Source organism: Streptomyces glaucus (assembly GCF_039533365.1).
Taxonomy (GTDB): domain Bacteria; phylum Actinomycetota; class Actinomycetes; order Streptomycetales; family Streptomycetaceae; genus Streptomyces; species Streptomyces glaucus.
In genome coordinates, this window is sequence record NZ_BAAATK010000004.1 from 113,172 (window position 1) to 170,842 (window position 57,671).

Genomic DNA, 57,671 nt, shown 5'->3' on the forward strand with positions numbered 1-57,671 from the left:
TTCCAGCAGTCGTGCCGCGCGGGTGGATTCATCGAGCATGGGTGTCCTCACAGGTGTCGGCTAGAACGACGGATCGGGGAACAGTACGCGTTCCAGGTCGGTGGCCGGCGGCCGGCCGACCCGGGCTGCGAGATCGGCCCGGGAGCCTGTCTCCCCTGCGAGGATTCCGCCGAGCAGGGCTCCCGTGTCCCGGCGCAGGAAGACTTTGGCGTAGCGGGAGACACCTTCCCGGAAGGTCATCTCAATGGCGCTTCCGTCCTCACCCGGGGTCCTCCCGAACGTCGCCACATGGACGCCGAGCAGTTTCAGCTCGGTGGAGGTGTCCATGGCGTCGAGCGGCTCGCTGGGACGGCCTGTCAGCTGGCGGGCGACGCTCTGCGCCATCCGGTATCCCGGCGCGACCAGGCCATGACAGCGTCCTAGCACGGCCGCGCACTCTCCGACCGCCCAGACGTGGGCGTCCGAGGTACGGCAGAGAACGTCCGTGAGGTACCCGCCACGGTCACCGAGCCGCAGAGCCGGAGCAACTGGAAGATCGTCCCGGGGGCGCACTCCGGCAGCGAAGACGACCAGGTCGGTGTCGAGCACGGTGCCGTCGCTGAGGGTGACGGACCGCGCCGCGCCGTGCGGCCCCGCGTGCACTGCCGTGACCGTGGTACCGCAGTGCAGGTGCAGGCCCAGGCGATCGGCCCCGTGCTGCAGGATGTGCGCGGCCTCCACGTCGAGCTGTGCCGGCATCAGATGGGGCGCGGCTTCCACGAGATGGGGTTGCATCCCCAGCAACTGTAGTCCCTGCGCCGCCTCCAGCCCCAGCAGGCCGCCGCCGACGACAACCGCGGGCCGTCCCGGCCGGACCGCGGCACGCAACGCGTCGGCGTCCTCCAGCGTCCGCTGGACGAAGCAGTTGCCGAGTTCCCGGCCGGGCACAGGCGGAACGAACGGACGTGAGCCGGTGGCCAGCACCAATGCGTCGTATCGGAGCACATCACCGTCGGCCGTCCGTACCGTGCGGGCCCGCCGGTCGACATGGACGGCCGGCGTTCCGGAGCGCACATCGATCCGTGGATCCGCCGCGAACTCAGGTGCGACGAGGCTGAGCTCTGCCCGGCTGCGGCCTCCAAGGTAGGCGGACAACCGCACACGGTCGTAGGCCGGCTCCCGTTCCTCGCCCAGCACGACCACGCGCCACCGGCGATCCCGGTCCAGCTCGCGGAGTGCGTCCACGAGCCGGTGACCGACCATCCCGTGCCCGATCACGATCAGAGTGGCTGTCATGGTGTCGGCTCCAGTTCCCGTCCGGAGGCATCCGCCCAGCCCGCGCAGAGCCTCTCCACCCGCTCGGTGCAGCTGCCGCAGCCCGTGGTGGCGCGGGTGGCCCGAATCAGAGCGGGAACGGTCCGGGCGCCGAGTTCCCAGGCGCCGGCAAGCTGTTGCCGGGAGACGTGGTTGCACAGGCACACCACGGAGTCCGTCCGATCGTCGTCCTCGGCCGGAGAGAGCTGTGACCGGATGCCGAGGAGGAGGTTCAGGCGGTCGGAGGGGACGGGCAGGCCGCGCCGGTACAGATGACTGACAGTGGCGATCGCCTCTGGCAGGCCGAGCAGCACGGCGGCGGCGATCCGGTCGCCGTCCAGCGCCAGCCGCGCGTAGCGCCGGCCCGCCGGGTCGAGCAGGCCGACGGTCCGGACGCCGCTCCGCCGGAAGGCGGCGAGTGGCCCGACACACGCCACGTCCACTGCATGAGTGCGCAGGCGCAGGACGGCGGGAGTGGGACGATGCGCCGCCTCGCGGCCCGTCAGCACCGCGGCCAGGGTGTCGGCCTGCGTGAGCGCGGACTCGTAGCCGGCCACGGTGCGTCCCGCATGCTCGGCACAGTCCCCGATGGCGTGGACGCGGCTGTCACTGGTGCGCAGCGCGTCGTCCACGACGATCCCGTGGTGCACCCTGATACCGGCCGCGCGGGCGAGCCGGACCTCGGGTTCCACGCCGGTGCACAGCACCAGGCTGTCGGCAGGCGCCTTGGTGCCGTCGTCGAGCAGCAGGTGACCCGGCTCGCGCGCTATGGCCCTGCGCCCGCCGAGGACCTCGACCCCGGCCTTTTGCAGTCGTGCGGTCAGCAGTGCCGCGCCGGTGCCGCCGAGCCGTTCGTGCAGCGGGTGGGGGCCGGAGCAGACCAGGGTGGTCGCGGTGCCCCGCAGGGCCAGTGCGCTCGCCGTCTCCACGCCGAGCGGTCCGCCTCCGAGTACCGTCACAGCTGCGCCCTGTATGCGGTCGCAGTCGGCGACCTCGCGCAGTGTGGTGACACCCGGCGCGAGTCGCCCGGTCCGGTCGTCCACCCCGGGGAGCGGGGGGATCGCCGGGCGGGCACCGCAGGCGAGTACGAGGACGTCGTAGGGATGCGCGGTGACGGTGTCCCCTTGCCGGGCGTGCACCACGCGGCGGGCGGTGTCGACGGCGGTCGCGACGGTTCCGGTCAGCACACGGGCGCCGGGCTCGGGTTCCGGGCGGAGCAGGGCGGCATCGAGCCGGCCCTGCAGGACGGTGGTCAGCAACGGACGGTGCTGGACGGGGTGGTGCTCCGCGGACAGCACGGTCACGGTTCCGTCGTGCCCGTGGCGCCGCAACCCGCGCAGCAGCCGGTGAGTGGCCGGACCATGGCCGATGACGAGGATGTGGCTCACGGCGTCACTCCGGGAGGGGGTCGAGCCGGACGGCGCTGGCCTTGAATTCGGGCATGCCGCTACGGGGGTCCAGAGCAGGGTTGGTGAAGAGGTTGGCTCGGCCGTCCCCGCCGAAGTGGAAGGGGACGAACACGGTGTCTGGTCGCAGCGTGGGATCGAGCCGGACGCGGGCGGTCATGCTGCCTCGGGCCGAGGTCACTCGTGCCAGGGTTCCGTCGGCCAGGCCGTGACGGGCCGCTGTGTCCGGGTGGACCTCCACGAACGCTTCGGGGGCGACCGCGGCGAGTTCGGTCACGCGGCGGGTCTGCGCACCTGACTGGTAGTGGGCGAGGATCCGGCCGGTGGTGGCGTGCACGGGGTAGTCCGCGTCGGTGCTCTCGGCGGGTCCGTCGTGCTCGACGTCGGCGAAACGCGCGCGTCCGTCGGGGTGGGCGAATCCGTCGAGGAACAGGCGGGGGGTGCCCGGGTGCGGGGTGCCGGTGTCCGGGCACGGCCAGTACAGGGCCTCGCCCGCATCCAGCCGGTCGTAGGTGATGCCTGAGTAGTCCGCACGTCCGCCTCTGGAAGCGGCGCGTAGTTCCTCGAAGACCTCGCGGGGCTCCGTCGGATAGCGTTCGGCCGGTTCGCCGAGCCGTACGGCGATGTCGTGCAGGATCTCCAGGTCGCTGCGGACCAGCGGCGGGGGGCTGAGCAGGGCACGCCGGCGCAGGACCCGGCCCTCCAGATTGGTCAGGGTGCCCTCCTCCTCCGCCCACTGGGTCACCGGCAGGACGACATCGGCTGCCCGCGCCGTCTCGGAGGGGACGAAGTCGGCCACGACCAGCAGGTCGAGCGAGGCGAGACGTGCCGCGATCCGTGCCGCGTGCGGGGCGGAGACCACCGGGTTGGAGCCCAGGACGAGCAGCGCGCGGGGCCCGTGCTCCTCACCGAGCGCGTCGAGCAGTTCGTACGCCCGCAGTCCGGGTTCGGGCAGCCGGTCAGGCGGCACCCCCCAGACACCGGCGACGTGGGCGCGGTCCGCGGGGTCGGTCAGCGAACGGTAGCCGGGCAGCTGGTCGGTCTTCTGTCCGTGCTCGCGTCCGCCCTGGCCGTTGCCCTGGCCGGTGAGACAGCCGTAGCCGCCGCCCGAAGTACCCGGCAGACCGAGGGCCAGTGCGAGGTTGATGAATGCCGCCGCTGTCGCCGTGCCTTGCCGGTGTTGCTCGACACCGCGGCCGGTCAGGATGTAGCTGTCGCGGCTTGCGGCGAGCAGCTGGACGGCCGTGCGCTGGGCGTGCGCGGAGACACCGGTGACGGCCTCGGTACGCTCGGGCCACCACGCGGCGGCGCGGGCCGCGATCGTCTCGAACCCGCGGGTGCGTCGGTCGACGTACGTCTTGTCGATCAGCCCGTCGGTGATGGCCAGGTGCAGCAGTCCCAGCGCGAGGGCCAGGTCGGTGCCGAGCGCGGGCTGCAGATGCAGTGCGGCACGGCGGGCGGTGGCACTGTGGCGCGGGTCCACGACGATCAGCCGGGCTTTGTCGAGATGTTGCATCAGGGGAGGCATGGTTTCGGCGACGTTGGCCCCGGCCAGCAGCACGGTCCGCGCCCGCGCGAGGTCGGTGACGGGGAAGGGCAGGCCCCGGTCCACGCCGAAGGCGTCGTTGCCGGCCGCAGCGGCGGAGGACATGCAGAAGCGGCCGTTGTAGTCGATGTTGCTCGTGCCCAGGGCCAGCCGGGCGAACTTGCCGAGCATGTAGGCCTTCTCGTTGGTCAGGCCGCCCCCGCCGAAGACGGCCAGCGCATCCGGGCCGTACCGGGTCCGGACGCGGTCCAGGCCGTCGGCGACGGTGTCCAGAGCGCTGTCCCACGAGGCGGTCAGGAGCCTGCCGTCACGGCCCCGCACGAGGGGAGTGGTCAGCCGGTCGGGCGCGGTGAGGACCTCCTGCGCGGTCCAGCCCTTCCGGCAGAGCCGGCCACGGTTGACCGGGAAGTCGGCGGGCTCGACGGTCACGGCCGCGGCACTACGGCCGGTGATCCGGGTGCCGCACTGCAGAGCACAGTACGGGCAGTGTGTCCGGACCGTGGCGAGGGCGTCAGACACGGCTGGCCTCCCGCGTCCCGTCCGGCGCGGTCGAGTCCTGGTTCGCCTCCCGGCGCAGGTAGACGGACCGGATGATCAGGACGCACACGCCGTAGTAGGCGAGGAAGGACAGGAAGGCTGGTGTTCCGGAGCCGGAACCGTCCGCGTAGGAGACCGTGAAGGCGACGTTGATGACCGCCCCGCCCAGCGCTCCCGCGGCGCCGGCGATGGCGATGGCCGCGCCGGACAGCCGGCGGGCCCGTGCGAAGGCCTGGGCGGCGTCGGCACCACCGGTCACCGCGACCTCCGCGCGCCGGGCGAAGACGCCGGGAATCATCTTGTAGGCGGACCCGTTGCCCAGGCCGCTGAGGACGAAGAGCGCGGTGAATCCGCCGACGAACAAGCCGAAGGAGCCGGTGAGGGAGGCGACGACGAGCAGTGTGGTTCCGGTGGCCATACCGAGGAAGTTCCACAGGGTCACGCGCGCCCCGCCCAGCCGGTCGGCCAACCGGCCGCCCAGCGGCCGGAAGAGGGAACCGAGGAGCGGGCCGAGGAAGGTGTACCCCATCGCCTGCACGGGTGAGGTGCCGAACTCGTACTGAAGCACCAGTCCGAAGGCGAAGCCGAACCCGATGAACGAACCGAACGTGCCGATGTAGAGCAGGCAGATCCACCAGGTGTCCGGGCACCGGGCGGCCTCGCGCTGAACCTCGGGGGCCGTGCGGACGGCGTCCACGTTGTCCATCAGCCGTGCTGCCAGGACCGCGACGACGATGATGAGCGGCAGGTAGACAGCCGCGACGTACTCCGGGTGGTCACGTCCGGTGGTGTGGATCACCGCGAGGCCGATCAGCTGGACCGTCGCGACCCCGAGGTTGCCGCCTCCGGCGTTGAGTCCCAAGGCCCAGCCCTGGTGCCGTTGCGGGAAGAAGGCGGTGATGTTCGTCATGGACGAGGCGAAAGTGCCGCCGCCCACTCCGCCGAGGGCGCCGACGAGCAGGAACACCCATAGCGGCGTGCCGGGCTGTCCCACGAAGTACAGGGCGAGTGCGGCGGGAACGAGCAGGATCAGTGTGGCGAACACGGTCCAATCGCGCCCGCCGAAACGGGTGACCGCGTAGCTGTAGGGCAGCCTCAGCAAGGCTCCGACGACCGTGGGGGTGGCGACCAGCAGGAACTTCTCGCCGGGCGTGAACGCCAGCCCGGTTTCGGGGGTCATGAAGAGCACAAGGACGGACCACAAGGTCCACACCGAGAAACCGATGTGCTCGCTGAGGACGGACAGGGCGAGATTGCGGTGGGCCACGCGACGACCGCCCTGGTGCCAGGCGTCCTCGTCCTCGGGGTCCCAGCCGGTGAGCCATCTGCGCTTCGAGTTCTTTTCAGCCATGGTGTGGGTACTCCGGGCCGCGCCTTCTGGTTCGGCGCGGACTTGGGGCTGCGGTGGGAGCGGGACGACGGTGTCCGAGCGCGGGCTACGGTGGTTCGGATGCCGCTGGGCGGTGCGGTCAGACGCGCGCGACCAGGGCCTTGCGGAACTGCTCGATGACGCCGTCCAGCAGGCCGGCGCTTTCGGGCCGGATGCTCAGGCCGCCGTCGAGCCGGGTCAGGTGCGTGTCGAGCAGAAAGAAGCTCTGTACGACGTGCCGGGCACCGAGCGAGTGCGCCACCGGGCGCAGTGCGTAGTCCAGTACCAGCACGTGTGCGGTGCTGCCGCCGGTGGCCAGTGGAAGGACGACTTTGTGGGTGAAGCCGTGCTGGGGCAGCAGATCGAGGAACATTTTCAGCAGTCCGGAGAAGCTCGCCTTGTAGGTCGGTGTGGCCAGGACGATGCCGTCGGCCAGGGCGACCTGCTTCAGGGCCTCGGCGATCCGCGGGTCCGTGATGTCTGCCCTGAGGAGTGGTTCCGCCGGGAGGTCGCGCACTTTCAGATGCCCGGCGTGCCATTCGTCCTCGGCCAGCCGCCGTGCTACGTAGTCACCGACGAGTTCGGTCCGGGAGGTCGGGGAGGGGCTCCCCGAGATCACCAGTACGTGGGACATGGTCACTCCCATGGAGGGGCGGGTTGACGTCGTCTGCGGTCCGGGAGGGGGCCCGGTGCGGGCCCCCTCCCGGCGTGGTTCAGGACGGCCAGCCGAAAGCGCTGACGGTGTCACGGGCGCGCTGCGGCTCGGGGTCGTTGAAGACGAAGCAGCGGGTGTTGGAGACGCTGCCGCCGGCCGCCTGCGCCGTGGAGAAGATCAGCACCGGCTTCGGGGCGCCGTCCCGGGTGACGAAGTTCGCCCGGAAGTTGATGATCGGCGAGTCCTCGTCCCAGCGGGAGAGGAAGTCGTCCAGCAGGCCCTGGTCTTCGTAGATCTTGCGGATGTGCTGGCCGACGTACTCCGTCGGCTGTCCGCTGTACTCGACCAAGGCGACGTCGGCCGGGTTGGCGTGCATGACCTGGCCGTTGACGCCGATCAGGTGGATGGCCACCGGCGCGACCTCGTAGAACTCGCGCAGCACCGACTCGTGTTCCTTGGTCGGGGCCAGGACCGGGTTGCTCCGTTCGTCGACCGCGCGGATCCAGGCGGCGGCGTCGGAGGTGGGGTCCACGTCGCTGGTGCTGGGGACCGGCAGCCGCTGGCCGAGTTCCGGCCGGCTGACCCAGTGGATCCTGGTGGTGTCACCGGCGCCGGCGACTACGGCGTTCACCGCGGCGGCGCGCTCCTGCGTGCCGTCGGCGCTGAGGTAGGTGACTCGGGCGTTCTCGATGCGGCCGTTCCTGTCCAGGTCCGCCAGCAGCTGCGGGAGCGCGTCGTTGCCCGCGGCCCGGATCCGGCCGCCGAGGTGGTCGGCCTCTCCGTGCATGAGGACGGACTGCGCCTTGTTGTGCAGCAGGACGGCACCGGATCGGTCGGTGATCGTGATGCCGACGGAGCTGTTGCCGACCACGTCGATCAGCTGCTCGATGGTGGGCGCGCTGGGGTGCTCGACTGTCATGTTCGACTCCTTCATGTGGGTGGTGAGGCGGGCAGGGGGCCGCGGCGGCCGTCCACCAGGCCGGTAAGGGCTCCGGCGACGGCAGCCGGGTCGGAGAGGTAGTAGTCGTGCCCGCCGGGAAAGGTGAACGTCCCGAGGAGCGGGCCGGTGGTGAAGGAGGCCCACGGGGCCATGTCGGCGGGCCGGGCGAAGGGATCGTCCGCGCCGCTGAACAGCGCGATCGGTGCGCGGACCGGCCGGTGAGTGACACGGTGTTCCCGGCGCATCCGCACGTCCCGTGCCAGCCAGGTGCCGCCTGGGTCGTCGTCCTGGCCGGTGGTGTGCCGCAGCGCCGCGAACGCTGCGGCCACGGCGGTGCGCGAGGTGTGGCCGGGCTCCCGGGCGCCGGAGACGGACAAGCTGCGAACGGCGTGCCGGGGGTGGGCCTCGAGCCGGATGACCAGTTCGTAGGCGGACAGCGCGCCGAGGCTGTGTCCGAAGAGGTGCAGTCGCCGTCCGTGCGGCAGCAGTGCGGTGATGTCGTCCAGCCAGCGATCGACGGCGGCCGTCACGGATCCGGGTTCCTCCTGGCCGGCCAGTCGGCCGCGCCCGGGCATTTCGCAGTGGAGGGCGGGCAAGGTTTCCGGCAGGTGCTCCCCGACGGAGAGGTAGGGCGACTCGACACTTCCGGCGGGCGGAAGAAAAAGCACGGCATCGGTCGTTTCTCGAAGGCTGCCTTGTATCACGACGGCCCGTTCCACTATGCCACCTCCTCGCGTCGCGGCATGACTGTTCTCACCTATACGGAGAGGAAGTTTTTTTCGATGTCCTTGAGGGTGCGGAAGGAGTCGAGGTCGACGGCTGTGAACTCCATCATTTCGCCGCGCAGCTCTTCGATGTGCAGGACAAGTTCCACGAACTGCAGTGAATCGATGATCCGTGACTCGATGATGTCGGTCTCCGGATTCACGTCGTCCTCGGTGAGTTCGGGGTTGCGGCGAAGGATCCAGGCGCGTACGTCCTGCCAGGTGGCCGCCATCACAGACTCTCCGAGCCGGCCAGTTGTGCGACGAAGGCGTTGAACGCCGCGACCCGGTCGGCGACCTCTGAGATGAGCGCCAGGTCGGAGGGACTGATCGGGCCACGCCGGTGCTCCTCGCCGCGCAGCGCGATCAGATGGCCCCCGTGCACCCCCCGGTAGGTCATGGGCAGGGCCACGGCCGACTCCGCCTGCCACTGGCGCAGCCGCGTCAGATGCCCCGGGTCGGTCTGCTTCACCAGGCCTTCGTGTGCGCTGATCACGATCTTCTCGGTGCCGTTCTCGGAGAGGAGGTTCCGCACCCCCTCCAGTGCCGTGGAGTAACCGGTCGGCGACTGGACGACGAGCTGGGAGTGGGTGGCCAGGGCCCCCAGGGAGACGGCGGAGGCGAAGAACGGGACGCAGGCCTTGGCGACCGCCGGCACGACCTCCTTGAGCTGAGGGGTCTGCTGCACGGTTGCACTGATGTGGGCGAGGAATCCGAGGGATTCCTCGGCGGCTTTGCGGCCCGCGATGTAGCGCAGTGCGGTGTTCCAGTTCTCGGTCGAGGTTTTCTGGTCGTTCTCAGGCATGGATGTCCCTCGGTGGCGAAGGTGCTGGGGAGGTCGCAGTGCGGGAATTCGGAGAATACATCCGCGCGGTCGCCGGGCGATGAGCAGCTCCGGTCGTGCTGGCTTTTCCGCGCTTCGACCCTAGCAGTGGCATTCGCGCGCCGCAATACCTTCCCCTTTTCCTGAATCATTACCGGGAACAGGGTCGACGAAGAAGCGCGCGTATATCCGTGAAATGGTCCGACTGTTATTCCGTGACGGAATCGCGTGAACCGTGGGGTGATGTGTGCGCCGTGGTGGGCCGGTGGCGGCCTGCCAAGGTCAGACGAAGCGGACGTCCGGGTCGAGCAGGCACAGCTGCCCGTCGGCGAGGTGCAGCCGGTCGTTGCTGTAGTTGAGCGCGGCCGACCGCAGGTCCCGCAGGCTCTTTTCCAGCAGTGTCGGCGAGTCCTGCAGATATCCGTGGCGCAGACCTACGGCGTCCACCAACTCGTCGACGGCCCGGTAGCACTCCTCGGAGGCGGTGATCTTCAGACTGTTCAGCAGGAGCTGACTGCTCGCGTCGGACAGGTCGACGTCGCTCGCCACCAATGCCTCGGTACGGCGGAGCAGGGCATGGACCGTGTCGAGGCGCTGCCTCACCCGGGAGAGCCGGGTCATCAGCAGTTGCGAGCTCAGGTCGAAGCGTTTGCGGCCGGCCGGGTCGCGTAGCAGGCGCACCACTCGGGACAGGGCCCCGGCCGCGGTGCCCAGCCATACCGCTGACCAGCCGATGTGGGCCAGCGGTCCGAACACGGACTGTGCGATCTGGTGGAAGGCGCCGTGCTGACCGATCACCTGGCGTGCGGGGACGGATCCAGTGAGCGTCAGGGGCAGGCTGTGGCTGGCGCGCATCCCCATCGGGCACCACTCGCCGGTGCCCTCGATCCGCAGCTGATGCCGGTGGGCGTAGACGAGGGAGACGTGGTGGTCGGCGGTCGCGTGCGGGCTGCGCATGGTGATGAGGAATCCATCCGCCGCGGTGCCGCCCGTCACGATCGGCGCGACCCGGTCGATCAACAGGGTGTCGTCGCTCTCCTGCAAGGGCGCGTACGAGCGGAACAGATGACCGCCCTTGCCCGGTTCGGTGGTCACCGAGGCCAGGTACAGGTCGCCGGCGGCGAGTTGGGCGAGCAGTTCTTCACGCAGGGGTGAGGCGGCGTACCGGACGATCGCCTCGGACTGCTGGCAATGCATCACGAAGATCATCCCGACGGACATGTCGACCCGGCCGAGAGCCATGCCGGCGTCCACCAGATCGGTGAGGGTGCCCGAACAGCCGCCGTGTTCGGCGGGTACGAGCAGCCCGAGCAGTCCGGTGCGGCGCATCTCCGCGAGAGCCTGCTCGGGGAAGACGGCGTCGCGATCGGTGGCCTCCAGGTGCTCCTCGGCCACCCGCGCGACGGAGGCGACACGCTCGGCGAGACTCGTCGCCGCCCCCTCCCGGGCCGGCGCGGACGTCTGCGGTGGTGTGAGCTTGGCCGAAGTGGTCGTCACGATGCCTCATTCCGGTGGACGGCGGACGTGTGCAGCGACCGGTGGTCGATCTTTCCGTTGTGGGTCAGGGGCAACGCGTCCCATTCCCGCCAGCGCCTGGGCACCATCGCGGCCGGCAGCTGCGCGCTCAGCGCCTCTTGCAGCACGGTCGCGGAAACCGGGGTGCGTACGCTGTAGTGGGCGACCAGTTCACCGTGCTCGCCCTCGCCGGAGACGACGACCGCGCACTGGTCCACGGCCGGATGCCGACTGAGTACCACCTCGATCTCACCCAGTTCCATCCGGACTCCGGACACCTTCACCTGGCGGTCACCGCGGCCGAGGTAATACACGACGCCGTTGTCGACGCGGGCCAGGTCGCCTGTCCGGTACAAGCGGCCGGTGGCGGAAGCGGAGTCGAAGGGGTCGTGGAAGAAGGCTCGATTCGTGGTGTCGGGGTCGTTGAGATAGCCCAGGCCCACACCCGTGCCGCCGACGAACAACTCACCGCTTTCGCCCGGTTCCGCCGCCCGCCACCGGCCGCTCTCGGTCTCCTCGACCAGTACGTACAGCGCGGTGTTGGCGACAGGGGTGCCGACGGGCAGCCGAGCACCGGTCAGGTCGGCGGCCGTCACGACATGGTGGGTCACGTCGTCCGAGCACTCCGTGGGACCGTATGCGTTGACTATGGACACGTGAGGCAGGACTCCCAGAGCGCGTTCGGCGACCGCCGGATACAGCTCCTCCCCGGTGGACAGCAGCCACCGCAGTGAGGGCAGTCCTCTCTCGCCGCCGACGCGACTCAGATGGTCCGCGAGCCAGCCGATGACGGTGGGGACGAGTTCCACGACGGTGACGGCCGCAGTATCGAGGGCGCCGATGAGCCAGCGGGGCAGACGCATGGCGTCGTCGCCCACCACTACCAGCCGTCCGCCGACCAGCAGCGGGCACAGCATCTGCCAGACGGAGATGTCGAAGACCAGCGGAGCGGTGAACGCGACCGCGTCGTCCGGGCCCAGGTCCAGGTCGGTCGCCTTGGCCCACAGATGGTTGAGCATGCCCTGGTGCTCGACCACGGCCCCCTTGGGCCGGCCGGTGGTGCCGGAGGTGAAGATCGTGTATCGGACTTCGTGGGAGCGGTCGCCACTGCGGCTCGGCAGCGTGGCGGCCCGGGCGTCTGACTCCGGCAGGAGCAGAATGTCGGTCTTCCTGGTCACGGCGGCCGCCCGCGCGGCGTGCGCGGTGCCGCCGCTGTAGTCCACCAGTAGCCTGGCCCGGCTGCGACCGAGTACGTCACGGACACGCACTTCGGGCCAGTTCTGGTCGAGCGGCAGATACGATGCGCCCAGGGCTTCCAGCGCGAGGAAGACGACCGGGGTGTGGACGCTGCGGCTTCCGACTGTGGCCACGACGTCGCCGGGGCGCACCCCTGCGGTGCTCAGTGCGTCCCGCGCCGCCGCGACGCGGCCCAGTAACTCCTGGTAGCTCACGGTCAGGTCGCCGTCGACAACGGCCGGACGGTCGGGGCCGCGTTCGGAGTGACCGATGACATGGTCCAGCAGGGCGGTCCCGGTGTCGAGCGCACGGGTATGGCGCAGGGCGAGCTTTCGCGCCCGGTCGACGCTGTCGGGCATCAGGGGAAGTCGTGCCCGCACCGGGGTCGAGGTCGTGTGCGTGGGGAGGGAAGTCATCGCCGGCCCCCTTCCGGACCTGGGGCGCTGTGCCGGTCGAGGTCGTGGAAGAACCCGTCGACCGGCTTCAATCGGCCGCCTTCCCGGGCGCGCGTGTGCACATGTCGCCCGACCGTCAGGTCCAGGACGCCGAGCCCGAACGGCGAGAACACCACCGTGCGGTCGGCCGGCGCCTTCAACGCCCCGGTGAGCACGTCGTACAGGGTGCCGTCCAGGAAATCCCGTCCTCCGGTGCGCTGTTCGGCGAGGTGGACCGACGTGTCCGCCTTGAGGACGTGCTCGATGTCATCCACCACGTTGAAGCTGTCCAGGATGACGTCCGTGCCCAGGTCGCGCAGCGACACATGCAGCACCAGTGGGTGGTGGGCGAACCAGGACGGATCGAGCAGGTGTGGTGTTGCCGCGGTGGTCGCGCAGACGATGACGTCGCTGGAGCGGACCAGTTCCTCCGCGGAGTCCAGTACATGGACCGGCGCGTCGTTCCTGGTGGTGCGCAGGTGGTCGGCGAATGCGTGCGCGTACTCGGTGGACAGGTCGTGGACGGCGTACTCGCGCGGGGTCCGGTCCAGTGCGGTCAGGTAGGAATGCACATGCCGCGCGATGAGTCCGGTTCCGAGGTAGCCGACGCGCCCGGGCGCGGGCCGGTTTTCACCGAGAGCACGGGCTGCCACGGCGGCGGAGGCGGCCGTCCGCACGGCACTGATGATCGAGCTCTCCAGACAGGCGTACGGGTAGCCGGTGGAGGGGTCGTTGAGGATCAGGACCGCGGATGCGCGAGGGATGCCGTAGTCGAGGTTGGAAGGAAAGCTGGAGATCCACTTGATGCCGTCGACCGGCCGGCCGCCACCCACCGACGCGGGCAAGGCGATGATGCGGGCTGTGGGCCGGTCGGGGAACCTGAGGAAGTACGACGGAGGGTTGACCGTGTGGCCCTCCCCGTGCAGGCGGTAGGCGGCCTCGACGAGGTCGATGATCTCCGTCTGCCGTCCGTCGAGCACCTCGTGCACGGTGCTTCCCGGAACCACGCAGAACTGAGGGGCTTTGGTCTGCTCGCTCACGATGTCTCCAGGATCTTGTCCAGGCCGTCCTGGCCGTAGTAACGGCCGACCCATGCGTCGTTGTAAATGGTGTTGATGTAGCGCTCTCCCAGGTCGGGCGCTATGGCCACAGCTGTGCGCGTGGCGCCCCCGTGGTGCGAGAGCCACTGCGCGGCGGCAGTGATCACCGTTCCGGAGGAACCCCCGAGGAGAAGTCCGCGGGCGGCGAGCCTGCGGCAGGTGTGGATGGTGTCCACCTCGTGGATGCGGATGACCTCATCCACGAGATCGGAGTCGATCAACGGCATGGGCGCACTGGCGCCGAGCCCCGGGATGTGCCGCGGCCCGGGGGCGCCGGCGAAGCTCACCGAGCCCACGCTGTCGACTGCGATGATGCGGATCTCCGGCCGGTGCTCACGGAAGTAGCGGGCGCAGCCCATCAGGGTTCCCCCGGTGCCTGTTCCGATGAAGAGGGTGTCGAGATCGGGGAAGTCCTTGGCGAGGAGGGTCGCGGTGTTCTCGTAGTGGGCTATCCAGTTGGCCGGGTTTTCGTACTGGTTGAGCCAGACATGATGCGGGTTGCGTGCGCAGTCGCTGCGGACGTACGCCTTGCGGGCGGCGAGGTAGCTACCGGAGGCATCGGGCTCGTCCACGACGACGACCTCGGCCCCGAGGGCTCGTATCAGCGCCATGGTGGCCGGGTTGCAGTTCGGGTCGGTGACGCAGATGAACTTCATCCCCTTGGAAGCCGCGATCACGGCGAGTGCCACGCCGAGATTCCCGGAGGAGGACTCGATGAGAACCGAGTCCGGCCCGATCAGCCCGTCGCGCTGGGCTGCCTCGACCATCCGGACGGCGGGCTGAATCTTGATGGAGCCTGCGAAGTTGAAACCCTCACACTTGAGATGCAGCGGAAGCCCCAGGCTGGCGCGCAGGTCGATGTACACATCGCCGTCGATGAGTTCGTGCGCTGCGGAGATGACGGTCATGAACAGTCTTCACTTCCGTTCATCGGCGCGGTCCGGTGGCGGGCCGCGCCGAGAGGGCGGGGAACCGAGAAGCGGATGGCGCAAGGTATCGGCATCGGCCCCTCGCGGACCGGCTCGGTGTCGTGAGCGCGAGGTCCGGGGCCACGGGTTTACAGGTGGGGGGAACCGTGGGTGCCGGCCGGGCCCGGGAGATCCGGCGTCGAGCCGGTGGGACGTGTCTTCCAGTCAGCCATGTGCATCCCGTCGAACAGGCAGGGCTCGGTCGGCAGAGACCGGGCACGTACGCGCCGCGGCCGCGAGGATGCGGGGCGGGTGGGCGCGGTGCCCTGTCTCTGACCTCACACTGACACCGGTGTGTCGAGAGTCATGACGAGAAACGCTCAAGAGCCAGGTGGCACTCGGTGCGAGGGTTGCCGGAATGCGAACACGGCCTCCGTCTGGTCCGGTGCTCCGATGGAGGGGAAGCGGTTGACCAGTACGAAGGCCGTGGGAGCGTGAGTTTGCCACGTCACGGTGTCCGGCTGCCGGCTCCAGCCCGTGCGCCGGCTGGCCCTGACCGGTTGCTCCGTCACGTCTGCGACCGTAGGGAACACCTGTCGGACCGGGGGTGCTTACACCTGCCCTGCCCGACTCGTACCCCGAGACACGACCGGCCCCGGCCTCGGCGGTCATCACAGGCGTGACCGCATCGGTGGCGGCTTCTGGAGGAGGCAGGCCTCACAGTTGACGAGGGCCTTTTATTTCGTCGGGCTTCCGGTCGTACTGAGCGCGAGATCCGTGTATGCGCTCTTGTGCGAATTCAGTATCGTGGTCTGCAGTTGCTGCAGCGGGTAACCCGGTTCGATTCCGATCTCGTCTATGAGCCGGGTACGCAGGCGGACGAACACCTCGAGGGCAGCAGCACGGCGCCCATTGAGGGCCAAAGCGCGCATGTACTGGGCATGCAGTCCCTCATGGTAGGGATGCTCACTCGTCAGTGAGGCGAGTTCGGCGATCACCTGCTGGTGCAGGCCGGCCTCGATGCGAGCGTCGATCAGTGCCTCGATCGTGTCCAGCCGGGACTCCTCCAGCATGAGCTTGCGCGCCTCCAGCACGGCTCCGGTGGGCACGTCCGTGAGGACGCCGCCGCGCCACATGCCCAGCGCCTGCTCGAGTTCCTGGATGCCGGTGTGACTGTCGCCGTCGGCGAGGGCCTGGCGCCCCTGGTCGGCCAGTTGCATGAAGTCCAGCCAGTCCAGGCGCAGGGCGGAGCTGTGCAGGCGGTAGCCGTTGTCCTGGGTGACCAGCAGTTGGTTCGCGACGTCTTCGGCCGTGAGTTCGGTGATGCCGGCGAGCGCCTTGCGGATGTTGAAGATGTACGTCTGCAGGGTCCGCAGGGCGGTGGCTGGTGGCTGCTCGGGCCACAGCTCGCGGGTCAACGTGGAAACGGGCATCACCTGATCCGGGTGCATGCCGAGCATGGCGAGGGCCGTCCGTATTTTGGGTGCCATGCTTACCGGTTTCTCGGCATCCTCGGCATGGAGGCGCATCGGACCCAGCAGTCCGATTCTCGCTCGGGCCTGCTTTCGGGTGTCCATGGGTCCGACTGCGGCACCGTACATCTGACCTGCCGCACACATGCTGACGCGCATACCGTCCCCTCCTCGTGGTCAAGCGTTCAGCAGTCATCGTGCATGTACCTGGGGACTGCTACGCCAACATACGTAGCGTAACTCCGTCGTAACCAGATGGAGATCTAGCCGCTTGGCTTTTTCCCGTCTGTTCCGAACTGGCCAGAAGAAGTGTGCGAGGCGCCGTCGTGACGGCATGCGAAAGCGAAGACTCCGTACCCGTCATGCGTTGCTCGTGGCCGTCTACGATTGTTTTTCGTCAGATCGCCGAAAGGTCAGCGTCCGCATCTGTCGCATATTGAGATGCCCGAGCGATGCCGTTTGCAATGTCTTTGCTCAAGTGGCCGGGCGGGCGGGCCGCCGTGACAGGTGATTCCCATGTCCTTCATGCCGCTCACTCGCTGCCGTCACGTGAGTCGGGCTCGGTATGCGGAAGGGCGGTGAGCGCGGCCACCTCGCCCTGGCACAGCATCACGATGGCGTTGCAGCTGCACTTGCAGTACTCGACCTCACCGTTCGACGTCGAGTGTGCGGACAGGAGGCGCCAGGTCGGCGTGCCGGTGGAGGACGTGCAGCCCCAGGTCCGTAGCGGACACCTCTCCGCGGCCGGCGGGGCCGCCGTATCACTGGTCCCCGCGCCCGACCGGAGCGGGGGACGCGATGTCTCAGCGGAGACCGGGCTGGACGGGAGAGTGTTCGGCATCGGCTTCTTCTCCCTTCGGTGTCGTGCTGTCGGAGGGCGGCACGACGGGTTCGGGCAGGGTGTGGAACAGGAGCCAGGCGAGGAAGGGCATCAAGACGAGTGGGGCCAAAGCGGTCTGCAGCGATGTCCGGTCAGCGAGGGTTCCGATGACCGGGCTGATCAGACCACCGATGCTCACGGTGAGACCGAGGGTGATACCACTGGCAGTGCCGACCCGGGAAGGCAGGTAGTCCTGACCGAGCGTGACCTGGAGCGAGAACGGGATGTACAGACCGGCGGAGGTCAGGATGACGAACAGGTAGAGAGCCGGGCCGGGGACGAAGACCAGGCCGGCGATGGACCCGGCCGTCAGCAGGTACGACCAGCGCGAGACCCGAACCCGGTCCCAGCGGTTCGCCAGCGCACCGCCCAACACGCTGCCCACCGCGCCGCCCAGGTATAGGAGGAACAGTGCGGCCGTGCCGGCGGCCTTGCTGCCGTCCATGCGCTCGGTGGCATACAGGGAGACGAAGGTGCTCAGGCCGATGAAGGCGATGGAGCGGCACACCACGGCGAGCGAGAGCCGTACGAAGGCCGCCTTGTCGTCCTTCGCCGTCACGGGCGACGCGGCCGCGCCGGACAGCCGGGTCTCCAGCACGCGCAGCACGGGAAGGCAGAGCGCGGCACCGACCACGGCCGGCAGCACGAGCAGCGGAGTGAGGCCCAGTCCCCCGACGGCTACCACGGCGGCGACCATGACCGGGGCCAGCGCGAAGCCGAGGTTGCCGCCCAGCGAGAACCAGCCCATCGCACTGTGGCTGCCGTCGCTGGCGACTCTGGCCACCCGCGCGGACTCCGGGTGGTAGGCGGCGACACCGACTCCGGAGACCGCGACGACCGCCAACGTCACTGCGTAGGAGTCGCTCACCCCGCTCAGCGCGATGCCCACCCCCGCGAGCAGGGTGCTGACCGGCAGCAGCCAGGGCATCGCCCGGCGGTCGGTCAGTACGCCGAAGACCGGTTGAGCCACCGATGACAGCAACGAGGCGGCGAGCACGATGCCTGAGACGGCGGCATAGCTGTAGGCGCGCTCGGCAACGAAGAACGGCACGAGAGAGGCGACAGCACCCTGGTAGACGTCGACGCAGCCGTGCCCGACGGACAAGAGCGTGATGGAGAGTTTTCTTCGCACCTCATCATCGTGAGCGCTGCCCGTCGTGTCGCGCTTCCGATAAGCTGCCAGACGATGACGAAAGTCCGCCACACGCCCGTAGCCCCTACCCGCACACAGCGACTGGCGTCCGGAGCGGAGATTGAAGCGCACCGGCACGACGACCACCAGATCGTCTATGCAGGCCGGGGCGTGCTGTCCGTGACCACGAGCGCCGGTTCCTGGGTCGCTCCGGCAACTCGCGCCATCTGGGTTCCCGCCGATACCGTCCATGCCCACCAGGCGCACGGCGACCTTGAGCTGCACCTCGTAGGGCTCCCCGCGCGGGAGAATCCGCTGCGTCTGGACGCGCCTACCGTACTCTCCGTAAGCCCTCTGCTACGGGAGTTGATCATCGCCTATACCCGCACGGAGGACGATGACAGCCCGGAGCGGATGCGGCTGCGTGCGGTGCTGCTCGACCAGTTGAGGATTTCGGTGCAGCAACCCATGCACCTGCCCACGCCGAGCAATGCCGTGCTGCGGAGGGTGTGCGACCTCCTGAGGGCCGACCCGTCGGACAGCCGCACACTCGCCGAGCTGGGGCGGGAGGTCGGAGCGAGCGATCGCACGCTCTCCCGGCTGTTCCACAAGGACCTCGGCATGACGTTCCCTCAGTGGCGCACCCAGCTGCGGCTCCACCACGCACTGGTTCTGCTGGCCGAGCAGACGCCGGTGACCAAGGTCGCGAACCAGTGCGGGTGGTCCTCCACCAGCGCCTTCATCGATGTGTTCCGCCGGGCGTTCGGTCATACGCCGGGGACGCACTCCCGATGACCGGGCCGGCTCGGGCCGGCAGTCCGCAGTGCTGCGGCGCGGGGCCGTGAACCGCTTGGTGGAGACGGCGTCGCTCAATGAGATCGTTTCATCTTGAACTCGCAGGTCGCGGTACTGGTGTGAGCCCGTGATGCGGTCCTCGTGCTGGCAGGCGGAGTGATCGTCGTCGGGTGATCGTCTGTCACTGCTGGACTTCGCGGTTCGCCAGAACGAGCAGGGCTCATAGCAGCGTGGTGGCGTAATGGGCGTTCATGCGGTTGCCGGCTGCGCATGTGTGTGACGTGCCCCGTCGGACAAGATGGCGCCCGCCCCCGAAGTCGTAGCGGGTCTTCCGCAGATCCCGATGTGCTCAAAACCCGGTGAACCAATTCACGACCGACTTCGTCTAGACGGTTGAGATTCGTAGACGCTGTTATCCGGGTGCGCTCTTACCGTCAAGCTGCAATCCTTCCATAGAGGTAGATATGCCCCTTTCCGTAATCCTGCTCTTCTTTGTCTCAGCCGTCACGCTTTCTGTATACAGGTTTGTGCGGCGCCGACTGACCACCGGCGCGGCGTTGGGAGTGGCGGTTGGCGCTCTGGGGCTCCAGCTCTTCGGTCTTTGGGTCATGGCCGAGCTCACATTCGCTAACATGGGCTGAGCTCGGCCCTGTCGGGGATCTTGAAGTTTTCCGGTGCGTCGCCGTGGCCGGTGGGCATGCTCGGGGTGTCCCTGGAGTCCGTGCAGTTGTCGAGATGTCCGTAGTCGCTCCGTCCTCGTTCCGGTGAGGAAGTTCCGCCTCTGACCGCGCAGATCGCGCGGGCGGGCAACCCGGGCGGCACGGCGGCGATGTGGGTGAGAGACCGTCTGAACGGGCTCTGGCGTGACGAGGACTTCGCGGACTGGTGTCCGCGGGATGGACGTCCGGGCCTCTCGCCCGCCCATCTGGCCACCGTGTACGTGCTGCAGTTCGTACTCGGCCTGTCGGACCGGCAAGCCGCTGAGGCGGTTCGCTGCCGCATCGACTTCAAGTACGCCACGGCCATGGAACTGGACGATCCCGGCTTCCACCACAGCGTGCTGGCCGACTTCCGTGACTGTCTCACCGAGGGCGACCGCGCCGACCGCCTTCTCGGCCTCGCCCTGGCCCGCCTCGAGGCGGCCGGTCTGGTGCGCGAGCGCACCAGACAGTGCACCGACTCCACCCACGTCCTGGCCGCTGTGCGTGACTTGGCCCGGCCGGAGATGGTCACCGAAGCCGTCCGCGCCGCGCTGGAGGAGGTCGCCGGCACCGTCCCGCACCTGCTGGATGAACTGGTCGACAAGGACCGGGGGCGCCGTTACGGCCGTCCGGTCCGCCTCGGGAAGAACCCAGCCAAGTCCAGGACCAGTGTCCTCACCACCGGCAACGACGCCCTCCGGCTTCCGAGCACCCTGCTCAAGGGCCGCATCCAGCGGCTGGTGTTCGTCACCCACCGCCGCCCCGGGCCGGGCAAGATCGTCAGCCCACGCGACGTGCGCCCGGACACTGGACTGGCCCGCCTCTCCTACGGCCAAGCCCGTGCTCTGCCGGATGAGCACACCGCCCTGCGCGGGTCCGGGACTGGCTGGGACCTGCATGAGTACCGCCATTCCGCCCTGACCCACCTCGGCGAGCAGGGCACCTCGCTGCTGATGCTCATGGCGAAGTCGGGCACAAGAAAGCCGGAGAACGTCCGCCGCTGCTTCAAGCCGTCTCCGGAGGCGATCGCTGAGCTCACCAGCCTGCTTGCTCCGGGCAACGGCAGACGCTGAAAAGGGGCCAGGGACTGGGATGACCTCTGTTGGTCAGGAGACCGAGGCGCCCTATTCGGAAGAGGCCATGGTCTGTTGCTTCGCGCCTGCGGACGGCGTGCCCTTGAGCAGGCCGACGCCAATGATCAGGGCGGTCAGCGTGAATCCGGCGGCGGCCAGGAAGGCCACGTGGTATCCGCCGACCAGCGATTTCGCCTCCGTCTTCCCCTCGGCGACGAGGCTGTTCGTGCGCGCGTTGACGAAGGCGCTCAGCACGGTCAGGCCGATTGAACCTGCAGGTTGCGGTATTGGTGTGAGTCCGTGATGTGGTCCTCGTGCTGGCAGGCGGAGTGATCGTCGTCGGGTGATCGTCTGTCACTGCTGGACTTCGCGGTTCGCCAGAACGAGCAGGGCTCGTAGCAGCGTGGTGGCGTAATGCGTGCTCATGCGAACTTTGGCCAGAATGCGCCAGGTCTTCAGGTTCGCGAAGCCGTGCTCGATGGCGGCGCGTTCGCGGCTGATCAGCCGGTTCGCCTCCTTCTCGGCGTCGGTGAGGCGGTGGGAGCGGGTCGCCTTGCGGCCGGTGATGATGACCGGAGCATCGTTGGGGTCGTCGTCGAGGCCGACGAAGCCGAGGTCGGCCAGGGCGCCGAGGCCGGCCTCGCGCAGATGCCTGGTGATGTGGTCGTGGCGAGTAGCGGTGATCTCGCTGGCCCGGCCGGGTCGGGCGGAGGAGATCAAGATCAGGTTGCCCTTCTCATCGGTCAGCGCGAGGAAGAGCAGGCCATGGGCCTTGTGTTTCCCGCTGTAGTTCCTGCGGTTGTCCGCCCCGGTGCGGCGGCGGGTGCGCACGAGGGTGCCGTCCAGCAGGACCACCACGCCGCCCCGCCGGGCGATCTTCTTCAGGGCGCGGTCCAGACGCGGGGCACGGGCAGCAAGCAGCCCGAGGACTTCCAGGATCCAGCGGCGCACGGTGGAGGCGGAGACGGCGTTGCCGCCGGCCATGTCGACAAGCCGCTGGTCGTGACGGAGCACGGCGAGCACGACGATCACCTGGGTCCCCGGGGTGACCTTGCGCCAGCGGGTGCCGAGCTGCTTGCGCCGCCCGCGTATCAGGCCGGCGACGAGTTCGATGGTCCGCTTCGACACGGGGAGCCGAACCTGGTAGACAGCATCGCGAGTGCCCTCGGCGGGGCGGTGAGTCTTCACACGCGAACCAACTCCCGCCGGGGGCCCTCACGTTACGGCGAGAACCGGCCGGTCAGCGCGGCAGATAGCGCCCTGATCCGGTCCGCTTCAGCCAGCCCCGGTCGGCGAGTTTGCGCAGCTGGCCGCGGACCGGCTCGACCTTGCCCGGTGTGAGTTCCCGGCCCAGTGCCATCGCGACGTCCTTGGCCATCACCGGACCGTCCGCCTCGGCCACGATCTCCATGATCCGCTGGTACTCCGAGGTCAGGGCCTCCAGCCCCATCCCCTCGACACGGTCCGGCACCAATCGCATCCCGCCCGCACCCGGACCAGCCGCGACGCGCTCCGGATCCACGATGCCCGACGGTCGCCGTCCCCCGTCGGTCGTCTCGGCCCACTGACCGAACACCACCTCGGCAGCCTCCAGCCGGCCCAGCTCGGCGTCAATCTCCGCCAGCTCTTTGCGCAGCAGCTCGGCACGCTCAGTCAGTCGCATCCGCTGCTCGATCGTCCACGTCAGCACGTCCACCATGCGCCTCCCTCCCACTGCGGAACCTACGAGACGCCTCCGGCGGACCACCCCAGAACCCGCGAACCGGCCCGTGGCAGACGATCACCTGCTAATGATCACGCCCGAGACCAGCACGAGCGCGTCAATCCCCACCCACACCAGCGGCCCGACCTGCGAGTTCAAGATGAAACGACCTCAATGAGGTGCTGTCTGGTCCGGCCGGTCGACGTCGGAGACGGGTGTGCCGCGCCGAGTGAGCCAGGTGATCGCCCACAGGGCCACGCCGATCAGCAGCAGGACCCCTGCGATGCGGTACTGGTCGGCGGGGCGTCCGGAGGACCAGGGCACGACCAGGTAGAGACAGGTGATCGTACCCACCACGGGCAGCACACGGCCTGCCCTGAAGTGCTGCCTGTCGACCCTGTCCCGGCGCAGCACGAGGACCGAAAGGTTGACGCCCGCGAACACCGTGAGCAGAAGCAGCGACGTCGTCCCGCCCAGCAAGGCCACGACCGGGCTGTCGGGTTTGAGCGAGACGAAGACGATGAGACCGAAGGCGATCGCCGTGGTGAACAGGATCGCCACATGCGGAGTGCGCCGCACAGCATGCACCTTGGACAGGGAAGGCGGCAGCACCCCCTGCTTGCTCATGCCGTACAGCAGGCGGCTGGCCATCAGCATGTTGATCAGCGCGGAGTTGGCCACCGCGAACATGGAGATGAACGGCAGCAAGTCAGTGATGGGGAAGTCGGGCGCGGCCGTCTGCACCACTGTGGCCAACGGGGTCTCACTGGAGGCGAGCCGGCCGACAGGGACGACAGCCACAGCGCAGACGGACACCAGGACGTAGATCAGTCCGGCGATGCCCAGGCCGGTGAACATCACGCGGGGGAAGACCCGTACCGGGTCCTTCGTCTCTTCCGCCATGTTGACCGAGTCCTCGAAGCCGACCATCGCGAAGAAGGCCAGCGACGTCGCGGTGCTCACCGCCAGGAACACGCCCTTGTCGGAGCTGGTTTCGAAGGCGACGGCACGGGAGAAGTCCGCGTTTCCGCCCGCGATGAAATAGCCGCTGATCAGGACGACGAGGAGCAGACCGGAGAGCTCCACCGCGGTCAGCAGTACGTTGATCTTGAGACTCTCGGCGACACCGCGGAGGTTGACCAGCATTACCAGGCACATGAAGCCGAGGGCGATCAGCAGGACGAGGCCGTTCCCCGCGTCGATCCCGAAGCCGGTCACCAGATTCGCCGCGAAGGCTCGGGAGGCCGCTGACGCCGAGGTGATACCGGAGCACATCACGGTGAAGCACACCAGGAAGGTCAGGAAGTGCTTACCGAACGCCTTGTGCACGTACAGGGCGGCACCAGCAGCCTGCGGGTACTTGGTGACCAACTCCAGGTAGGAGCAGGCGGTGACCAGCGCGACGGCGAACGCGATGACGAACGGCAGCCATGCCGCGCCTCCGACCTCCCCCGCGACCTGTCCGGTCAACGCGTAGATGCCGGTCCCGAGTATGTCGCCGATGATGAACAGCAACAGCAGACCCGGGCCCATCACCCGCTTCAGTTCAGGCCGGCCATCGGTACTCGGTGCGGAGGAACCGGGTAAGCGCGTGTCGGACATGGTGCACTCCTTGTCGTGGTGGTGGTCGTGGGACTGTGGTGCCCACGGCATTCTTGCTCAACTGATCAGCCGCGCTGCAGACGATAGGGTGCGTGACTTGCGCACACCGGCGATTCAGCCACTTGATGCTTACCCGACAAGGACCGGGTCTTCCTCGTGGCGCTGCCGGGTTCCTGCTGAGGTCGAACTCGTGATGGCGTAGGGGCTGACGGCGGCAGCTCTCCGCGGTATCACGGGGCATGCGGCATCCACAGGGTGGCGGGCTGATCGCCGAGCGGCAGCAGGCCCGCGAGGAGTCACGGCTTCGGGCGGCCGAGCGGTTCACTCGGGGCGGGGCGACTCCGGTGATCGCCGAAGATCTCCGCGTCGGTGTCCAGGAGTCCGGCGTCCGCGAAGTGAGCGAGGCGGTCCGCCGGGTCCTGCGAGGCCGCGTCCGTGGCGAGGTCGTCCGTGGTCGTCGGCGTCCGCAGGCGCTGTCGGGTGACGAGGGCGAAGGCGGCGGCGTAGTCGGCCTCCGCGACTGCCGCCTCGGAGGCGACGGCGTCCACCACGCCATGCTCGGCATCGCCCGCCTCCACGACCTCACCCTTGCCGGACGACCGGTGGACGACGTCGGCCAACCAGCATGCCGAGATCGTTTGCGGGACGACGCTCAGCGGGTCCTGACGAAGCAGAGGACCCGGTCGTTCTCGTTGGGCGTGGCGCCTGCGCACGCCGATTCCCACCCCTGGGGGAGCGACGGCGTCGGGACGGTCCGTTCCCAGCTGTACCGTTGCGGCTCCGCCGAGTCCTGCCACCACAGGGTCAGCCCGCCCGCGGCGGCCACGAGGACCAGCCATGCTGCCACGGCCCACCGCCATGGCCCGCGGCGGCCCGTCACCGCCAGGGCTCCACCCGCACCACCGCGTCCACCGGGATCGGCCCGTACACGTGCGGGAACTTCTCAGCGCCGGGTTCCGGTGCCTCGTACTTCACCGGCACGTCCAGCCGCGCGGGGTCCACGACGAGCACCACCAGCTCGTCGGGGCCCTCGTAGGAGCCGTACAGGAAGGCCGCCACGGAGGGGAGCTGGGCGCGCGTCGAGCAGTGGATGAAGCCCTCCTGCGCAAGGGTGCGGCCGCGCGTGGACATCCGGTACGCGCCGTGCTCGCGGGCCGCGTCCCACAAGGAGCGCTCGGTGATGTGAAGTAGGTACGTGTGTTCGGGCATGAATCCACGCTACGACCTCACCTGCGCCCACGTGGGCAACTCCGCCCCGTCCGGGCACTGCTGCCGGTGCCGTGCGTCGTCTTCGTCGGCGGCCGGTGCCTCGGCCGGCCTCTTTCCCGTACCGACCACTCCGCCGCCGCTGCCGGATCCGGCGACGGACTCCGCAGCCGGCGCGCCGACCGGAACGCGAACCCCGGGCCCCTCACCTGGACGAGACCGCCGACGAGATCCCCGACGGAGCCGCCGCCTGCTGCCGGCGAATCCCCGGCTCGGGTCACTGGCGCGTCGTATGCTCACGCAGGCCACGCGACCCGCAGTTCTTCGGTGTCGTTCCGCGACGACGTGTCCGACGCCCGCACGACGCCCGTCCTGACGGAGCATCGGCGGAGGGGCGGGCGTCCTTGACACCGTGACGCGGCACGGATCAGCGTGCCACCCGGAGAGCGTCCAGGCGTACAGGTGCGTCCGTGCGGGCCGTGATGTGGTCCGTGGTGACACCGGGGGCGGTCTCCACCAGCGCGAGGCCGTCGTCGGTGACGTCGAGGACGCCCAGGTCGGTGATGATGCGGTGCACGCACCGCTCACCCGTCAGTGGCAGGGTGCAGTCCTTGAGGATCTTCGGGGAGCCGTCCTTGGCGGTGTGCTCCATCAGGACGATGACGCGGCGGGCTCCGTGGACCAGGTCCATGGCACCACCCATGCCCTTGACCATCTTCCCGGGGATCACCCAGTTGGCCAGGTCTCCTCGCTCGGAGACCTGCATGGCGCCGAGGACGGCGGTGTCGATGTGGCCGCCGCGGATCATGCCGAAGGAGAGGGCCGAGTCGAAAAAGGCGGCCCCGGGCAGCACGGTGACGGTCTCCTTGCCGGCGTTGATCAAGTCGGGGTCGACCTCGTCCTCGTACGGGTAGGGGCCGGTGCCGAGGATGCCGTTCTCGGAGTGCAGGACGACGTGCACGCCGGACGGGAGGTGGCCGGGGACGAGGGTGGGCAGGCCGATGCCGAGGTTGACGTAGGAGCCGTCGGTGAGTTCCGCGGCGGCGCGGGCGGCCATCTGGTCGCGGGTCCAGGGCATCAGGAACGTACCGTCCTTTTCTCCAGCTGCTTGTCCGCGGCCTGGTCGGCGCTGAGGGCCACGATCCGCTGGACGTGGATGCCGGGCAGGTGGACCGCGTCGGGGGCCAGTCCGCCCGGCTCGACGAGTTCCTCCACCTCGGCGATGGTCACCTTGCCCGCCATGGCGGCCAGGGGGTTGAAGTTGGCGGCGGCCTTGCGGAAGACGAGGTTGCCGTGCCGGTCGCCGCGCCAGGCCCGGACGAGGGCGAAATCGGTGGTGATGCCGTGCTCCAGGACGTGGGGGCGGCCGTGGAACTCACGCGTCTCCTTGGGCGGCGAGGCCACTGCGACTGAGCCGCCTCCCGGCGCGTACCGCCAGGGCAGACCGCCGGCCGCCACCTGGGTGCCCACTCCGGCCGGGGTGTAGAAGGCGGGGATGCCGGCGCCGCCCGCGCGCAGGCGTTCGGCGAGGGTGCCCTGCGGGGTCAGCTCGACCTCCAGTTCACCCGCGAGGTACTGGCGGGCGAACTCCTTGTTCTCGCCGACGTAGGACCCGGTGACGCGGGCGATGCGGCCGGCGGCGAGCAGGACGCCGAGGCCGCGGCCGTCGACGCCGCAGTTGTTGGAGACGACCTCCAGGCCGCTCGCGCCCTGCTCGTACAGGGCGCGGATCAGTACCTCGGGCACGCCGCTGAGGCCGAATCCGCCGACGGCGAGCGAGGCGCCGTCGGGGATGTCGGCGACCGCCTCGGCGGCGCTGTCGCGGACCTTGTTCACGTGCGGGAGCTTCCTTTCAGAGGGTGGCGCCGGGCAGGACGGCGGACCAGCCGCCGTCGACGACGAGGTGGGCGCCCGTGATGTACGACGCCTCGTCCGAGGTGAGGAAGACGGCCGCGTTCACCACGTCGTCGGGTGTGCCGGTGCGGCCGAGGGGGATGTGCCGGGCGATGGAGTGCATCGGGTGGTCCTCGGCGAGGAGGTTGGCGCGGGAGCCGTCCGTGTCGATCATTCCGGGGCTGACGCAGTTGGCGCGGATGCCGTACGGCGCTCCCTCGGCGGCCAGTTGCCGGGTCAGCGCGATCACTCCGCCCTTGGACGCCGAGTGGGCCGTGCGTTGGTTGGTGAGCGAACCGGTCAGCCCGGCGGTGGAACCGACGGTGAGGACGCAGCCGCGGCTGTCGATCAGATGCGGCCAGGCCGCCCGGACGGTCAGCCACACCGAGTCCAGCTCGGCGCGCACGGTGAAGGCGAAGTCCTCGTACGGCTGGCTGTCGATGCCCCCGAAGCGGACCGCGCCGGCGTTGGCGTACACGATGTCGACGCTGCCGAAGGCGTCGACGGCCTCCGCCACCCAGGAGCGCACCGACGCCTCGTCGGTGACGTCGAGGGGGCCGGAGGTGAGGGCGGTGCCGCCCTCGCGGGCGATGAGGCGCTGTGTCTCGACGGCTTCCTCGTGCAGCAGATCGCCGCCGACCACGAGCGCGCCCTCGGCCGCGAACCGCAGCGCGGCGGCCTGGCCCTGACCGCGCGCGGTGCCGGAGATCAGCGCGACCTTGCCCTCCAGCCGCTTCACGAGGCCCCCTCGCGCAGCGCGTCCGACACCGACTTGACGCCGCCGTGCGCGGTGAGCCCGCCGTCGACGGGGATCTCGGCGCCGGTGATGAACGACGACTCGTCCGACAGCAGGAAGACGACCAGCGGCGCTACCTCGTCGGCCGTCCCCGTGCGGCCGAGCGGGGTCTCGCGGACGTTGGCCTCGCGGAACGCGGGCGCGGCGGAGGCGGTCATCGCGGTCTCTATGTAGCCGGGGTGGACCGTGTTGACGCGGATGCCGCGCGGCCCGAGCTCCAGTGCGGCCGTCCTGGACAGCCCCCGGAGGCCCCACTTGCTGGCGGTGTAGGCGACCGGGTAGTGGGCTGTGAGGGCCGCCGAGGAGCCGACGTTGACGATCGAGGAGCCCGGCGGCATCAGCGGGGCGAGGTGCTGGATGCCGAGCAGCGGGCCGGTGACATTGACGGCGTGGACGCGGTCGAAGTCCGCGGCTCGTACGTCGCCGACGCGGGCACGCCAGGTGATGCCGGCGTTGTTGACCAGGCCGTGCACCTGCCCGTACGCCTCCTTCAGCTCGGCGGCGAGACCGGCCCAGTCCTGTTCGCTGGTCACGTCGAGGCGGCGGCAGTCGCCCTCCGGCCGTACGTCGGTGGCGATCACCCGCGCTCCCTCCCGTGCCAGCGCCTCCGCCTCGGCGGCGCCCTGGCCACGGGCCGCGCCGGTGACCACGACGACCTTGCCGAGCAGTCTCCGGGGACGCGGGCCGGTCACGGCCGCTCCCGGGACCGGCGCCGGCCGGCGGGCAGCGGCACCGGGTCCGCGCCGGGGACGACGGTGCTGGACACGCTGCCGATCCCTTCGACGGTGAGGGTGACGGTGTCACCGGGCTTCAGCGGCGGCGGGGTCCGCTCGCCGCGCAGGCCCCACAGTTCGGCGAGGCAGCCGCCGTTGCCGCAGGTGCCGGAACCCAGGACGTCCCCGGGCACGACCCGGGTGCCGCGGGAGGCGAAGGCGGTCATCTCCTCGAACGTCCAGCTCATGTTGGACAGCAGGTCCCGGCCGACGACCTCGCCGTTGACCTCCGCGGTGAGCGCCAGGCGCAGGAAGCCGTCAAAGTCCCGGTACGGCTCCAGCTCGTCCGCGGTGACCAGGTACGGGCCCAGCGTGGTGGCGGTGTCCTTGCCCTTGCAGGGGCCGAGGCCCACCTTCATCTCGGCGGACTGGAGGTCCCTGGCCGACCAGTCGTTGAAGACGGTGTAGCCGACGATGTGGTCCCGGGCCTGCTCGGGGGTGAGGTCGCGGCCCTCGCGGCCGATGACGGCGGCGACCTCGAGTTCGAAGTCCAGGACACTCGACCCGGGCGGGACGGGGATGTCGTCGTGCGGGCCGTGGATCGCGTGCGGATTGGTGAAGTAGAAGGCCGGCGCGGCGTACCACTGTTCCGGCACACCTGCCGCGCCGTCCACCGACCTGCGGACGCCCTCGACGTGTTCCTCGAAGGTGACGAAGTCCCGGACGGAGGCCGGCTGGAGCGGCGGCAGCAGCCGGACCTGCGTCACGTGCGGGCCGGGCGGCACGTCGAGCGCGGCCGCGCCGGCGGCGAGCAGGCCGGGCAGCCCGCCGGACTGGCGCAGCAGGTCGGTGAGCGAGGTGGCGCCGGGCAGCGGCAGCAGGGTGCCGTCGTCCTCCACGACGGCCAAGCGGCGGCGGTGCTGGTGTTCGTAGGCGGCGAAACGCATGGTGCGGCTCCTGGCGGGCGGAACCCCGGGGGCGCGGCGGGACCGGGTCAGTGCAGGTGACAGGGCCGGCCGCGCCCCGGGAGCGAGGGGATGGGGGTGGGATCAGACCGGCGGGGCGACGAACACGCCGCGGTCGGGGTCGTTGAAGGACTCCCTGGCGACGAGTTCGTTCATGGGGTTGGCGGTGCCCCACTGGTCGGTGACCTCGGGCTGCGAGAAGTCGTAGACGTGCGGGTGCCAGGTGTCCTCGTCCAGGCACTCCAGTTCCGTCGTGTACTCGACGGTGTTGCCGTGCGGGTCGAGGAAGTAGGTGAAGGTGTTGTCGCCCGCCATGTGCCGGCCCGGTCCCCAGATCTTGCGGTACCCGGCGCGGATGACGCGCCCGGAGCCGCGCATGTACTCGTCGATGCCGCGCATCTCGAAGGAGATGTGGTGCAGGGAGGTGTGCGGGCCCTTGGCGAGCGCCATGGAGTGGTGCTGGTTGGAGATCCGCATGAAGTGCATGACCTCGCCCATGCGCGGGGAGCTGAGGGTGTCGGAGAGGCGGAAGCCGAGGTGGGTCTCGTACCACTCGCGGGTGCGGTTCAGGTCGGGGGAGTTGAGGACGACATGGCTCAGCTTGACCGGGATGGACTCCTTCTCCTCGATCTTGCGGTGCTGCCGGACCTCGACGTCGGCGGAGACCTCGATGGTGCGGCCGTCGACGTCGAAGAAGCGGAAGCCGTAGCCGCCGCCGGGGGTGTCCACCTTGCCCGGCTGGGAGATCAACTGCACTCCGCCCGCGAGCAGTTGCTCGGCGAGCGTGTCCACGTCCCCGGCGGAGGCGGCGCCGTAGGAGACCAGGTCCAGGCGCTTCTCGGCGGCCTTGCGCAGCCGGACGACGTACTGCTCGGGCGAGCCCTCGGCGGCGAGGAAGGCGATGCCGGAGTCCTCGGCGACCTTGGTCAGGCCCCAGACGCCGGCGTAGAAGTCGAGCTGCTTGTCGTAGTCGGGCACGGCGAGGTCCACGTGCCGCAGATGGGTGAGCAGACGCATGGGAATCACTCCAGGGAAAGCAGGGCGGCGGCGTTCGCGCCGCGTACGGCCTCGAAGGCGGCGTCGGTCAGATGGGCGGCGCGCAGTGCGCCGACGGGGTCCTCGGCACCCATGTCGAAGGGGAAGTCGGAGCCGAGCAGCACCCGGTCCGCGCCCGCCGCGCGGACCAGCTCCCGCAACACGTGCGGGTCGTGGACGAGGGAGTCGAAGTACAGGCGCCTCAGATAGCTGCTGGGCAGGTGGGCGCAGCCGGCGGCGGCGTCGGAGCGGGCCGACCAGGCGTGGTCGGAGCGGCCGATGTGGGTGGGCAGGTAGCCGCCGCCGTGCGCGGCGACGAGCGTGAGAGCGGGGTGACGGTCGAGGACGCCGGAGAAGATCAGGTGGGAGAGGGCGACGGCGTTCTCCACCGGCTGCCCGACGGTGTTGGACAGGTACCAGCGGTCGAGGCGCTCGTCGAGCGTGCAGCCGAAGGGGTGCAGGAAGACGATCGCCCCCGTCTCCTCGGCACGGGACCAGAACGGCTCGTACGCCGGATCGGACAGCTCCCGCCCCGGGGCGTGGCTGGAGACCTCGACGCCCAGCAGTCCTTGGTCCAGCGCGTGATCGAGGGCGCGCACCAGGTGCTCCGGGTGCTGGAGCGGGACGAGACCGAGCCCGCGCAGCCGGTCGGGCGCGGCCGAACAGTGCGCCGCGGTCGCCTCGTTGGCGAGCCGGTACACCTTCTCGGCCGTCTCCTCGTCCGCCCAGTAGTGGTAGTGCGAGGGGGAGGGACTGACCACCTGGATGTCCACGCCCTGGCTGTCCATCGTGGCCAGCCGCACGGCGGGGTCGGTCAGCCGCGGGATGCGCTCGCGCACCATGGGCCCGCTCACGGCGAGTGCCGCCGGACCGTTGCGCCGGGCGTCCAGGGCCTTCGCCTCCGCGTGGCCCGGGAGGCCGGCCACCAGTGCCTCGACCTCGGGCAGCAGGACGTGCGCGTGGACGTCGACGGTGGGCGCGCTCACGGCAGCTCCCGCAGCATCGTCATCATGCGGTCCATCAGGCCGGGCATGTCCGCGTCCCGGACGCCGTCGAGCTGCCACTGCCCGATCTGCACGGACGCCTCCACGACCGGGCGGACGCGGGCCACGCGCCGCTCGTAGTACGCCTGGAAGAGGGCGTCGTCCCAGGTGTCCGAGGCGGTCAGCAGCTGAGCGAGCACCCACGCGTCCTCCAGCGACAGGGCCGCGCCCTGCGCGAGCGTGGGCGGGCAGCAGTGCGCGGCGTCACCGACCAGGACGACCCGGCCGCGGTGCCAGGAGCCCTCGACGAGGAGCCGGTCGAACCAGGTGTAGTTGACTTTCGCCGGGTCGGTGATGGACGCGGTGATCTCCGGCCAGTGGCCCCCGTAGGCGGAGGCGAGGCGGCGCATCTCGTCGGCGTACGTCTCCGGCGGGATGGAGGCGCGGTCGCGGTTGGCCTCGACGACGTAGGCGTAGATCGTGGTGTCACCGGTGGGGCAGTATCCGGCGATGTAGGCGGGGCCGCCGTAGGCGAGATCGGTGCGGATCACGCCGGCCGGGCGGGGGGCGGCGACGCGCCAGATGGCCATGCCGGTCGGTTCGGGCCGGTCGGTGATGCCGATCGCCCCGCGGGTCGAGGAACCGAGGCCGTCGGCGGCGATGACGAGGTCGTAGCGGCTCTCGCGGCCGTCGGAGAACCGCACCGACACCCCGTCCGCGTCCTGGCCGAGGATCTCGGCGGTCGTCCCGAGCCGCACCTGGGCGCCGCTGGCCCGTACGGCGTCGATCAGGATCTGCTGGAGCCGTGGGCGCTGCATGCCGACGGTGGCGGGCAGATCGTCGCCGCCCGTGCGCAGGTCCCGGGCGACGTGCAGGACCGTGCCGTCGGGGGCGGTGATGCCGACGGAGCCGAAACCGAAACCGGACGCCTCCACCTGTTCCCAGACGCCGAGTTCACGCAGGACACGCAGGGCGTTGCCCTGAAGGGTGATGCCGGATCCCGCGGTGGCGTTCCAGTCGTCCTTGGCCTCGATCAGATCCACGGTGAGGCCGGCTCGGCGCAGGAAGATCGTCACCGCGTTGCCTGCGGCACCGCCACCGATCACCAGGACCGTGCGGGCTCTGCTCATGAAGGAACTCCCTTGCTCGGTACGTTACTTGACGGCGATCGGGTTGACGGGGGAGCCGACCGCGCCGGTGATGGGGAGAGGCGCGGCGGTGAGCCAGAACGCGTACACGCCGTCGCGGGCACAGTCCTCGGCCAGCGCCTCCAGGTCCCACATCTCGCCGATCAGCAACCCGATGTTCGGGATGACGACCTGGTGCAGCGGCTGGAAGGCGTGCTCGAACTCGTTCGGGCGGACCTCGAAACCCCAGGTGTCCGTGGCGATCGCGGCGATCTCACTGCGGTGCAGCCAGTCGGCCGTGGTGAACGACAGTCCGGGCGCGGGCCCGCCGGCGTAGTCGCCCCAGCCGTCGCGGCGGGCACGGGCCAGCTGCCCGGTGCGCACCGCCACGATGTCGCCGCGGCCGACGGCCACCCCGTGCGCCTCGGCCGTCGCCGCCAGGTGTTCCTCGGTGATCGCGAACCCGTCCGGCAGCTCCCCGTCCTCGCCGATCACCCGGCCCACGTCGAGCAGGACGCCGCGCCCGGCGACGTACGGCGCCATGCGCTCGATGCCGGTGACGAGGTCGCCGTCGGAGGTGACGACCTTCTCCGCCGGCCGGCCGTTCCACGCCCTGCCGTGGTCGAAGATGTGCCCGAGCCCGTCCCACTGGGTCGAGCACTGGAGCGGCATCGCGATCACGTCGTCGGCGCCGCCGATGCCGTGCGGGAAGCCCTGGTTGCCGAAGGCGGCGTCGGTGCCGGTGTCCAGCATGGTGTGCACCGGGTTGGTGCGCCGCCGCCAGCCCTTCTGCGGGCCGTTCATGTCGAAGGACTGCGACAGGGAGAAGCTGACACCGCGCCGGACGAGTGCGGCCCCCTCGCGGCGCTTGTCCTCGGTGAGGAAGTTGAGCGTGCCGAGCCGGTCGTCCTCGCCCCAACGGCCCCAGTTGGAAAACGCCTTGGCGGCCTCGGCGATCGCCCCCTCGGGGTCGTGCCGGTTCACGACACCGCCTCGGCGACACACCGGGTGCGCTGCACACCGAGCCCGGTGACGGACCCCTCCATGACATCACCGTCGCGCAGCAGCCGGCCCCAGTGCATGCCGTTGCCGGCTGGGCTGCCGGTCAGCACCAGGTCACCCGGGAGGAGCCGCGCCGTCTGGGAGGCGTAGGACACCATGCGCGCGACCTTGAAGATCATGTCCTTGGTGGACTCGTCCTGCATGGTCTCGCCGTTGAGCTTGAGCGTGACGCGCAGGTCGTCCGGGTTCGCGATCGACTCCGCGGGCACGATCCAGGGGCCGAGCGGGGTGAAGCCGGGCGCGTTCTTGCTGCGCAGCCAGTCGGTGCCGATCTGCGGCATGTCCCGGCGGAAGACGGTGGCCCGGTCGGTCAGGTCGTTGGCGATGGTGTAGCCGGCGATGTACCGGGCCGCCTGCTCCACCGATACCCGGTGGGCCGGCCTGCCGATCACGACCGCCAACTCCAGCTCCCAGTCCGGCTGGTCCGCCCAGGCGGGCAGGACCACATCGTCGTAGGGGCCGATGATCGCGCTCGGCAGTCCGATGAAGACGTACGGCAGGTCCTTTGCCGCCCGCCGGTCCATGAGCTCCGCGGCCTCCGCGCGGCGCTCGCTCTCCGGCCGCTCGTCGCCGGGGGCGCGGTGGGCGACGTGCAGGTCGATGACGTGCTGCCGGTAGTTCGCGCCCGACTGGAACACCTGACGCGGCGCCACGGGCGCGTGCACGCGCAGGTCCGCGACGGCCGTGCGGGCCAGGCCGGTGTCGGCCGCGAGTGCGCGCAGCCGAGGCAGCGCCGTCTCCCAGCGGTCCAGCACGTCGAGGACGGTCAGCCGGTCGTCGCCGAAGGCATCCCGCAGGTCGAAGGCCTGGCCGTCGGGGGTGACGAGGGCAGGGAACTGCGGCCCGTCCGGGGCGGACAGGGTGGCGAGGGCGAACGGACCGGCGAAGAGCGCGGACGAGGGTTCGGGTTTCACGGACGTGTCCTCCTGATTGCGGTGGGACTAATCTGGACCCGCCCCCTGTGATCAGGGAAATCGATTCTGTGGATGACAGTCATCCACCTCGTTTATTTCCGCTGATCGTCACCCCGTTCGTCGCCGACCGCGAGGACCGATCCGTGAACCTGGCCCGTCTCGACCTCAATCTCGTCGTCGCCCTGCGCGCCTTGCTCGAGGAGCGGAACGTCACCCGGGCCGGGCAGCGTGTCGGTCTGAGCCAGCCCGCGATGAGCGCGGCCCTGGCCCGGCTGCGCCGGCACTTCGACGACGACCTGCTGGCCCGCGTCGGCGGCCACTACGAGCTGACCGCGCTCGGCCAGATCCTGCTGGACCGCACCTCCACCGCCTACGAGGTGCTGGAACGCCTCTTCTCCAGCCAGGCCGACTTCGACCCGGCCGAGGAGAGCCGCGAGTTCAGGCTGGTGGCGTCCGACTACGCGGTCGCCGTCTTCGGCGCCGAGCTGGCCCGCGTCGTGCACGAGGAGACCCCCGGCATCCGGCTGCGCTTCACCCAGACCCCGCCGACCGTCGTCGACGACACCGCGACCCTGCTGAGCGCCACCGACGGCCTGCTCATGCCGCACGGCGTGATCAGCGACTTCCCCGCCACCGACCTCTACGACGACCGCTGGGTGTTCCTCGTCGCCGAGGACCACCCGGACGTCGGTGACCGCCTCACCCGGCAGGACCTGGCCCGGCTGCCGTGGGTGACGTACCAGCGCACCTACGACGCGCCGGCCGTGCGCCAGCTCGGCATGCTCGGCATCGAACCACGTGTGGAGGTGTCCGTCGACAGCTTCCAGCTCCTGCCCCTGATGGTCGCCGGCACCCGGCGCATCGCCTTGATCCAGGCACGGCTGGCGCGGATACTGACGCCGGTCGCCGCGGTGCGGCTGGTGGAGCCGCCCTACGAGGCGGTGCCGCTGCGGGAGGCGCTGTGGTGGCACCCGGTCCACACCCATGACGCGGCCCACATCTGGCTGCGGGAGACGGCCGCGCGGGTCGGCGGCCACCTGGCCGACGTCCCGTAGGCGGGAACCGCTCGTCGGCGTCCCGCTGTCGGTGCCGGCCGGGAGGCCGGACGGACGGGCGGAGACGAGCAGCTGCTGAACGGCCGCGTCCACGGCCACGACCACGACGACCCCGATCCGGGCCCGGAACCGGGCCGGACCCACGCCGAACCGGTCGGCGGCCCGCCGGACGGCCCGCCGCCACGTGCGTTCGTGTCCGCGGACACCACGGCCGCGGGAGCCGCCGACACGGCCGCCGTGCCAGGAGACGGCAGCCGGCGGCCCGCTTCGCGGCGGCCACCGTGCCGGGGCCCGATGGAACCGGGCGGAACACGCCGCCATCCTCACCTACGAGGCCACGGGAGGGGTTCGAGCGAGTGAGCGCAGACGCGGACGTCATCAGGCCACTGCCCAGGACGCTTCGGGCATATGCCCGGTCGTTCGGGGAGAAGGCCGCCTTCGAGGACCGCCGTACCCGGCTGACCTACCGGGACCTGGAGCGCAGGACCGAGCGGCTGGCCGGCCACTTGGCCGGGGCCGGTCTGGCGCGGGGCGAACGGGTGGCCGTCCTGCTCGGCAACCGCGTCGAGGCGGTCGAGAGCCTGCTCGCCGTCACCCGGGCGAGCGGGGTGGGCGTACCGCTGGATCCCGGCAGCTCGGAGGCGGAGCTGGCCCGCCTGCTGGACGACTGCGGTGCGCGCGTGCTCATCACCGACGAGGCGCGGACGGCGCGTCGGCCGGGACTGCTGTCCCGCCCCGGGCTGATCGTGGTGGTGGTCGAGGGCGGTGAGGAGGACGGGGACGCTCCGCCGTCCGGGGACCTCGGAACGCCGGCGGACGGGGCCGGCGCGGCGGGCGGCGTCCTGCGGTACGAGGAACTGGTGTCCACGGAGCCGGAAACGCCTGCCCGGGACGATCTCGGGCTGGACGAGACGGCGTGGCTGCTCTACACCTCCGGTTCCTCCGGCGCACCCAAGGGAGTGCTGTCCACCCAGCGCAACCGCCTCGCGCCGGTCGCGGCGGGCCTCGTCGGGGTCCTCGGTCTGTCGGACCGGGACCGGGTGCTGTGGCCGCTGCCCCTCCACCACGCCATGAGCCAGGTGGTCTGCGTCCTCGGGGTGACCGCGACCGGGGCGAGCGCCGTGCTCCAGCCCCGGTTCTCGGTGGCGGAGGTGCTCGGCGAACTGCGCCGCACGGACGCCCCCTACACCCTCCTCGGCGGGGTGCCGACGACGTACTCGGCCCTGCTCGACGCGGTCCGGAGCGAGGAGGGCGACGGGGACGGCGGCGGGCTCGGGGCGCCCGCGCTGCGGGGCTGCGTCAGCGGGGGCGCTTCGGCGGGGCCCGGGTTCCGCAGCTCCTTCGAGGCGATCTGCCGGGTCCCCTACCTGGAGCACTACGGCAGTACCGAGGCGGGCCCGGTCACCATGACGGCACCGGGCAGCACACCGGCGGCCGGTTCGTGCGGCCGGGTGCTGCCCGGCACCCGGGTCAGGGTCGGCGGCGGCGCGAACGGACAGGACACCGGCGAGGGCGAGTTGTGGGTGAGCGGGCCCGGAGTCATGGTCGGCTACCACGGCAGGCCGGAGGCCACCGCCGAGGTGCTGCGCGACGGCTGGTTCCGCACCGGCGACCTGGCCAGGATCGAGGCATCCGGCGAACTCGCGATCATCGGCCGGGCGAGTGAGCTGATCGTCCGGGGCGGGGTGAACATCCACCCCTCGGAGGTGGAGGCGGTGCTGCGGCGGCTGCCCGGGGTGGCGGACGCCGCCGTGGCCGGACGCCCGCACCCCGTCTTCGGAGAGGTGCCGGTCGGCTATCTGGTCCCCGCGCCGGGCAGCGGTGCCCTGGACAGGGGAGCGGTCCTCGCCGCCTGCCGCGCGGAACTGTCCGCTTCCAAGGTGCCCGCCGACCTGTACGAGGTGGCGGACATCCCCCGCACCGCCTCCGGGAAGGTCCGGCGCCACGCCCTCGCCGGCCGGCCCGCGCGCACCCTGGGCACGGGGGCGGCCGGGGAGCCGGCGGCGGACCTGCTGGCCCTGGTGCGCAGCGAGGCGGCGGCCGTGCTCGGCCGCACGGCGGAGGCGGTGGAGCCCGAAACGGCGCTTCGGGACCTGGGCATGGACTCGCTGACGGCGACGGTGCTGCGGGAGCGGCTGGCGGCGGCGACCGGCCTGCCGCTCTCCGAGGCCGTCGCCTTCGACTTCCCCACGGCCGCCGCGCTCGCCGCCCACCTCCGTTCGCGCGGCGCCGCCGCACCGCCGGGCGCCGGGACCGTGCACCGGGGCGCGGCCCGGCCGGACGGCGATCCTGTGGTGATCGTGGGGATGGCCTGCCGCTATCCCGGGGGCGTGACCTCCCCCGAGGAACTGTGGCGGCTGGTGGCCGACGGGACGGACGCCATCGGCCCGTTCCCCGCCGACCGGGGCTGGGACACGGAGACGCTGTACGACCCGGACCCTGGCCGGCCCGGCCGGACGTATGTGCGTGAGGGCGGCTTCCTGGCCGGCGTGGACCGCTTCGACCCCGGCTTCTTCGGCATCTCCCCCCGCGAGGCCCTGGCCATGGACCCGCAGCACCGGCTGCTGCTCGAAGTGGCATGGGAGGCCTTCGAGCGCGCCGGTCTCGTCCCCCGCTCCCTGCGCGGCTCGCCGACCGGGGTGTACGTCGGACTGATGTACAGCGACTACGCCGGCCGCATCACGGAGGTGCCCGAGCACGTCGAGGGCTACCTCGGTCTCGGCAGCGCCGGAAGCGTCGCCTCGGGCCGTATCGCCTACACCTTCGGCCTCGAGGGCCCGGCCCTCACGGTGGACACGGCGTGCTCGTCGTCCCTGGTGGCCCTGCACCTGGCGGCCCAGGCGCTGCGCCGGGGCGAGTGCTCCTTCGCGCTGGCCGGCGGGGCGACGGTGATGTCGGGGCCCTCGTCGTTCGTGGAGTTCAGCCGGCAGCGGGCGCTGGCCCCGGACGGCCGCTGCAAGGCGTTCGGCGCGTCCGCCGACGGCACGGGATGGGCCGAGGGCGCCGGCATGCTGCTGCTGAGCCGGCTGTCCGAGGCACGCCGTGCCGGGCTCCCGGTGCTGGCCGTGGTGCGCGGCTCGGCGGTGAACCAGGACGGGGCGAGCAACGGGCTGACGGCACCGCACGGCCCGGCGCAGCAGCGGGTGATCCGGCAGGCCCTCACGGACGCGGGGCTGGCCCCCGGGGACATCGACGCGGTGGAGGCACACGGCACCGGCACCCGGCTGGGCGACGTCATCGAGGCGGAGGCGTTTGCGGCGACGTACGGGCGACAGCCGCGGGAGCGTCCGCTCCGGCTGGGCTCGGTGAAGTCGAACATCGGTCACACCCAGGCCGCCGCCGGGGTGGCGGGCGTGATCAAGATGGTGCAGGCGATGGCCCACGGTGTGCTGCCGCGTACGCTGCACGCCGACGAACCCAACCCCCGGATCGACTGGTCGTCGGGGCGGCTGGCGCTGCTGACCCGGGAGGCGGAGTGGCCGAGGACGGACCGCCCGCGCCGGGCGGGGGTGTCCTCCTTCGGCATCAGCGGCACCAACGCCCATGTGGTGCTGGAGGAGGCCCCGGTGGACCGGGACACCCCGCCGCCGGTCTCCGCGGCGGGCGACGGGGCCGGGAACGGCCGCGCCGAGGGCGGGGCGGCGCCGGCGCCCGCGGCGGTTCCGGTGTCGGCGAGGAGCGGGCCGGGACTGCGGGCCCAGGCGCGGCGGCTGTACGACCGGGTGGCCGCCGACCCGGACGCGGCCCCGGTGGACATCGGGTACTCGCTCGCCACCACCCGCGCGGCCTTCGAACACCGGGCCGTGGTGGTGGCCCGGGACCGTGCGGAACTGCTCACCTCCCTGCGGGCGGTGGCGGAGGGCGGAAGCCGGCCCGGGGTGCGGACCGGCACGACCCGCCGCCGGGGTCCGCTGGCCCTGCTCTTCACCGGCCAGGGCAGCCAGCGCGCGGGCATGGGCCGTGAGCTGTACGAGTCCCGGGAACTGCATCCGGGCTTCGCCCGGTCGTTCGACGAGAGTTGTGCCCTGCTCGACCCGCTGCTGCCGGTGCCTCTGCGGGACGTCGTGTTCGCCCGCTCCGGCACGGAGACGGGCGCGCTCCTGCACACGACCCGGTTCGCGCAGCCGGCGCTCTTCGCCCTGGAGACGGCCCTGTTCCGGCTGCTCGAAACCTGGGGCGTGCGCCCGGATCTGGTGGCCGGGCACTCGGTGGGCGAGGTGACCGCGGCGCATGTCGCCGGGGTGCTGTCCCTCGCGGACGCCTGCACCCTGGTGGCGGCCCGGGGCCGCCTGATGGACGCGCTGCCCGCGGGCGGTGCGATGGCCGCCGTGGCCGCCGGCCCGGACGAGGTGGCCGAAGCGGCCGCCCGGCTCGCCGGGACGGGGCGTGCGGTGGAGATCGCCGCCGTCAACGGGCCCGCCTCGGTGGTCGTCTCCGGGGACGAGGCCGCGGTCGGGAAGACCGTCGCGTACTTCCGGGAGCGGGGCCGGTCCACCACGCCGCTGCGGGTGAGCCACGCCTTCCACTCCGCGCGGACGGAACCGATGCTGGCCGACTTCGCGGACGTGGTGCGGCGCCTCTCCTTCGCCGCGCCGCGGACCCCCCTGATCAGCGCTGTATCCGGCCGGGCGGCCACCGAGGAGGAGCTGAGCTCGCCCACGTTCTGGGTGGACCACGTGCGCCGCCCGGTCCGCTTCGCCGATTCGGTGGCGTACCTCCAGGACCGGGGCGCGGCGCACTACGTCGAGCTGGGGCCGGACGGCGTGCTCACCGGCCTGGTCCGCAGCTGCCTCGACGCGACCGGAGCGGCTCCGGCGGGCGCGGGCGCGGACGGAGCGCCCGCCGGCGAACGGACCGCGACGCCGCTGGTCCTGCCGACCCTGCGCGGGGCGCGGCCGGAGGCGGACGCCCTGCTCGACACCGTGGCCGCGCTGCACACCCATGGCGTGCCCGTCGACTGGCGGACCGTCTTCGCCGGACGCGGCGGGCGGCGCGTCACCCTGCCCACCTACGCCTTCCAGCGCCGCCGGTACTGGCTCGACGCCACCCCACGGCACCCGGCCGTCCCCCGGCCGGACACCCGCATCCCGGCCCATCCGCTGCTGTCGTCCCGCACCGTGACGGCCGACGACGACGGGCTGCTGCTGAGCGGGCTGCTCTCGGCGCACGACCAGCCCTGGCTGGCCGACCACGTGGTGGCGGGGACGGTACTGCTGCCGGCGGCCGCGTTCGTGGAGATGGCCCTGCACGCCGGTGAGCCGGCCGGCACGCCCGTCCTGGACGAACTCGCCCTGACCACGCCGCTGTCGCTGCCCGCGGACGGCACGGTCGAGCTGCAGGTGAAGGTGTCCGGGCCGGACGGCGCGGGACGGCGGGCCGTGGTCTTCCACGCCCGGCCGCACACGCCGGCCGGTGACCGGCCCTGGCAGCGGCACGCCTCCGGGACGCTCAAGCCGGAGCCGGAGCCGGAGCCGGAGCCGCAACCGGCGGACCGCGGAGCGGCTGCCGGGGCCTGCGGCGGACCCTGGCCGCCGCCGGGCGCGATACCGCTGCACGCCGGCCGACCGGACGCCGATCCGTACGAGCGGCTGGCCGGAAGCGGGCTGAGCTACGGCCCCGCCTTCCGCGGGCTGCGCGCGGCCTGGAGACTCGGGGCCGATCTGTACGCCGAGGTCGCGCTGCCCGAAGCCGCAGCGGCCACGCCCCCGCACACCGACGGCCCCGAGTTCGCGCTCCATCCCGCCCTGCTGGACGCGGCGCTGCACGCCCTGGCGCTCGACGGCCGCGCCTTCGAGCCCGGCGGGACGGACGGCGGCGGGGTGTCCCTGCCGTTCGTCTTCAGCGGGGTGCGGCTGCACACCGCCGGCGCGCGCCGGCTGCGGGCGAGGATCACGCCCGGGCCGGACGGGCGGGCCGGGGTGGAGCTGACCGACGCGACCGGCACGCCGGTGGCGACAGTACGCTCGCTGGCGCTCCGGTCCCTTCCGCGTACCGGACCGGGAACGGCTGCCGCGGTCACCGGGGTGCTCCACCGGATGGACTGGGTACCGCTGCCCGAACCGCCCGCACCCGCGGCGGTGCCCCCGTGGGGCGTTCTGTCGGCGGCCGGCACACCGCTGGTGGACGTGCTCGCGCCCCCGGGCTCCGGCGTTCCGGTGTACGCCGGCCCCGAGGCGGGCGGCGCGGCCCCGGCCGTCCTCGTCGCACCGTGTCCGCCACCACCGCAGACGACCGGCGACCCAGGGGACTCGGCGGCGCAGGCCCGGTGGGCGGCGGGCTGGGCACTGAAGCTGGTACAGGACTGGCTCGCCCACCCGCGTCCGGCGGGCTCCCGCCTCGTCCTCGTCACCTCCGGCGCCGTCACCCCGGACGACGGCGGCCCGGTCGACGGCGGCGCCGTTGCCGAGGACCGGGCCGCCGCCGGCGGACGCGCTTCCGTACCGGCCCACGCGCCGGTGTGGGGGCTGGTCCGCTCGGCCCTGCGGGAGAATCCGGGCCGTTTCGCCCTGATCGACACGGACGGCCACCCCGACTCCTGGCGCTCCCTGCCCGCCCTGCTGGCCGCCGCGGCGCCGGAGATCGCCGTACGACGGGGAACGGCGTACGTACCGGAACTGGTACCGGTGACCGGGACGACGCAGGAACAGCGGCCCGCCGGGCGGCTCGGCCCGAAGGGCACCGTCCTGGTCACCGGCGGCACCGGTGCCCTGGGCATGCTCGTGGCACGGCACCTGGTCGCCGCCCATGGCGTCCGGCATCTGCTGCTCGCCGGCCGGCGCGGACGGGACGCGCCGGGGGTGAGGGAACTCGTCGCGGAACTGGGCGGGTCGGGCGCCGAGGTGACCGTCCGGGCGTGCGACGTCGCGGACCGGACGGCACTCGCCGCCCTGCTCGACTCGGTGCCGGCGGCCCATCCGCTGACCGGCGTGGTGCACGCCGCGGGGGTGCTGGACGACGGCATCGTCCCGGCGCTCACCGCCGGCCGTCTGGAGCGGGTGCTGCGGCCCAAGGCGGACGCCGCCCTCGCCCTGCACGAGCTGACCCGGGGGTGCGACCTGGCCGTGTTCGCGCTGTTCTCCTCGGTGGCGGGTACCTTCGGCTCCGCCGGTCAGGCCGGCTACGCGGCTGCCAACTGCGTGCTGGACGCGCTGGCACAGCACCGCAGGCGGCTTGGTCTGCCCGGTACGTCGATCGTCTGGGGCCCCTGGCGGCAGAACGCGGGCATGACGGCGCACCTCACCGACGTGGATCTGCGGCGGATGGCCCGCTCGGGGTTCGGCCCGCTGGAGGAGGACGAGGGCCTGGCCCTCTTCGACCTTGCCGTGGCGGGTGACGACCCGGTGGTGGTGGCGGCCCGCCTCGATCCGGGCGCCCCCGGCGGTGGCGATCCGGCGGGGGACCGGTCCCGGCCGCCCGCCCCCGCCGCAGCGGGCGGCCGGGGCGGGGCTCCGCTCGGCCGACGGCCGGCGGACGCTTCCCCGGACGAGCGGGGCGGGTTGCTGCTCACGGAGGTACGGGCCCTGGCGGCCTCGGTCCTGGGCCACCCGGAGGGGGCCGACGCGATCGACGGCGACGACCTGCTGGCGGACCTGGGGCTCGACTCCCTGGCCGCGGTCGAACTGCGCAACCTGCTCGTGACGTCGACGGGGCTGACCCTGCCGGCCACGCTGCTGCTGGACTTCCCGACCCCGCGAGCGGTCGCCGCCGAGCTGGCGCGGCGGTACGCCCGGGAGGCGACTCCTCCCGCCGCCCCCAAAGGCCCGGCTGCCGCCGGCCGGCCCGCGGCAGCCGGCCCTCCGGCGCACGACAGCGTTCCCGTCGGCCCCGGGGCGGCCGGCCGGCCGGAGACCCCGGTGCGGGGGGCGGGCCGCCCGGACACCGCAACTGCTTCGGACGCCTCCCTGGGCGCGCTCTTCCGCACCGCCTGCGACCGCGGGCGGACGTGGGACGGCATGGCGCTGCTCACCATCGCCGCACGCCTGCGCCCGGTCTTCGACAGCGCCGGGGCTCCCGGCGCGGCACTCGCCCCCGTCACACTCGCATCGGGCGGCACGGGGCCCCGGCTGGTCTGCTTCCCCGCCCTCAGCGCGCTCTCGGGACCCCAGGAGTACGCGCGCTTCGGCGCCGGGTTACGGGGCTTGCGGCCGGTGTCGGCGGTGCGGCACCCCGGGTTCGCGGCCGGGGAGGCGCTGCCGGCCACCCTGGACGCCCTCGTCACCGCTCAGGCCGCCACCGTCCGCGCGATCGCGGGTGACGGGCCGGTGGTCCTGCTGGGCCGCTCGGCCGGCGGCTGGGTGGCCCACGCCGTGGCCGAGCGGCTGGCGGCCGAAGGCACCGCCCCGCTCGCCGTCGTCCTGGTGGACACCCATCCGAGCAGCGACGACCGTGGGCAGCCGCTCTCCGCGATGACCTCGGACATGCTGCACCGGGCCGCGGAGTTCCCCTCGGCCGACCCGGACCGGCTCACCGCCATGGCCGGGTACTTCGAGCTGTTCGCCGGCTGGCACCCCTCGCCGCTCGGCTCTCCCACCCTCTTCGTACGGGCCCGGGACCCGCTGCCCGGCACCGGGCCCGCCCCGGTCTGGAGCCTGCCGCACACCGAGGTCACCGTGCCCGGGGACCACTTCACCGTGCTGGAGGAACACACCCGCACCACCGTGCTCGCAGTCCACCACTGGCTGGCCGATCCCGGCCGACGCCACCCCGCCGCCCGGCACCGTCCGGAGGGCCCCGGCCGCCACCAGGCCCTCGGCGAGGCAGGGTGACCCCGGCCCGTGGAGCTCGTGGAGTCATCGCTGCGGCTCGAGCCGTGTACCGGTACTCGTCGGCGATCCCGGAGAGGACGGGGGCGCGCAGGAGTCCGCCGGGCATGCGATCGTGCGATGCGGTGCCTGTGGTGCGCTGAGCAGCACGTCCGTGCCTTCGGCCCCGACGACGGAGTCGAAGGAGTCGGTGCACTCGCGGTCGCGGAGAACGGAGCGGAGCGGCTCGACGCGTGCGCCGAGGCCGGCGATGTCACACGGACCTGCGCCTCGCCGCGCGTGCGCGTGCGACTCTCCCAGGTACGAAGTCCTCCTGCCTTGCGGAACCCTTGCCGGGCACGCAGGTGGCGCGCCGCGTGCCGGGGCGTGGCGATCGGTACCGAGCGGTCCGGGTGACGCCTGGCCCGGCGGTCCCAGTGATCACCGTGCGGGTACGAGAGGACGGCGCCGTCCGGGCGGGGCGGGTCCGCCGGGCCGTGCACCGTCCCCGTGGCTCCGAATCGGCATTTTCGGGACGATCGGGCAATTCCTCGCAGGGGGAGAAGCTGCGCGGAGGCCGCTCATATTCGGCCATGGAAAGGGTCGGCCAGGCTGAAACAGCTGCACTTCTGGACGGCTTCATCTCGGGCCAACCGCACGGAACGGCACCCAAAAACGGCCGGCCATTGCATATAAAATTCCCTGTGGTATATTTCTCACGATGCCAGTACGGCCATGGTTTTTCTTTTTGATTTTCAACAGGGGGAATGCTTTTTATGTCAACTGGTCGGTCGTGGGGCAGAAGCGGTCATTGCGGGCTGTGCCCTCGTGCCCTCCTCGCCCACCCGCTCACGCCGCACCAGGGGACCGGAGCGGGCCGGGGCAGGCCGTCCAGCGGACCTGCGCCTCTCTCGTGCGCCACTGCCCCGGTATCCGCCTGAACCATCGTCGCCCGTTCCGCGACTGGGCGGGGACGTCGGCGCGTGTCGACGTGCTGGACGAGTCCCCGCGATCACCTGAGGAACCTTCCGTCACCGGGACGCCTGTCACGGGGCCCCGTGGATGAGTCGTGTCCGCTCGCACACCGGGCGGCCCCGCACGACGGGGCCTGTCCGCCGAGTGACGACCGGAGGGCGATCCCGGTCGCCGGTCTTCGCCCGTGCCGCCGTACCCACCCGTCCGCGGTGCACTGAACGACCCGCTGTTTGAGGGGAATGAATATGGAGATCCACCATTTACGAGCGTTCCAGGAAGTCGCCCGAGTGCTGAGTTTCACGCAGGCCGCCCGGAACCTGTACTGCGCCCAGTCCACCGTGACCGGGCAGATCAAGAGCCTGGAGAAGGGGCTCGGTGTACAGCTCTTCCACCGCAAGGGCCGGTGTCCCATCGAACTGACCGAGGCCGGTGTGCTGCTCCAGCAGCGCGCCGCGCTCATTCTCGAGGCCGTGGATTCGGCCGACCGCGACGTACGCCGGGCGGCCCTGCCCCGCCCCCGGTCCCTGTCCGGCCGCAAGGCCGCCGATACCCTGCGGCTCCAGGCCTGAGGCCGCGAGCGCCGGCGGGCCGGGTCAGTCGGAGGAGAGCTGCAGGGCGGGGAGAATCGTCTCCCACAGCGACGGCACCAGGTCCGCGGCGTGCTCCTCGCCGGTGACGAGCCCGAGTTCCCAGGTGCCGAGGATGAGCGAGATCAGCAGTGGGACCAGCAGTTCCGGCCGGCGGCCGGCATGGATGTCCCCCTGCTCCTGGGAGAGCAGGACGAGAGAGGTCAAGAGGTCGTACAACTCCGCGAGGTGCGGCTCCTCGGCACCCCGGGCCCGGGCCGCCGCCATCTTGAGCCGCAAGCCCGAGAGGAAGCGTATGTCCTCGGCCGTACGCCGGGACAGTTCCAGCAGTAACCGGGTGAGTGTCTGGAGGGCGGGACGGGAGCTGTGGCGGGCGGCGGTCGTCACCTCGGCCCAGCTTCGCTCGAAGTCCTCGATCACCGCCGCGGCGAGCGCCGCCTTCGAGGGGAAATGTCCGTACAGCGCGCCCTTGGTGAGACCGATCCGGTCCGCGACCGACTGGAGATCGGTGTCGGTGAAACCACGTTCTGCGAAGATTTCACCTGCCGCGTTCAGGATGACCGCGTGCGTCAGACGTGCCCTCGCCTGCTTCAACTGGCCCTCCTTGGGGGCAGATGGACCGAATTAATTTCTGCGTTCCGATCTTTTCCGATTCCCTGCCGTTCTTTCAAGCGGCACAGGGGCCTTCCGGTGACAGCGGTGTTAATTCCGCGGGCGTTTCCTCGGCGGGACCGTGCATGCGTTCACGCACGGTCTCCTCAGCCGGGGGCCCACCGGGGAAGCCGTGGGACTGTGGGCGCACCGCGTCCCGGCTCACCAGCGGTGTGTCTCCGCGAAGAAGTCGGCGATCTCGACGGCCTTCCGCTCGGCACGCGCCGTCCGGTGCACGTAGGCACCGAGGGCGAGGTCCAGGATGCCGAGTCCGAAGGGCGAGAAGACGACCGGCTGGTCGTCGGGAACGGACACCTCGCCGTTGAGCACGCCGGCCAGTGTCCCGGTGACGAAGTCCCGGCCGCCCGTGGCCTGCTCGGCCAGGTGCGGCGAGGTGCCGGCCTTCAGGCAGTGCTCGACGTCGTCGAAGAAGTTCGCCGACGCGAGGATCACCTCGGGGGCGAGGTCGCGCAACGACAGGTTCAGCACGACCTGGCCGGGCTTGAACGGGGTGTGCACATAGGGTGTGCCGGCGGTGGTCGTGAAGACGACCGTGTCGGCCGCGAGCGCGGTGCCGAGGTCGCCGGTGCGGACGGCCGTCTGCCCCAGCCGGCCGTTCAGGTGCTCGACCAGTGCCTGAGCGGACTCGGCGTGCAGATCGTGCACCAGGTACTCGTCGGCCTCGCAGCCGGCCGCCTTCAGGTACTCGCAGACGTTGCGGGCGATGATGCCCGCGCCGATCACGGCGACCTTCGTTCCCCGGTACCCGCCCGGACGCAGCGCACGGGCCGCGACGGCCGCGGACGCCGCGGTACGGGCGGCACTGATCTGCGCGGCCTCCAGGCAGGAGATCGGATAGCCGGTCTCGTAGTCGTTGAGGATCAGCACGGCCGAGGCCCGCGGTACGGACTTCTTCGTGTTGGACGGGAAGCTGGAGATCCACTTGATGCCGGCCAGTTGGACGTTCGCACCGAGGAAGGACGGCAGGGCGATGATCCGTGCTTCCGGCTTCTCGGGGAAACGCAGGAAGTAGCTGTCGGGATTGACGGACTCGCCGGCCTCGTGGTCCAAGTAGGTCTGCTTCACCAGGTCCAGGACCGCGAGCCGGTCGCGGGTCAGGATCTCGTTGACCACCGGTCCCGGGACCAGGTCGAAGTCGAACATGAGGGTGTTCCTTTCTGCGTTGTGACGGGGTCGAGCCGTCCGCGCACGTCGGCGGGCCGGCCCTCGCCCTAGGACCGCGCCGGCGGCGCGAGCGCCTCGGGGCCGAAGTGCTCGACGACCCAGGCGTCGTCGTAGACGGTGTCGAGATAGCGGTCGCCCATGTCCGGGGCGATGCAGACCGCGCGCAGGGTGCGCTGCGGGTCGTTCCGCTCCAGCCAGGTACGGGCACCGTCGATGACGGTGCCGGTGGAGCCGCCGAAGAGCAGGCCGCGCGCGGACAGGGCGCGGCACATCCGGACGGCGGCCTCCTCGGGAACGAGGAGCACGTCGTCGAAGGCGTGCGGATCGAGCAACGGCGGTACGACACCCGCGCCGAGGCCGGGTATCAGGCGGGGCGCGGCGGGGGCGCCGAAGCTGACGGATCCGACCGAGTCGACGGCCACGACGCGGGCGGTGCTGCCCGAGTCGCGGAAGTAGCGCACACAGCCCATCGCGGTGCCCGACGTGCCGACTCCGACGAACAGCACGTCCAGATCCGGGAAGTGCTTGAGGATGCCGTGAGCCGTGCCCTCGTAGTGGGCCAGCCAGTTCGCCTCGTTGGTGTACTGGTTGAGCCAGACGTACCGGTCGTCCTCGGCGCAGCAGCGGCGCACCAGGTCCAGCCTGGACTTGAGATAGCCGCCCTCGGGGTCCGGTTCCTCGACCACCACCAGGCGGGTACCGAGGGCCCGCATGACCGATGCCGTCAGTTCGTTGCACCTGCGGTCGGTCACGCAGGTGAAGGGTATTCCCTTCGCTGCCGCGATGACGCTGAGGGCGACGCCCAGGTTCCCGGACGAGGACTCGATGAGGACGGAGCCGTCGCGGAGGACGTCGTCCCGTTCGGCGGCGGCGATCATGTTCGCCGCCGCCTTCATCTTGATGGAGCCGCCGAAGTTGAGGCCTTCGCACTTGACGTAGAGCGCGTGCCCCAGCATGGGTTCCAGGTCGATGTAGAGGTCCGAGTCGACCAGTTCATGCGGTGACCGAATGATGGGCACTGGATGCTCACTCCGCGGTGACGAGGGACGGGTCGGGTCGGCGGTTCACGCGCACCACGGTGGTGGCCCGGGCGAGGAGGTCGGGATTGTGCGAGACGACCACCCAGGCGCCGGGCCACATCCGGGGCACGTTCTGCCAGATGTCGCGCGCCGTCGGGCCGTCGAGCGACGAGTCGCAGTCGTCGACGACGTAGAGCTCGGCGGGACGGCACAGCATGCGGGCCAGGGCCAGGCGCTGGCGCTGTCCGCCGGACAGGCGGCTGGCCTCTCCCGAGTCGAGGAACGTGTCCAGGCCCTCCGGCAGCTCGGAGGTGCCGGGCCGCAGGTGGACCGCGGTCAGAGCCCGGTGCATGCGCTCCTCGGTGACGCTGTCGTCGCCGAGCCTCAGGTTGTCGCGGACGGTGCCGACCACGAAACGGGGCGACTGGCGGGCGTAGGAGACGTGCGGGGTGCCGAGCCGGGACCGGTCACCGGTGATGTCGGTGCCGTTCCAGCGGACCTGGCCCGCCGCGTCGGGCTGGAGCGCGAGCAGCGCGCGCACCACGGTGCTCTTCCCGGCGCCGATGTCGCCCGCGATCGCCACCAGCTGGCCCGGACGGACGGTGAGGTCCACCGGTTCCGGGGCGGGGCCGCCGTCCGGCGCGCTGCGGGTCAGTCCGGTGACCGTGAGCTCGCGCAATGGCTCGACGGGGACCGGGTGGTGCGCGGTGGGCTCCGTGCCGTTGCTCATGGCGGCCAGGCGCTGGTAGGACACCTTGCCGCTCTGATAGCGGGCCAGGATCTTGCCGAAGAAGAACATCTGCTGGCCCAGCCAGCTGGAGTACGTCATGAACAGCACGAGGTCGCCGATGGTGAGGTCGCCCGACCCGATCCGGACGGTCGCGGTCAGCAGCACCACGGCGGTGCCGATCATGACGAGGTTGCGGAACAGGTCGGAGAGCAGGTCGGCGAAGACCTGGTGGCGCTGCTGGAGCCGGCGCCGCTCGGCGAAGCTCCGCTCCAGCCGGGCCATGCGTCCGGTGATGGCGCCGGACAGGCGCAGGTCGCGGATCCCGGTCAGCGTGTCGCTGATCGCGCCGCCGATGAGGCCCTGCTGGACACGGGTCTGTGTCTGAAGCGACGCCACCCGGTTCTTCAGGGTGACCGAGGCGAGCAGGCCACCGAGCAGCAGCACCAGGGGGACCGACATGACGACATCCGTGGCGACCAGCACCGACACCGCGATGACGAGCAGCACCGACCGGTAGATGAGGTCGGTGGTCCACTCCAGCAGGCCGCCGATCTCGTCGGTGTCGTCGCGCAGCCGGTTGATGGTGTCACCGCTGCTCGCCGCCGAGTCGCGGGCCTGCGGCCGGCCGAGCAGACCGGACAGCGCGCGCACCTTGAGCCAGGCGCTGGTCTTGAAGATCAGGACGAAGGTCAGCTGGAGGCCGCCCCACAGCACCACGGCGCGCAGCGCCATCAGCCCGACCGCGAGCGCGAGAAGCCACCAGGTCCCGCTGTCGACGGAACCGGTTCCGGCGCGGTCGATGAGCCGGGAGATCACCAGGCCGAGGAGGAGCGGCAGGGCGTAGACGACGGTCCAGCTCCCGATCGCGGAGAGGTACAGTCCCTTGAGCCGGCGGCCGGCGAGCAGCAGGAACCGGCTGAACGGCTCGGCGCCCAGCGGCTGTCGCGGCTGCCCGTGCACGGTGGTGTCTTCGTGCGGCTTCATCTGGCGACTCCTTCGTGCGGGCGGTCGACGTCCGTGATCCGGCCGCCCGCCATGGCGACGACCCGGTCGACGCCTTTCAGGGCGGCCTGGCGGTGTTCGACCATGACGACCGTGCGGTCCTTCATCACCGTCTCCAGCAGGGCCGACCAGGTCCGCTCCGTGCCGGGGTCGAGCTTGGAGGTCCCCTCGTCGACAACGAGCAGGCCCACCGGGCGGATCAGGGCGCGGGCGCAGGCAACGACCTGCATCTCGCCTTCGGACAGGGCCCGTCCGCCGGCGCCGATCGCGGTGCCGAGCCCGTCGGGCAGTTCACGGATCCAGCCGTCCGCGTTCAGTTGCTCCAGGACCCGCCAGATCCGGTCGTCGGGGACCGAGTCGTCGAAGAGGGCGACGTTGTCGCGCACGGTCGCGGCGAAGACGTGCGCACGCTGGCTCAGCACGGTCAGCCGCGTGGTGAGCTCCTGCGGGTCGATGCGGCCCACGTCCACGCCGCCGATGGTCACCCGGCCCTTGTCCGGGGACACCAGCCCGCACAGGAGGTTGAGCAGGGTGCTCTTGCCGGCCCCGGTCTGCCCCACGATGCCCAGGCTGCGCCCGGCGGGCACGGTGAACGAGACGCCGTCCACCACCGGGCTGTCGCCGTAGGCGAAGCTGACGTGCTCGAAGGCCACCTCCAGCGGTCCCTCGGGCAGTGAACCGGGCGGCAGGGTGTCCGTCGCCCGCTCGGCGACGGGCTCCTCCAGTGTGCGGGCCGCGGCGGCCAGTACGGCCATGGTCTTCTGCAACTCCCCCCACTGGGAGGACATCTCCTCCATCGGCTTCTGCAGCAGGTCCACGTACAGGTAGATCATGGTCAGGGTGCCGATGGAGAGGGATCCCTGATCCAGGCCGCGCAGTCCGAAACCGAAGCCCAGGCCGAAGGCGACGGCGAAGAAGAGCTGGGTGAGCGGCCAGAAGGCGCGACCGCTGATGTAGGCGCGGCCCTCCGTGCGCAGCAGTCCGGCCAGCTTCTCCTCGACGGTGCCGAGGGCCCAACGGGACCTGCCGAGGGGCAGCAGGTCGTCCCGCGCGGCCAGGCAGTCGCCGACGAACCCGAACAGATCGGCCTGCTGTTCGCGGGCCAGTTCCCAGCGGGCGACGGCACGCCGGGCGAGCCTGGTCAGCAGCATGCTCACACCGACGATGAGAACGGCGATGCCCGCTCCGGCGGCGGGCACCGCGACGACCATCACGGTGAGCGTGCCGACGACGACCGCGACGTTGCCGAGCATCTGGAAACCGGACTCGGCGATGCTCTTGCCGACGATGTCGCAGTTGCCCTCGACCTTCTCCAGCACCTCGCCGACGGGACGGCTCTCCACCTCCAGCACCGGACGCTCGACCGCCGCCCGGCGCAGCAGCCGGATCCGCAGGCCGTCGGCGATCTGCCAGGCGCTGCGCACGGCCAGGTAACCGGCGCCGATGCGGGCCGTGCCGCCGGCCAGACCGACGGCCAGGTAGGCGAGGGCGACCGTGACGAGCAGCGACCGGCTGCCGCCTTCCGTGGCGCGGTCGACGAAGTACTGGACGAGCAACGGGCCCGCCAGGGTGGCCAGGACACTGACGATCAGGACGCTCAGGGCGCCGACCACCACCGCTCTGACCGGCCGGATCTGCTGACGCAGCAGGCGCGTCGCCGGACTCTGTGTACGGGTCATCCGATCGGCACTCCAGGCTGCTGCGACGACATCGCTTCTCTCCCTCGTGTGGGACCGCTGCGGACTCGTGCGCAGCCGGACAGAGGAAGAAGAGCAAAACTCATTCGAAGGTTTCAAATGAGATCGGGGATGCCGATCGAAAGCGCCCACCCGAGTCGGTACCGGCAATCCGTTTGATCGGGAAGCCCGATCTTATTTGAATCCCGCGTGAAGGTTTTGCTGTCCTGACGGCCACGGCGGCGGCCACGACGCCTCCACCGGGTGCGCACGCGCACAGTCGAGCGCAGACGCGAATGCCGACAGAGGGGCGACCTTGAACGAGTCCAGCAGGCTGATTCAGCAGCTGATCGCAGAGCGGGCCAGTACCCGGCCGGACGACGTGGCCGTGGTCCACGGCGACGAGCGGCTCACCTACCGGCAGTTGGTCACCCGCGTGCGGTCACTGGCGTGGAGACTGCGCGAGGAACACGGAGTCGGCCGGGACACCTTGGTGCCGTTGCTGTTCGAGCGCTCCCTGGACATGGTCGTCGGCATCCTCGCGGTCATCGAGGCGGGCGGCGCGTGTCTGCCGCTGGACCCCGGACACCCGGCCGTGCGGCACCGCTTCATCCTCCAGGACTGCGGTGCGCGCCTGCTGCTGACCACCATGGACACCCATCCGAGCCTGGCCGAACTGGTGCACGTCCTCGACCTGCGCCGGCCCACCTGGCCCGAACGCCCCGAGGAACTGCCGGTCCTGGGTACCGCGGACGACCTCGTCTACTGCCTGTACACCTCGGGTTCCACCGGTGAACCCAAGGGAGTGCTCATCGAGCACCGGGGTGTGCGCAACGTGCTCCAGTGGGGCAAGGAGTACTTCGGCATCACCCCGGACGACCGGGTGCTGCAGAAGACGACGTACACCTTCGACATCTCCATCATGGAGCTGTTCCTGCCGCTGATCAGCGGCGCACGGCTGGTGCTGCTGGCGCCGGGCGCCGAGACGTCGCCGCCGGCGATCCGCGAGACCGTCGTACGACACGGGGTCACCCTGATCCAGTTCGTGCCGTCGGGGCTCGCCTCGTACCTGGCCGTCATGGGCACCACCGAGCCACTGCCCGGGGTCACGCGCTGCCTCGTCGCGGGCGAGCCGCTCAAGCCCGGCCTGCGGACGACGTTCTACACCTCCACCACCGGCTGCGGGCTGTACAACCTGTACGGGCCCACCGAGACGTCGATCTACGCGACGGCCTGCCTGGTGGACCGCGAGGCACCCGTCACGGTCGGCGGGCCGCTGGCCGACACGACGCTGCTGATCGTCGACGAGGGCAACAAGCCCTGCCCCGTCGGCGTGCCGGGCGAACTGCTGATCGCCGGCGCCGGACTGACCCGTGGCTACCTCAACCGCGACGACCTCACCCGCGAGCGCTACGTCGCGGATCCCACCGGCGGCGGCCGGCGCATGTACCGCACGGGTGACCTGGCGATCCGCCGGGAGAGCGGCGAGATCGACCTGGTCGGCCGCATGGACCACCAGGTGAAGATCCGCGGCTACCGCATCGAGCTCGGCGAGATCGACAACACCCTCTCCGCGCTGCCCGGCGTGCACAACAGCGCCGTCATCGCCACGGAGATCAACGGCCAGCAGGAACTCGTCGCGTACTGGGTCGGTGACGACCGGGCCGACACCGCGTCCCTGCGCGCGGGTCTGCTGGAGTCGCTGCCCGCCTACATGGTGCCCGCCCGGTTCATGCGCCTGGACGCCTTTCCGCTGACCTCCAGCGGCAAGATCCAGCGTGCCGCCCTGCCCGCCCCGGACCTGGACGCCGAGTTCGACGGCACCGCCTACGAGGCGCCGGCCGACGAACTGGACCGCGAGATGTGCGCCGTCCTCCAGGAGGTCCTCGGCTGGGGCCGGGTCGGCCTCAACGACCGGTTCCTCGACCTGGGCGGCGACAGCCTCAAGGCCGTACGCGTCGTCCTGCTCGTCCGCAAGCGCATGCGGCGCGAGGTGGGCATGGACGCGCTGCTCCGCAACGAGACCGTCGCCGAACTCACCGCCCGTCTCCGTGCGCCAGGACGGTCCGGGGCGAGCACCGCGCTCCCCCCGGTCGTCCCCGTCGCCCCCGCCCCGTGGCACCCCCTGTCCTCGGGGCAGCTGTCGATGTGGCTGCTGGAACAGGCGGGCGCCGCCCATGCGGCGTACACCGTCCCCGCCCTGTACGAGCTGCGCGGAACCCTGGACCGCGAGGCCCTGCACGGCGCTCTCGTCGCGCTGCTGGCCCGCCACGAGGCACTGCGGACCGCCTACGGCGAGCTCGCCGGCGTCCCCGTGCAGCAGGTGCGAAAGGACACCACCGTCGACTGGGAGGCGACGACCGCGTCCGACGAGGACGCCTCCGACCGCGCGGTCGCCGAGTTCGTGCAGCGGGACTTCGACCTCGCGGCCGGTCGTCTCGTCCGCTTCCTGCTCGTGGAACGCGCCCCGGATCACCACCTCCTCGTCGTCAGCGCGCACCACATCGCCGTCGACGGCTGGTCCCTGACCGTGCTGATCGACGACGTCATCGGCGCCTACAACGACCTGCTGGACGGCCGGCAGCCCGAGATGCCGGTCCCGGCCGTGCAGTACAAGGACTACGCGCACTGGCAGCGGGGCCTCCTGGACCGGCCGGCCGCCGAGGAGTCGCGCGCCTACTGGCTCCAGCGGCTCGCCGACGCGCCCGAGCCGCTGGACCTGCCCGCCGACCGCGCGCGGCCCGCCGTCCGCAGCTACCGTGGTGCCACCCTGCCCCGTACGCTCGCCGCCGAGCGGCTGAAGGGCCTCAAGGACCTGTGCCGGGAGGAGGGTTCGACTCTCTACGCCGGTGCGAGCGCGGCTCTGCGCGTCCTGTTCTTCCGCTACACCGGCCGGCGCGACTTCGTGCTCGGCACCTCGGCGCTCGGCCGCCCGCTGGAGGCCCTGCACGACCAGGTCGGCTACTACGTCAACAGCCTCGCCCTGCGCGAGGAAGTGCCGGCCGGTACCTCGTTCCGCGCGCTGCTCAAGGCCGTTCAGGCGTCCCTCACCGACGCGGTACGGCACGGCGAGTACCCCTTCGACCGGGTCGTGCACGACAGCGGCGTGATCACTGCGGGCGGCCACAACCCGCTCTTCGACGTCATGGTGATGATGGACCCCGCCTGGGGCACGCCCACCCGCGAGGCGACCGGGCTCCAGGTACGTCACCTGGACCATCCCGTCCACCACAGCAAGATGGACCTCACCCTCTTCCTCAAGGAGACGGACGAGGGCCTGAGGATCACCGCCGAGTACGCCACGGACCTGTTCGACGAGATCCGCGTCGACCGGCTGCTCACGCACTTCGAGACGCTGCTCGCCGGCGTGGTGACCGACCCCGGGGCGCCCGTCGAGGAACTGGAACTGCTGGATGACGCCGAGCGCGAGCTGGTCCTGACCGGCTTCAACGCCACCGACACCGGCTACGAGACGGACACCCCCGTCCACCACCTCTTCGAGCGGCAGGCGGCCCGCACCCCCGAGCGCACCGCCACGGTCGACCAGCGGCGCAGCCTGACCTTCGCCGAACTCAACGCCAGGGCGAACGCCCTCGCCTGGACGTTGCGCGGCAGCCACGACGTCCGTCCCGGGACCCTCGTCGCCCTGTACCTGGAGAGGTCCGTCGACATGACGGCCGCCATCCTCGGCGTGCTCAAGGCGGGCGGCGCCTACCTGCCGGTGTCCACCACCGACCCGGCCGACCGCGTGCGCGCCGTCCTGGAGGACTCCGGGGCCACGCTCGTGCTCGCCGACCCCGCCTACGCCGAGGCACCGGTCCTCGACGGCCGGACCGTCGTGGACGTCACGGCCCTGCCGGCCGGCCCCGCCCGCACGGACGACCCGCCGCGCCTGGCGGGCCCCGGCGACGTCGCCTACTGCATCTACACCTCCGGCTCGACCGGCGTGCCCAACGGCGTCCTCGTCCAGCACCGCGGTCTGGTCAACCGGCTGCGCTGGACGATCGACGACCTCCGGCTGACCGAACGGGACGTCATCCTCCAGAAGACGCCGTACGCCTTCGACGTGTCGGTGTGGGAGCTGCTGCTGCCCGGCATGATCGGCGCACGCCAGGTGATGCTGGCGCCCGGCGGCCAGTCGGACCCCGCGGTGATCCGCGACACCATCGAGCGCAACGGCGTGACAGTCCTCCACTTCGTGCCCTCGATGCTCGGCCAGTACCTGAGCGCGGTGGAGGGCGGATTCCCGGGCGTGCGCAGCGTGGTGTGCAGCGGTGAGGAACTCGGCCGGGACCTGGCCACCCGGTTCCTCGCGGCGACCGCCGGCACCGGTACCCGGCTGCACAACTACTACGGGCCCACCGAGGCCACCGTCGACGTCTCCCTCCTGGAGGTGGACGACCGCCCCGGGCCGGTCACCATCGGCCGCCCCGCGGCCAACACCCGGCTGTACGTACTGGACGACACGGGCCGGCCCTGCCCGGTCGGCGTTCCCGGCGAGCTGTACATCAGCGGCGTCCAGGTCGCGCGGGGCTACCTCAACCGGCCGGAGAAGAACGCGGAGAAGTTCACCGCCGATCCCTTCCGGCCCGGCGCACGCATGTACCGCACCGGCGACCTCGCCCGCTGGCAGGAGAACGGCGAGGTGCTCTACCTCGGCCGCCGCGACCACCAGGTCAAACTGCGCGGCTTCCGCGTCGAACTCGGCGAGATCGAGCAGGCCCTGGCCGACCAGACGGGTGTCGGGCGTGCCGTGGTCCTGGTGCAGAAGGACCCGGCCGGCGCCGAGTTCCTGTGCGCGTACGTCGAGAACGCCACGCCCGCGCAGCCCGCCTCACCCGCCGAGCTGCGCGCCGCCCTCGGGACGCGGCTGCCCGCGTACATGGTGCCGACGCACTACGTGTTCACCGACGCCGTCCCCGTGACCCGCAACGGCAAGGCCGACCGCCGCGCCCTGCTCGCCCTGGGCGAGGCCGCGCAGGTCGCCGGCGGCGAGTACGTCGCGCCGCGCACCGACGTCGAGCGGCGGCTGGCCGGGATCTGGACGGACCTGCTGCCGGTGGCACGGGTCGGTGCGGCGGACGACTTCTTCTCGGTGGGCGGCAACTCGCTCAGCGCGCTCCAGCTGTCCACCCGCATCAGGCGGGCGTTCGGCGTCGAACTGAAACTGGCCGCGCTGTTCACCCACCGGACCGTCACCGCCCAGGCCGAGCTGATCGGCGGGTCGGCGCAGGGCACGGCGTCCGCGCCGGTCGTCGCACGCGTACCGCGCGGCGAGCGGCACGTCCTGTCGTTCGCCCAGGAGAGGATGTGGTTCCTGCACCAGCTCGAACCCGACAGCGGCGCCTACAACATCCCCGTGCTGGCACGGCTCGACGGCGCCCTTGACGCCGAGGCGATGGGACGGGCCGTAGCCGACCTGGTGGCCCGGCACGAGATGCTGCGCACCACGTTCAGCAGCGAGGGCGGCGAC

43 protein-coding genes and 1 pseudogene (2 of these 44 cut by a window edge) are annotated in these 57,671 nt (G+C 71.2%); 7 read left to right on the forward strand and 37 right to left on the reverse strand.

Annotation, left to right across the window (positions count from 1 at the left end; genetic code table 11):
* The 16 genes from ABD363_RS04575 to ABD363_RS04650 form a co-directional block, all read right to left on the reverse strand.
* Positions 1–39, reverse strand: the beginning of a protein-coding gene (locus tag ABD363_RS04575) for a M24 family metallopeptidase (RefSeq protein ID WP_344600040.1). 648 nt of this gene lie to the left of the window's left edge; the window shows 39 of its 687 coding nt (coding positions 1–39); it begins with the start codon at positions 37–39; its stop codon lies off the left edge, out of view.
* 21 nt (positions 40–60) lie between these two features.
* Entirely contained in the window at positions 61–1,257 is a 1,197-nt protein-coding gene (locus tag ABD363_RS04580; RefSeq protein ID WP_344600041.1) for an NAD(P)/FAD-dependent oxidoreductase, read from the reverse strand.
* Positions 1,258–1,271: 14 nt separating this feature from the next.
* Positions 1,272–2,681 carry an FAD-dependent oxidoreductase gene (locus ABD363_RS04585; RefSeq protein ID WP_344600042.1) on the reverse strand — a complete coding sequence of 470 codons (1,410 nt, stop codon included), beginning with the start codon at positions 2,679–2,681 and terminating at the stop codon, positions 1,272–1,274.
* A gap of 4 nt (positions 2,682–2,685) precedes the next feature.
* The gene (locus ABD363_RS04590) at positions 2,686–4,764 is read right to left on the reverse strand and encodes a molybdopterin oxidoreductase family protein (RefSeq protein WP_344600043.1); all 2,079 of its coding nucleotides are present in this window, start codon (positions 4,762–4,764) and stop codon (positions 2,686–2,688) included.
* The gene (locus tag ABD363_RS04595) at positions 4,757–6,133 is read right to left on the reverse strand and encodes an MFS transporter (RefSeq protein ID WP_344600044.1); all 1,377 of its coding nucleotides are present in this window, start codon (positions 6,131–6,133) and stop codon (positions 4,757–4,759) included. Before ABD363_RS04595 ends, ABD363_RS04590 begins: the two co-directional genes overlap by 8 nt.
* Positions 6,134–6,251: 118 nt before the next feature.
* A complete protein-coding gene (gene ssuE, locus ABD363_RS04600; protein WP_344600045.1) occupies positions 6,252–6,785 on the reverse strand; it encodes an NADPH-dependent FMN reductase in 534 nt (177 codons plus the stop codon).
* Positions 6,786–6,864: 79 nt separating this feature from the next.
* Entirely contained in the window at positions 6,865–7,725 is an 861-nt protein-coding gene (locus tag ABD363_RS04605) for a nitrogen regulation protein NR(II) (RefSeq protein WP_344600046.1), read from the reverse strand.
* Positions 7,726–7,736: 11 nt separating this feature from the next.
* Positions 7,737–8,465 carry a thioesterase II family protein gene (locus tag ABD363_RS04610; RefSeq protein WP_344600047.1) on the reverse strand — a complete coding sequence of 243 codons (729 nt, stop codon included), beginning with the start codon at positions 8,463–8,465 and terminating at the stop codon, positions 7,737–7,739.
* 38 nt (positions 8,466–8,503) lie between these two features.
* Entirely contained in the window at positions 8,504–8,743 is a 240-nt protein-coding gene (locus ABD363_RS04615) for a phosphopantetheine-binding protein (RefSeq protein ID WP_344600048.1), read from the reverse strand.
* The gene (locus ABD363_RS04620; RefSeq protein ID WP_344600049.1) at positions 8,743–9,315 is read right to left on the reverse strand and encodes a hypothetical protein; all 573 of its coding nucleotides are present in this window, start codon (positions 9,313–9,315) and stop codon (positions 8,743–8,745) included. The genes ABD363_RS04615 and ABD363_RS04620 overlap by 1 nt, the downstream gene beginning before the upstream one ends.
* A 300-nt stretch (positions 9,316–9,615) precedes the next feature.
* The gene (locus ABD363_RS04625) at positions 9,616–10,830 is read right to left on the reverse strand and encodes an acyl-CoA dehydrogenase family protein (RefSeq protein WP_344600050.1); all 1,215 of its coding nucleotides are present in this window, start codon (positions 10,828–10,830) and stop codon (positions 9,616–9,618) included.
* A complete protein-coding gene (locus tag ABD363_RS04630) occupies positions 10,827–12,500 on the reverse strand; it encodes an amino acid adenylation domain-containing protein (protein WP_344600051.1) in 1,674 nt (557 codons plus the stop codon). Before ABD363_RS04630 ends, ABD363_RS04625 begins: the two co-directional genes overlap by 4 nt.
* Positions 12,497–13,558: a 2,3-diaminopropionate biosynthesis protein SbnB gene (gene sbnB / locus ABD363_RS04635; RefSeq protein WP_344600052.1), complete on the reverse strand. Its 1,062-nt coding sequence runs from the start codon at positions 13,556–13,558 to the stop codon at positions 12,497–12,499. The genes ABD363_RS04630 and sbnB (ABD363_RS04635) overlap by 4 nt, the downstream gene beginning before the upstream one ends.
* Positions 13,555–14,526, reverse strand: coding sequence for a 2,3-diaminopropionate biosynthesis protein SbnA (gene sbnA / locus ABD363_RS04640; RefSeq protein ID WP_344600053.1), 972 nt, complete (start codon positions 14,524–14,526; stop codon positions 13,555–13,557). The genes sbnB (ABD363_RS04635) and sbnA (ABD363_RS04640) overlap by 4 nt, the downstream gene beginning before the upstream one ends.
* A 737-nt stretch (positions 14,527–15,263) precedes the next feature.
* Positions 15,264–16,157, reverse strand: coding sequence for an AfsR/SARP family transcriptional regulator (locus tag ABD363_RS04645; protein ID WP_344600054.1), 894 nt, complete (start codon positions 16,155–16,157; stop codon positions 15,264–15,266).
* 644 nt (positions 16,158–16,801) lie between these two features.
* Entirely contained in the window at positions 16,802–18,010 is a 1,209-nt protein-coding gene (locus ABD363_RS04650) for an MFS transporter (RefSeq protein ID WP_344600055.1), read from the reverse strand.
* A 54-nt stretch (positions 18,011–18,064) separates the two neighbouring features.
* Here ABD363_RS04650 and ABD363_RS04655 point away from each other — a divergent pair, with 54 nt between their 5' ends.
* Together ABD363_RS04655 and ABD363_RS04660 are read left to right on the forward strand one after the other, a co-directional pair.
* Complete coding sequence (locus ABD363_RS04655) at positions 18,065–18,805, forward strand: AraC family transcriptional regulator (protein WP_344600056.1); 741 nt, start codon at positions 18,065–18,067, stop codon at positions 18,803–18,805.
* Between the two features lie 829 nt (positions 18,806–19,634).
* On the forward strand, positions 19,635–20,579 hold the full coding sequence (locus tag ABD363_RS04660) for a transposase (protein WP_486388787.1): 945 nt from the start codon (positions 19,635–19,637) through the stop codon (positions 20,577–20,579).
* Positions 20,580–20,630: 51 nt separating this feature from the next.
* On the opposite strand, the gene ABD363_RS04665 is transcribed toward ABD363_RS04660, so the two are convergent.
* From ABD363_RS04665 to ABD363_RS04680, 4 genes are all read right to left on the reverse strand, one after another.
* Entirely contained in the window at positions 20,631–20,834 is a 204-nt protein-coding gene (locus tag ABD363_RS04665; RefSeq protein ID WP_344600058.1) for a hypothetical protein, read from the reverse strand.
* A 99-nt stretch (positions 20,835–20,933) separates the two neighbouring features.
* Complete coding sequence (locus ABD363_RS04670) at positions 20,934–21,707, reverse strand: transposase family protein (RefSeq protein ID WP_344600059.1); 774 nt, start codon at positions 21,705–21,707, stop codon at positions 20,934–20,936.
* 112 nt (positions 21,708–21,819) lie between these two features.
* On the reverse strand, positions 21,820–22,278 hold the full coding sequence (locus ABD363_RS04675) for a hypothetical protein (protein ID WP_344600060.1): 459 nt from the start codon (positions 22,276–22,278) through the stop codon (positions 21,820–21,822).
* Positions 22,279–22,452: 174 nt separating this feature from the next.
* Positions 22,453–23,883, reverse strand: a complete 1,431-nt coding sequence (locus ABD363_RS04680) for an APC family permease (protein ID WP_344600061.1) — start codon at positions 23,881–23,883, stop codon at positions 22,453–22,455.
* 512 nt (positions 23,884–24,395) lie between these two features.
* Here ABD363_RS04680 and ABD363_RS04685 point away from each other — a divergent pair.
* Positions 24,396–24,479, forward strand: a pseudogene (locus tag ABD363_RS04685) (IS5/IS1182 family transposase); the annotation flags it as partial.
* Positions 24,480–24,535: 56 nt separating this feature from the next.
* Here ABD363_RS04685 and ABD363_RS04690 read toward each other — a convergent pair.
* The 12 genes from ABD363_RS04690 to ABD363_RS04745 all read right to left on the reverse strand — a co-directional run bounded on the left by ABD363_RS04690 (position 24,536) and on the right by ABD363_RS04745 (position 34,577).
* Positions 24,536–24,730: a hypothetical protein gene (locus ABD363_RS04690; RefSeq protein WP_344600062.1), complete on the reverse strand. Its 195-nt coding sequence runs from the start codon at positions 24,728–24,730 to the stop codon at positions 24,536–24,538.
* A gap of 29 nt (positions 24,731–24,759) precedes the next feature.
* Positions 24,760–25,092 (reverse strand): DUF952 domain-containing protein, encoded by a 333-nt coding sequence (locus ABD363_RS04695; RefSeq protein ID WP_344600063.1) that lies wholly within the window; start codon positions 25,090–25,092, stop codon positions 24,760–24,762.
* Between the two features lie 424 nt (positions 25,093–25,516).
* Entirely contained in the window at positions 25,517–26,167 is a 651-nt protein-coding gene (locus tag ABD363_RS04700) for a CoA transferase subunit B (protein ID WP_344600064.1), read from the reverse strand.
* Positions 26,167–26,925 carry a CoA transferase subunit A gene (locus ABD363_RS04705; protein WP_344600065.1) on the reverse strand — a complete coding sequence of 253 codons (759 nt, stop codon included), beginning with the start codon at positions 26,923–26,925 and terminating at the stop codon, positions 26,167–26,169. The genes ABD363_RS04700 and ABD363_RS04705 overlap by 1 nt, the downstream gene beginning before the upstream one ends.
* 16 nt (positions 26,926–26,941) lie before the next feature.
* Complete coding sequence (locus ABD363_RS04710; protein WP_344600066.1) at positions 26,942–27,721, reverse strand: SDR family NAD(P)-dependent oxidoreductase; 780 nt, start codon at positions 27,719–27,721, stop codon at positions 26,942–26,944.
* Complete coding sequence (locus ABD363_RS04715) at positions 27,718–28,470, reverse strand: SDR family NAD(P)-dependent oxidoreductase (protein ID WP_344600067.1); 753 nt, start codon at positions 28,468–28,470, stop codon at positions 27,718–27,720. The genes ABD363_RS04710 and ABD363_RS04715 overlap by 4 nt, the downstream gene beginning before the upstream one ends.
* On the reverse strand, positions 28,467–29,438 hold the full coding sequence (locus ABD363_RS04720) for a fumarylacetoacetate hydrolase family protein (RefSeq protein WP_344600068.1): 972 nt from the start codon (positions 29,436–29,438) through the stop codon (positions 28,467–28,469). Before ABD363_RS04720 ends, ABD363_RS04715 begins: the two co-directional genes overlap by 4 nt.
* 102 nt (positions 29,439–29,540) lie before the next feature.
* Positions 29,541–30,473: a VOC family protein gene (locus ABD363_RS04725; RefSeq protein ID WP_344600069.1), complete on the reverse strand. Its 933-nt coding sequence runs from the start codon at positions 30,471–30,473 to the stop codon at positions 29,541–29,543.
* Between the two features lie 5 nt (positions 30,474–30,478).
* On the reverse strand, positions 30,479–31,477 hold the full coding sequence (locus tag ABD363_RS04730; RefSeq protein ID WP_344600070.1) for an amidohydrolase family protein: 999 nt from the start codon (positions 31,475–31,477) through the stop codon (positions 30,479–30,481).
* Positions 31,474–32,604, reverse strand: coding sequence for an FAD-dependent oxidoreductase (locus ABD363_RS04735; RefSeq protein ID WP_344600071.1), 1,131 nt, complete (start codon positions 32,602–32,604; stop codon positions 31,474–31,476). Before ABD363_RS04735 ends, ABD363_RS04730 begins: the two co-directional genes overlap by 4 nt.
* Before the next feature lie 24 nt (positions 32,605–32,628).
* Positions 32,629–33,585, reverse strand: coding sequence for a cyclase family protein (locus ABD363_RS04740; protein ID WP_344600072.1), 957 nt, complete (start codon positions 33,583–33,585; stop codon positions 32,629–32,631).
* Complete coding sequence (locus ABD363_RS04745; protein ID WP_344600073.1) at positions 33,582–34,577, reverse strand: fumarylacetoacetate hydrolase family protein; 996 nt, start codon at positions 34,575–34,577, stop codon at positions 33,582–33,584. Before ABD363_RS04745 ends, ABD363_RS04740 begins: the two co-directional genes overlap by 4 nt.
* A gap of 143 nt (positions 34,578–34,720) precedes the next feature.
* Between ABD363_RS04745 and ABD363_RS04750 the strand changes: the two genes are divergently transcribed.
* The 3 genes from ABD363_RS04750 (at position 34,721) to ABD363_RS04760 (ending at position 45,917) form a co-directional block, all read left to right on the forward strand.
* Entirely contained in the window at positions 34,721–35,632 is a 912-nt protein-coding gene (locus tag ABD363_RS04750) for a LysR family transcriptional regulator (RefSeq protein WP_344600153.1), read from the forward strand.
* Positions 35,633–35,988: 356 nt separating this feature from the next.
* Positions 35,989–44,397, forward strand: a complete 8,409-nt coding sequence (locus tag ABD363_RS04755; RefSeq protein WP_344600074.1) for a type I polyketide synthase — start codon at positions 35,989–35,991, stop codon at positions 44,395–44,397.
* Between the two features lie 1,196 nt (positions 44,398–45,593).
* A complete protein-coding gene (locus ABD363_RS04760; RefSeq protein WP_344600075.1) occupies positions 45,594–45,917 on the forward strand; it encodes a LysR family transcriptional regulator in 324 nt (107 codons plus the stop codon).
* Between the two features lie 24 nt (positions 45,918–45,941).
* On the opposite strand, the gene ABD363_RS04765 is transcribed toward ABD363_RS04760, so the two are convergent.
* From ABD363_RS04765 to ABD363_RS04785, 5 genes are all read right to left on the reverse strand, one after another.
* Positions 45,942–46,529, reverse strand: a complete 588-nt coding sequence (locus tag ABD363_RS04765) for a TetR family transcriptional regulator (protein ID WP_344600076.1) — start codon at positions 46,527–46,529, stop codon at positions 45,942–45,944.
* A 219-nt stretch (positions 46,530–46,748) separates the two neighbouring features.
* Complete coding sequence (gene sbnB / locus ABD363_RS04770; RefSeq protein ID WP_344600077.1) at positions 46,749–47,750, reverse strand: 2,3-diaminopropionate biosynthesis protein SbnB; 1,002 nt, start codon at positions 47,748–47,750, stop codon at positions 46,749–46,751.
* A gap of 68 nt (positions 47,751–47,818) precedes the next feature.
* On the reverse strand, positions 47,819–48,790 hold the full coding sequence (gene sbnA / locus ABD363_RS04775; RefSeq protein ID WP_344600078.1) for a 2,3-diaminopropionate biosynthesis protein SbnA: 972 nt from the start codon (positions 48,788–48,790) through the stop codon (positions 47,819–47,821).
* Positions 48,791–48,797: 7 nt separating this feature from the next.
* On the reverse strand, positions 48,798–50,504 hold the full coding sequence (locus ABD363_RS04780) for an ATP-binding cassette domain-containing protein (RefSeq protein WP_344600079.1): 1,707 nt from the start codon (positions 50,502–50,504) through the stop codon (positions 48,798–48,800).
* Positions 50,501–52,201, reverse strand: a complete 1,701-nt coding sequence (locus ABD363_RS04785; protein WP_344600080.1) for an ABC transporter ATP-binding protein — start codon at positions 52,199–52,201, stop codon at positions 50,501–50,503. The genes ABD363_RS04780 and ABD363_RS04785 overlap by 4 nt, the downstream gene beginning before the upstream one ends.
* A 313-nt stretch (positions 52,202–52,514) precedes the next feature.
* On the opposite strand from ABD363_RS04785, the gene ABD363_RS04790 reads away from it, so the two are divergent.
* Positions 52,515–57,671 carry the 5' portion of an amino acid adenylation domain-containing protein gene (locus ABD363_RS04790; RefSeq protein ID WP_344600081.1) on the forward strand. It continues 3,027 nt past the right edge of the window, so the window shows 5,157 of its 8,184 coding nt (coding positions 1–5,157); it begins with the start codon at positions 52,515–52,517; its stop codon lies beyond the right edge, outside the window.

Excerpts from the sequence above, each read along its gene's own strand:
- ABD363_RS04595 (WP_344600044.1), bottom strand. The coding sequence starts at position 6,133 with ATGGCTGAAAAGAACTCGAAGCGCAGATGGCTCACCGGCTGGGACCCC.
- ssuE (WP_344600045.1), bottom strand. The coding sequence starts at position 6,785 with ATGTCCCACGTACTGGTGATCTCGGGGAGCCCCTCCCCGACCTCCCGG.
- ABD363_RS04605 (WP_344600046.1), bottom strand. The coding sequence starts at position 7,725 with ATGACAGTCGAGCACCCCAGCGCGCCCACCATCGAGCAGCTGATCGAC.
- ABD363_RS04615 (WP_344600048.1), bottom strand. The coding sequence starts at position 8,743 with ATGGCGGCCACCTGGCAGGACGTACGCGCCTGGATCCTTCGCCGCAAC.
- ABD363_RS04620 (WP_344600049.1), bottom strand. The coding sequence starts at position 9,315 with ATGCCTGAGAACGACCAGAAAACCTCGACCGAGAACTGGAACACCGCA.
- ABD363_RS04630 (WP_344600051.1), bottom strand. The coding sequence starts at position 12,500 with ATGACTTCCCTCCCCACGCACACGACCTCGACCCCGGTGCGGGCACGA.
- sbnA (WP_344600053.1), bottom strand. The coding sequence starts at position 14,526 with ATGACCGTCATCTCCGCAGCGCACGAACTCATCGACGGCGATGTGTAC.
- ABD363_RS04645 (WP_344600054.1), bottom strand. The coding sequence starts at position 16,157 with ATGCGCGTCAGCATGTGTGCGGCAGGTCAGATGTACGGTGCCGCAGTC.
- ABD363_RS04655 (WP_344600056.1), top strand. The coding sequence starts at position 18,065 with ATGACGAAAGTCCGCCACACGCCCGTAGCCCCTACCCGCACACAGCGA.
- ABD363_RS04660 (WP_486388787.1), top strand. The coding sequence starts at position 19,635 with ATGTGGGTGAGAGACCGTCTGAACGGGCTCTGGCGTGACGAGGACTTC.
- ABD363_RS04675 (WP_344600060.1), bottom strand. The coding sequence starts at position 22,278 with ATGGTGGACGTGCTGACGTGGACGATCGAGCAGCGGATGCGACTGACT.
- ABD363_RS04680 (WP_344600061.1), bottom strand. The coding sequence starts at position 23,883 with ATGTCCGACACGCGCTTACCCGGTTCCTCCGCACCGAGTACCGATGGC.
- ABD363_RS04695 (WP_344600063.1), bottom strand. The coding sequence starts at position 25,092 with ATGCCCGAACACACGTACCTACTTCACATCACCGAGCGCTCCTTGTGG.
- ABD363_RS04700 (WP_344600064.1), bottom strand. The coding sequence starts at position 26,167 with ATGCCCTGGACCCGCGACCAGATGGCCGCCCGCGCCGCCGCGGAACTC.
- ABD363_RS04720 (WP_344600068.1), bottom strand. The coding sequence starts at position 29,438 with ATGCGTTTCGCCGCCTACGAACACCAGCACCGCCGCCGCTTGGCCGTC.
- ABD363_RS04725 (WP_344600069.1), bottom strand. The coding sequence starts at position 30,473 with ATGCGTCTGCTCACCCATCTGCGGCACGTGGACCTCGCCGTGCCCGAC.
- ABD363_RS04735 (WP_344600071.1), bottom strand. The coding sequence starts at position 32,604 with ATGAGCAGAGCCCGCACGGTCCTGGTGATCGGTGGCGGTGCCGCAGGC.
- ABD363_RS04760 (WP_344600075.1), top strand. The coding sequence starts at position 45,594 with ATGGAGATCCACCATTTACGAGCGTTCCAGGAAGTCGCCCGAGTGCTG.
- sbnB (WP_344600077.1), bottom strand. The coding sequence starts at position 47,750 with ATGTTCGACTTCGACCTGGTCCCGGGACCGGTGGTCAACGAGATCCTG.
- ABD363_RS04780 (WP_344600079.1), bottom strand. The coding sequence starts at position 50,504 with ATGAAGCCGCACGAAGACACCACCGTGCACGGGCAGCCGCGACAGCCG.
- ABD363_RS04785 (WP_344600080.1), bottom strand. The coding sequence starts at position 52,201 with ATGACCCGTACACAGAGTCCGGCGACGCGCCTGCTGCGTCAGCAGATC.